44 protein-coding genes, 5 tRNA genes and 2 pseudogenes are annotated in these 57,671 nt (G+C 70.0%); 23 read left to right on the top strand and 28 right to left on the bottom strand.

The features are described from left to right. The coding region (locus KIP79_RS05210; RefSeq protein ID WP_214103514.1) for an ISAs1 family transposase at positions 1-486 on the top strand (486 nt) is incomplete at its 5' end. Between the two features lie 907 nt (positions 487-1,393). Here KIP79_RS05210 and KIP79_RS05215 read toward each other — a convergent pair. After that, a tRNA-Lys gene (locus tag KIP79_RS05215) sits at positions 1,394-1,468 on the bottom strand. A gap of 70 nt (positions 1,469-1,538) precedes the next feature. Beyond that, entirely contained in the window at positions 1,539-2,693 is a 1,155-nt protein-coding gene (locus tag KIP79_RS05220; protein ID WP_214103515.1) for an acyl-CoA dehydrogenase family protein, read from the bottom strand. 85 nt (positions 2,694-2,778) lie between these two features. On the opposite strand from KIP79_RS05220, the gene KIP79_RS05225 reads away from it, so the two are divergent. Then, positions 2,779-3,192 carry a PspC domain-containing protein gene (locus KIP79_RS05225; protein ID WP_214103516.1) on the top strand — a complete coding sequence of 138 codons (414 nt, stop codon included), beginning with the start codon at positions 2,779-2,781 and terminating at the stop codon, positions 3,190-3,192. Between the two features lie 10 nt (positions 3,193-3,202). Here the strand turns inward: KIP79_RS05225 and KIP79_RS05230 are convergent, their stop codons facing one another. Both KIP79_RS05230 and KIP79_RS05235 read right to left on the bottom strand, forming a co-directional pair. After that, on the bottom strand, positions 3,203-4,489 hold the full coding sequence (locus KIP79_RS05230) for an MFS transporter (RefSeq protein ID WP_214103517.1): 1,287 nt from the start codon (positions 4,487-4,489) through the stop codon (positions 3,203-3,205). 94 nt (positions 4,490-4,583) lie between these two features. Continuing rightward, complete coding sequence (locus KIP79_RS05235; RefSeq protein WP_214103518.1) at positions 4,584-4,925, bottom strand: metallopeptidase family protein; 342 nt, start codon at positions 4,923-4,925, stop codon at positions 4,584-4,586. Between the two features lie 202 nt (positions 4,926-5,127). Between KIP79_RS05235 and KIP79_RS05240 the strand changes: the two are divergent. The 7 genes and pseudogenes from KIP79_RS05240 to KIP79_RS05270 all read left to right on the top strand — a co-directional run. Further along, positions 5,128-6,150: pseudogene (locus KIP79_RS05240) on the top strand (metallophosphoesterase family protein); the annotation flags it as partial. Positions 6,151-6,587: 437 nt separating this feature from the next. Further along, positions 6,588-6,660 (top strand) — tRNA-Glu (locus KIP79_RS05245). A 94-nt stretch (positions 6,661-6,754) separates the two neighbouring features. After that, positions 6,755-6,829, top strand: a tRNA-Asp gene (locus KIP79_RS05250). A gap of 19 nt (positions 6,830-6,848) precedes the next feature. Continuing rightward, positions 6,849-6,922 (top strand) — tRNA-Phe (locus tag KIP79_RS05255). Between the two features lie 155 nt (positions 6,923-7,077). Further along, positions 7,078-7,368: a DUF6247 family protein gene (locus KIP79_RS05260; protein ID WP_214103519.1), complete on the top strand. Its 291-nt coding sequence runs from the start codon at positions 7,078-7,080 to the stop codon at positions 7,366-7,368. Further along, positions 7,365-7,610: a hypothetical protein gene (locus tag KIP79_RS05265; protein ID WP_214103520.1), complete on the top strand. Its 246-nt coding sequence runs from the start codon at positions 7,365-7,367 to the stop codon at positions 7,608-7,610. The genes KIP79_RS05260 and KIP79_RS05265 overlap by 4 nt, the downstream gene beginning before the upstream one ends. Before the next feature lie 71 nt (positions 7,611-7,681). Then, positions 7,682-7,743 (top strand) — tRNA-Ser (locus tag KIP79_RS05270). A gap of 142 nt (positions 7,744-7,885) precedes the next feature. On the opposite strand, the gene KIP79_RS05275 is transcribed toward KIP79_RS05270, so the two are convergent. Beyond that, positions 7,886-9,202: an MATE family efflux transporter gene (locus tag KIP79_RS05275; protein ID WP_214103521.1), complete on the bottom strand. Its 1,317-nt coding sequence runs from the start codon at positions 9,200-9,202 to the stop codon at positions 7,886-7,888. A 168-nt stretch (positions 9,203-9,370) separates the two neighbouring features. On the opposite strand from KIP79_RS05275, the gene KIP79_RS05280 reads away from it, so the two are divergent. Further along, entirely contained in the window at positions 9,371-9,580 is a 210-nt protein-coding gene (locus KIP79_RS05280; RefSeq protein ID WP_214103522.1) for a hypothetical protein, read from the top strand. Positions 9,581-9,622: 42 nt separating this feature from the next. Here KIP79_RS05280 and KIP79_RS05285 read toward each other — a convergent pair whose 3' ends face one another. Further along, positions 9,623-10,159 (bottom strand): hypothetical protein, encoded by a 537-nt coding sequence (locus tag KIP79_RS05285; RefSeq protein ID WP_214103523.1) that lies wholly within the window; start codon positions 10,157-10,159, stop codon positions 9,623-9,625. Positions 10,160-10,332: 173 nt separating this feature from the next. Between KIP79_RS05285 and KIP79_RS05290 the strand changes: the two genes are divergently transcribed. Continuing rightward, a complete protein-coding gene (locus KIP79_RS05290) occupies positions 10,333-11,067 on the top strand; it encodes a DUF72 domain-containing protein (RefSeq protein WP_214103524.1) in 735 nt (244 codons plus the stop codon). Positions 11,068-11,090: 23 nt separating this feature from the next. On the opposite strand, the gene KIP79_RS05295 is transcribed toward KIP79_RS05290, so the two are convergent. Next, positions 11,091-12,344 carry a phytase gene (locus KIP79_RS05295; RefSeq protein WP_214103525.1) on the bottom strand — a complete coding sequence of 418 codons (1,254 nt, stop codon included), beginning with the start codon at positions 12,342-12,344 and terminating at the stop codon, positions 11,091-11,093. 529 nt (positions 12,345-12,873) lie between these two features. Further along, entirely contained in the window at positions 12,874-14,565 is a 1,692-nt protein-coding gene (locus tag KIP79_RS05300) for a DUF6119 family protein (RefSeq protein ID WP_214103526.1), read from the bottom strand. A 185-nt stretch (positions 14,566-14,750) separates the two neighbouring features. On the opposite strand from KIP79_RS05300, the gene KIP79_RS05305 reads away from it, so the two are divergent. The 5 genes from KIP79_RS05305 to KIP79_RS05325 all read left to right on the top strand — a co-directional run bounded on the left by KIP79_RS05305 (position 14,751) and on the right by KIP79_RS05325 (position 20,510). Continuing rightward, positions 14,751-15,488 carry a hypothetical protein gene (locus KIP79_RS05305; RefSeq protein ID WP_214103748.1) on the top strand — a complete coding sequence of 246 codons (738 nt, stop codon included), beginning with the start codon at positions 14,751-14,753 and terminating at the stop codon, positions 15,486-15,488. A gap of 217 nt (positions 15,489-15,705) precedes the next feature. After that, positions 15,706-16,842 carry a hypothetical protein gene (locus tag KIP79_RS05310; protein ID WP_214103527.1) on the top strand — a complete coding sequence of 379 codons (1,137 nt, stop codon included), beginning with the start codon at positions 15,706-15,708 and terminating at the stop codon, positions 16,840-16,842. Beyond that, positions 16,839-18,275, top strand: coding sequence for a hypothetical protein (locus tag KIP79_RS05315; protein ID WP_214103528.1), 1,437 nt, complete (start codon positions 16,839-16,841; stop codon positions 18,273-18,275). The genes KIP79_RS05310 and KIP79_RS05315 overlap by 4 nt, the downstream gene beginning before the upstream one ends. Further along, the gene (locus KIP79_RS05320) at positions 18,272-19,570 is read left to right on the top strand and encodes an AAA family ATPase (protein ID WP_308169578.1); all 1,299 of its coding nucleotides are present in this window, start codon (positions 18,272-18,274) and stop codon (positions 19,568-19,570) included. The genes KIP79_RS05315 and KIP79_RS05320 overlap by 4 nt, the downstream gene beginning before the upstream one ends. A gap of 73 nt (positions 19,571-19,643) precedes the next feature. Next, the gene (locus tag KIP79_RS05325; RefSeq protein WP_214103529.1) at positions 19,644-20,510 is read left to right on the top strand and encodes a class I SAM-dependent methyltransferase; all 867 of its coding nucleotides are present in this window, start codon (positions 19,644-19,646) and stop codon (positions 20,508-20,510) included. Here the strand turns inward: KIP79_RS05325 and KIP79_RS48900 are convergent. Further along, positions 20,507-22,852, bottom strand: a complete 2,346-nt coding sequence (locus KIP79_RS48900) for an Ig-like domain-containing protein (protein ID WP_214103530.1) — start codon at positions 22,850-22,852, stop codon at positions 20,507-20,509. The two genes, KIP79_RS05325 and KIP79_RS48900, sit on opposite strands and share 4 nt — an antisense overlap. Before the next feature lie 14 nt (positions 22,853-22,866). Beyond that, complete coding sequence (locus KIP79_RS05335; protein ID WP_214103531.1) at positions 22,867-24,807, bottom strand: phosphate ABC transporter substrate-binding protein PstS; 1,941 nt, start codon at positions 24,805-24,807, stop codon at positions 22,867-22,869. Between the two features lie 143 nt (positions 24,808-24,950). Here KIP79_RS05335 and KIP79_RS05340 point away from each other — a divergent pair, with 143 nt between their 5' ends. Then, on the top strand, positions 24,951-26,198 hold the full coding sequence (locus KIP79_RS05340) for an RNA-guided endonuclease InsQ/TnpB family protein (protein WP_214103532.1): 1,248 nt from the start codon (positions 24,951-24,953) through the stop codon (positions 26,196-26,198). On the opposite strand, the gene KIP79_RS05345 is transcribed toward KIP79_RS05340, so the two are convergent. From KIP79_RS05345 to pstC, 3 genes are read right to left on the bottom strand one after another with little or no spacing between them, the layout of a single operon-like run. After that, positions 26,174-26,953, bottom strand: a complete 780-nt coding sequence (locus KIP79_RS05345; protein WP_372453530.1) for a phosphate ABC transporter ATP-binding protein — start codon at positions 26,951-26,953, stop codon at positions 26,174-26,176. The two genes, KIP79_RS05340 and KIP79_RS05345, sit on opposite strands and share 25 nt — an antisense overlap. Before the next feature lie 47 nt (positions 26,954-27,000). After that, positions 27,001-28,140, bottom strand: a complete 1,140-nt coding sequence (pstA, locus tag KIP79_RS05350; RefSeq protein ID WP_214103533.1) for a phosphate ABC transporter permease PstA — start codon at positions 28,138-28,140, stop codon at positions 27,001-27,003. After that, on the bottom strand, positions 28,140-29,150 hold the full coding sequence (pstC, locus tag KIP79_RS05355) for a phosphate ABC transporter permease subunit PstC (RefSeq protein WP_214103534.1): 1,011 nt from the start codon (positions 29,148-29,150) through the stop codon (positions 28,140-28,142). The genes pstA and pstC overlap by 1 nt, the downstream gene beginning before the upstream one ends. Before the next feature lie 311 nt (positions 29,151-29,461). Here pstC and KIP79_RS05360 point away from each other — a divergent pair, with 311 nt between their 5' ends. The 4 genes and pseudogenes from KIP79_RS05360 to KIP79_RS49995 form a co-directional block, all read left to right on the top strand. Continuing rightward, a complete protein-coding gene (locus KIP79_RS05360; protein ID WP_214103535.1) occupies positions 29,462-32,128 on the top strand; it encodes a substrate-binding domain-containing protein in 2,667 nt (888 codons plus the stop codon). Beyond that, positions 32,125-33,645, top strand: a complete 1,521-nt coding sequence (locus KIP79_RS05365; protein ID WP_214103536.1) for a sortase — start codon at positions 32,125-32,127, stop codon at positions 33,643-33,645. Before KIP79_RS05360 ends, KIP79_RS05365 begins: the two co-directional genes overlap by 4 nt. A gap of 9 nt (positions 33,646-33,654) precedes the next feature. Continuing rightward, the gene (locus tag KIP79_RS05370; RefSeq protein WP_214103537.1) at positions 33,655-35,907 is read left to right on the top strand and encodes a hypothetical protein; all 2,253 of its coding nucleotides are present in this window, start codon (positions 33,655-33,657) and stop codon (positions 35,905-35,907) included. 428 nt (positions 35,908-36,335) lie between these two features. Then, positions 36,336-36,548, top strand: a pseudogene (locus tag KIP79_RS49995) (DapH/DapD/GlmU-related protein); the annotation flags it as partial. Here KIP79_RS49995 and KIP79_RS05380 read toward each other — a convergent pair. Both KIP79_RS05380 and KIP79_RS05385 read right to left on the bottom strand, forming a co-directional pair. After that, positions 36,490-37,356: a sulfotransferase family protein gene (locus KIP79_RS05380; protein ID WP_214103538.1), complete on the bottom strand. Its 867-nt coding sequence runs from the start codon at positions 37,354-37,356 to the stop codon at positions 36,490-36,492. The pseudogene KIP79_RS49995 and the gene KIP79_RS05380 sit on opposite strands and share 59 nt — an antisense overlap. 95 nt (positions 37,357-37,451) lie before the next feature. Then, on the bottom strand, positions 37,452-38,648 hold the full coding sequence (locus KIP79_RS05385; protein WP_214103539.1) for a type 2 periplasmic-binding domain-containing protein: 1,197 nt from the start codon (positions 38,646-38,648) through the stop codon (positions 37,452-37,454). Between the two features lie 219 nt (positions 38,649-38,867). On the opposite strand from KIP79_RS05385, the gene KIP79_RS05390 reads away from it, so the two are divergent. Beyond that, entirely contained in the window at positions 38,868-39,242 is a 375-nt protein-coding gene (locus tag KIP79_RS05390) for a cupredoxin domain-containing protein (protein WP_214103540.1), read from the top strand. On the opposite strand, the gene KIP79_RS05395 is transcribed toward KIP79_RS05390, so the two are convergent. Genes KIP79_RS05395 through KIP79_RS05420 form a run of 6 tightly spaced genes read right to left on the bottom strand, consistent with a single transcriptional unit; the run spans position 39,239 to position 46,106 of the window. Beyond that, the gene (locus KIP79_RS05395) at positions 39,239-39,916 is read right to left on the bottom strand and encodes a class I SAM-dependent methyltransferase (RefSeq protein ID WP_214103541.1); all 678 of its coding nucleotides are present in this window, start codon (positions 39,914-39,916) and stop codon (positions 39,239-39,241) included. The genes KIP79_RS05390 and KIP79_RS05395 overlap by 4 nt on opposite strands. Continuing rightward, the gene (locus tag KIP79_RS05400; protein WP_214103542.1) at positions 39,913-41,169 is read right to left on the bottom strand and encodes a glycosyltransferase; all 1,257 of its coding nucleotides are present in this window, start codon (positions 41,167-41,169) and stop codon (positions 39,913-39,915) included. Before KIP79_RS05400 ends, KIP79_RS05395 begins: the two co-directional genes overlap by 4 nt. Beyond that, entirely contained in the window at positions 41,166-42,551 is a 1,386-nt protein-coding gene (locus KIP79_RS05405) for an O-antigen ligase family protein (protein ID WP_214103543.1), read from the bottom strand. The genes KIP79_RS05400 and KIP79_RS05405 overlap by 4 nt, the downstream gene beginning before the upstream one ends. Beyond that, positions 42,548-43,966, bottom strand: coding sequence for a hypothetical protein (locus KIP79_RS05410; protein WP_214103544.1), 1,419 nt, complete (start codon positions 43,964-43,966; stop codon positions 42,548-42,550). Before KIP79_RS05410 ends, KIP79_RS05405 begins: the two co-directional genes overlap by 4 nt. Beyond that, positions 43,963-44,907 carry a sulfotransferase gene (locus KIP79_RS05415; protein ID WP_214103545.1) on the bottom strand — a complete coding sequence of 315 codons (945 nt, stop codon included), beginning with the start codon at positions 44,905-44,907 and terminating at the stop codon, positions 43,963-43,965. The genes KIP79_RS05410 and KIP79_RS05415 overlap by 4 nt, the downstream gene beginning before the upstream one ends. Beyond that, positions 44,886-46,106 (bottom strand): Ig-like domain-containing protein, encoded by a 1,221-nt coding sequence (locus KIP79_RS05420; RefSeq protein WP_214103546.1) that lies wholly within the window; start codon positions 46,104-46,106, stop codon positions 44,886-44,888. Before KIP79_RS05420 ends, KIP79_RS05415 begins: the two co-directional genes overlap by 22 nt. A gap of 316 nt (positions 46,107-46,422) precedes the next feature. Here KIP79_RS05420 and KIP79_RS05425 point away from each other — a divergent pair, with 316 nt between their 5' ends. Continuing rightward, positions 46,423-47,580 carry a glycosyltransferase family 4 protein gene (locus KIP79_RS05425; RefSeq protein WP_214103547.1) on the top strand — a complete coding sequence of 386 codons (1,158 nt, stop codon included), beginning with the start codon at positions 46,423-46,425 and terminating at the stop codon, positions 47,578-47,580. Here KIP79_RS05425 and KIP79_RS05430 read toward each other — a convergent pair. The 7 genes from KIP79_RS05430 to KIP79_RS05475 form a co-directional block, all read right to left on the bottom strand. Continuing rightward, on the bottom strand, positions 47,563-47,739 hold the full coding sequence (locus KIP79_RS05430; RefSeq protein ID WP_214103548.1) for a hypothetical protein: 177 nt from the start codon (positions 47,737-47,739) through the stop codon (positions 47,563-47,565). The genes KIP79_RS05425 and KIP79_RS05430 overlap by 18 nt on opposite strands. A gap of 10 nt (positions 47,740-47,749) precedes the next feature. Next, positions 47,750-48,445 carry a class E sortase gene (locus KIP79_RS05435; RefSeq protein WP_214103549.1) on the bottom strand — a complete coding sequence of 232 codons (696 nt, stop codon included), beginning with the start codon at positions 48,443-48,445 and terminating at the stop codon, positions 47,750-47,752. 2 nt (positions 48,446-48,447) lie between these two features. Beyond that, positions 48,448-49,800, bottom strand: a complete 1,353-nt coding sequence (locus tag KIP79_RS05440; RefSeq protein WP_214103550.1) for an HtaA domain-containing protein — start codon at positions 49,798-49,800, stop codon at positions 48,448-48,450. A gap of 69 nt (positions 49,801-49,869) precedes the next feature. Continuing rightward, complete coding sequence (locus KIP79_RS49210; protein ID WP_214103551.1) at positions 49,870-50,697, bottom strand: class F sortase; 828 nt, start codon at positions 50,695-50,697, stop codon at positions 49,870-49,872. Beyond that, on the bottom strand, positions 50,694-51,536 hold the full coding sequence (locus KIP79_RS05450) for a hypothetical protein (protein WP_214103552.1): 843 nt from the start codon (positions 51,534-51,536) through the stop codon (positions 50,694-50,696). The genes KIP79_RS49210 and KIP79_RS05450 overlap by 4 nt, the downstream gene beginning before the upstream one ends. A 214-nt stretch (positions 51,537-51,750) precedes the next feature. Beyond that, positions 51,751-56,373: a bifunctional nitrate reductase/sulfite reductase flavoprotein subunit alpha gene (locus KIP79_RS46515; protein WP_308169580.1), complete on the bottom strand. Its 4,623-nt coding sequence runs from the start codon at positions 56,371-56,373 to the stop codon at positions 51,751-51,753. A 114-nt stretch (positions 56,374-56,487) separates the two neighbouring features. Beyond that, a complete protein-coding gene (locus KIP79_RS05475) occupies positions 56,488-57,636 on the bottom strand; it encodes a flavin reductase (RefSeq protein ID WP_214103553.1) in 1,149 nt (382 codons plus the stop codon). Between the last annotated feature and the right edge of the window lie 35 nt (positions 57,637-57,671).

Consider the following 57,671-nt stretch of genomic DNA (forward strand, 5'->3'; position numbering starts at 1 on the left):
GTGGCGCACGCGCTGACGGGAACCGATGCGATGTTCGCCGCGCGAACCGACACCACCGTTGATCGTGGTCATGGACGGACCGAGACGCGCGTCCTGCGGACGGCTTCCGCCGACGGGATCGACTTTCCCGGCGCCGCCCAGGTGCTCCGCATTGTCCGTTATCGCGGCGGTCTGGACGGCGCCCGCGCCAGTAAGGAAGTCGTGTTCGGTGTCACCAGCCTGCCGGAGGACCTGGCCGGTCCCGCTCACCTCAACCGGTACGTGCGGCTGCATTGGGGCGTGGAAAACCGCGGGCACTGGGTCCGGGACGTCACCTTCCGCGAGGACGCCAACCAGGCCAGAACCGGCCAGCTCCCGCACGTGATGGCCGCCATACGAAACCTCGTCATCGGCGCGTTCCGGCAGAAAGGCATCGCCAACATCGCTCATGCCCGTCGCCGCCACGCCTACGTCCCACACCGAATGCTGGTGCTGTTCTCGCTATGAGCAAATCCCTCAGATCAGCTCAGATCATCGATACGCCGGGGCCCTGGAGAACTCCCAGCTCAAGCCCTATGCGATGAGTTTTGAAGCGGTACAGGCGTATGGAGCCCTTCGTTGCAGACCTCGACGATCACATCCACAGCGTCCTGGTGGGCCTCTGAGCGGCGCCGACCGGAGCCTGTCGATGATCTCGACCAGCTCTACCAGGGAACTTACCTGCAAAGATGCTTCGGAAGACGACCACCTTGTTGGGTTCACCCTCGGATTCACGTTTCCTCCAGGCCGGTGGTGGGGAGGGTCCGCCGAAGCATCCCAAGCTTTGTCGCGACGGCATCGACACTGACAGTCATCGAGTTGAATGTGGCCGCTGCAAATCGCAACCGCAGTATCGGGAAACACCTGCTTGACGAGCTACGGAAAGGGCGATCGGAGCCGTTTGCGACCCTGATATCCGACCCGCAGGCGTCGGCGTTCGACACCCTTACGGCAAAGATCTCCCTGCGGGCGGCTGACACCATCACCTCACGATGCTGAGCCGGACGATTCTGGGTCTTCGAACTTGATCGGGAGGGCCGGTCGCCCGAGCGAGGAGTCCGATTCTCCGCGACGTGGAGCCGATGGTCGCGACTCTGGCCAAGCATCTGCTGGAAGGCTCGGAGGCGGAGACTCCCGGCCAACTTCTACGACCCACGATTCTTGACCACCGCATGGGGAAAGCCCGACCCAAACCCCTTCCGGGGCCTCGGTAGCCCGATCACGAACCGGCAATCCGGGCATTTTGCCGACCAGGATCGGCCGACCGTATGCCCACGTCGTGCCCATGAGCAACCAGCGAGCAACGTCTTGTGATCTCGCCTCGGCAACGAGACCCCAAATCGGGAGGAATCGGCAGGTCAAATTGGGGCAAAGGTGGTGGGGCGCCAGGGATTCGAACCCTGAACCTACGGATTAAAAGTCCGGAGCTCTGCCGTTGAGCTAGCACCCCTGTTGCAGGGTACAGCCGTTGGCCGGAGTACGGCGACCGGCTTTCCCTGTGATCAGGGTACCGGTAGGGGCTAGCGGTACGCGGGTAGACCCGTCAGTGCCTCGCCGAGGACCAGGGTGTGGATCTCCTGGGTGCCTTCGTAGGTGAGGACGGATTCCAGGTTGTTCATGTGGCGGATGACGGGATATTCCAAGGTCACGCCGTTGGCGCCGAGGATGGAGCGGGCCTGGCGGGCGATGTCGAGAGATGTCCGGACGTTGGCTAGCTTGCCGAAGCTGACCTGACGGGGGGTGAGTCGGCCTGCGTCCTTGAGGTGGCCGAGGTGGAGGGCGGTGAGGCCGGCCTGGCCGAGGCCGACTGCCATCCAGGCGAGTTTTTCCTGGGTGAGCTGGAAGGCTCCGATGGGCTTGCCGAACTGGACGCGGGTCTTCGCGTAGTCGAGGGCGGCTTCCAGGCAGGCTCGGCCCGCGCCCACGACGCCCCAGAGGATGCCGTATCGGGCTTCGGAGAGGCAGGAGAGGGGGCCCTTCAAGCCGGTGACTCCAGGAAGTACGGCATCCGCCGGCAGCCGTACGTCATCGAAATAGAGCGATGAGGTGACCGATGCCCTAAGGGAGAGCTTTCGGTGGATCTCAGGGGCGGTGAACCCCGGAGCGTCGGTTGGTACGACGAAGCCCCGGATGCCGGAATCGGTCTGGGCCCACACCACGGCCACGTCGGCGATGGAACCGTTGGTGATCCACATCTTGGCGCCGTTGAGCAGCCAGTCGCCGGACGGGTCCTGCTTCGCGTGGGTACGCATGCCGGCCGGGTCGGACCCCTGGTCGGGTTCGGTGAGGCCGAAGCAGCCGATCGCCTCCCCTGCGGCGAGCCGGGGCAGCCATTCGGTTTTCTGCTCCGCCGAGCCGTATTTCCAGATGGGGAACATGGCGAGGGAGCCCTGAACCGAGACGAAGGACCGCAGACCGGAGTCGCCGGCTTCGAGTTCGCGGCAGGCCACTCCGTACGAGATCGCGTCCACCCCCGCGCAGCCGTACCCGGACAGATGCATGCCGAGCATGCCGAGTGAGCCCAGGGCGGGAGCGAGTTCGGCGGCGGGGAAGGTGCCTTCTTCGAACCATTCGGCGACATTGGGGAGGACATGTTCACCGACGAAACCCTGAGCCGTGTCCCTGACCAGACGCTGGTCGGGGGTGAGCTGGTCGTCCAGGTTCAGAAGGTCCATGGGGTCAGGGTATCCGGGGGTCGTCGGGGTCGGACCAGGGGGAATCCCGATGTGCTGATGTCCGCGGAAAGGGCACGCTTTACTTATGAACGAGATGATGACCAACGGTTCAGTCAAGCAGCTCCGCCGTACCAGGAACGGCAAAGTCATCGCCGGGGTTTGCTCCGGCGTCGGGGAGTACGTGGGGATCGACCCCAACATCCTCCGGGTCGGTCTGGCGATCGCGTCGCTCTTCGGCGGCCTGGGCGTCGGCATCTACGCCGTGGCCTGGCTCCTGATTCCGGCCGATGACCGCAACGCGTCGATCGTCCAGGACCTGATCGACAAGAACAAGGACAACCCGGTCTGGCTGGACGCCAAGTCCAAGGCCGAGAAGGGCTGGGCGAAGGCCACCAACCACCAGGGCGGCAACTCCTACCAGTACCCGCGGCCGACCAGCGACCCCTACGCCCACCACCCCTACGCGCAGCAGCCCAAGAACGACAAGCCGGCCGTCTGAACCAGCAAGATCAGGCGGCACGAACCTTGGCGATGATCTCTGAACGGGACTCGGTCCAGGCCATGGCCAGCACGGCCGCCACGGTCAGCCCCGCCCCTCCGGCCAGGGCGACCACTGGCTCCGGACCGAGTTCCTGGGCGAGCGCGCCCCCGATCAGGATGCCCACCCCCTGCGCGGCCAGCAGGCCGGACTGGACCAGCCCGAACGCCTGCCCCCGCTGGGTCGACGGCACGCACTGCACGAAGGCGGCATTGGCCGCGAGCTGATAGGCCCCACCCACCCCCGACAACACCCACAGGATGAGCACGACCTCCAGCGGTGGCCGCATCGCGCAGAGGATCAACGGCGCGCAGGTGAGCATGGACATCCACCCCATCGCGCGAAGCCGTCCCGATGGTGTGACAAATCTGCTGAAAAGGAAGGCTCCGAGCACGGTTCCGGTTGGCATCGCCGCCATCAGCAGACCGCTGATCACCGGCACCGGAATGCGGGCGTCCTTCAGCTCCACCGCGTACGGCACCGCGAGGCCCTCGGGGAGCACATAGAAACCGCATAGCCAGGCGAAGAGGACCAGCGTCCGCAGGCGACGGTCGCCGAAGACCAGGCGGGCACCGGCCCGGGTCATGGTCCACATCGAGGGGAGGTTCCCCTCGGAGCGGGTGGGGGCCGGGCGGCGCCGTACCCCCGCGAGCAGGATGAGGCCGGATGCCAGGAATGTCGCGCAGTCCAGAGCCAGCGCCCGGTACGGCCCCAGGCCCGCGATCACCGCGCCTCCCGCGGCGAAGCCGAGCATCTGGACGGCCTGGTTCGTCATGTTCTGTATGGCCGAGCCCACAACGTACCGATCCCCTTCCAGGATTTCCGGGAGGAGCGCGGCCCGCGCGGCCGAGAACGGCGCGCTGAGCAGGACGACCAGGAAGACCAGTACGCAGAGCACCGGGAACGGGACGCCGGGCACGGCCATGATGGCGACCAGACCGGCCCGGATCAGGTCGCAGAGCAGCATCACGCGACGGCGGGGGAACCGGTCGGCCAGCCCGGCCAGCAGCGGGCCGCCGATGATCGGCGGCAGGTAGGTCAGCGCGTAGACGGCGGCGGTGGCCAGCGGCGACTGGGTGCGGTTGTAGACCAGGACGGCCAGCGCGACCTGGGCGAGTTGGTCGCCGAGAAGTGACATGCCCTGGCCGAGCCACAATGCCCGGAATTCCGGGATCGCGATGACCTCGCCGTAGGTCGCTTGGCGTTCGGGCGGACGGCGGTGTTTGCCCGGCAGCCGGTCGGGCTTGGTAGCCGCCATCTCTCTCCGCTGAGCTTGCAGGACTGCACCTGACAGACCGTGTTCAGTATGTCACCTACAGTGCCTACCTCGCTCGCGAATTGCAACCCTGCGACTACCATCCGAGTTCATGGAGTCGGTGATCGTCGATCCCAAAATGGTGCGCGATCTCGTGAACCACGGTGATCTGCACCTCGGCTACCACATCCTCCTCGGTGTCACATATCTCCAATGTCGGATTGCGGTAGATCTCGATGCGATCGGGGAGTACGCCGGAGTACCAGTCTCCGCGTTCGGTGAGGGGTATGCCGGTGTAAAGACCGAGGAGTCCCTCCTCCGGCGGGTCGTCGACGACCACGACGACCACATTGTCCATGACTTTTGCCAGTTCGGGCGGGATCGTGTCCAGCGCTTCGGCCACGAGCTCCTCGAACCTGTTCCGCGAGACCTCGATCACAATGCCAAATCTACTTGCCCGTCATTTTCGGGTAGACATGAAGGACGTGAAGCTCTCGAAACTGAAGGAGACCGCCGCCGGCTTCGCCAGAGGCCGCACGGCGCGGGTCCTGACGATCGTCGCGGTCGCCCTGGCCGGCGCGTGGCTGGGGCTGGCCTTCGGCGCGTCCGTGCAGACGCCCGTCGGCCCCGCGGAGATCGGGATGACCCTGCAGCCGTCCTGGAGCGGCGAGACGGTGGTCGACGTCCGGCCCCTGGGAACGCTCCGATTCGACAGCCACCACGGCCCGGTACGGCTCGGCCTGAGCATCGAGGCGGTGCATCCCGACGCCGCCCAGCAGATCCTGGAGAACCCGCGCTGGGCCGACCGCCTCCCCCAGACCATCGAGAACGATCTGGTCGCGGGCCTGCGCGAGCTGGTGATCCGTGCCCTGATCTGCGCGTTCGTCGGCGGCCTGGTGACCGGGCTGATCGTCTTCCGGCGCGTCTCGCGGTCGCTCTGGACCGGCGCCGGCGCGCTGGTGGCCGTCATCGCGCTCGGTGTCTCCTCCGCGCTGACCTTCAACCCGAGTTCGGTCTCCGAACCGAGATACACCGGTTTGCTGACCGGTGTCCCCTCGTTGGTCGGCAACGCCCAGTCGATCGTGACGAAGTTCTCCGAGTACCGCGGCCAGCTGGCCAAACTCGTGACCAACGTCTCCCGCCTGTACGAAGCCGGCTCCACTCTGCCGATCTACGACCCCGACCCCGACACGATCCGCGTGCTGCACGTCTCCGACCTGCACATCAACCTCGGCGCGTGGAACGTGATCCGGGCCCTCACCGAGCAGTTCAAGATCAATATGATCATCGACACCGGGGACATCAGCGACCACGGCACCGCCGCCGAGAACAAGTTCGTGGAGGAGATCGGCCAGCTGGGCGTGCCGTACGTGTACGTGCGGGGCAACCACGACTCCCGCGAGACCCAGCGCGCGGTCGCCCGCCAGAAGAACGCGATCGTCCTGGACGGCACCTGGGCCGAGGTCAAGGGCCTGCGCATCTATGGCGTGGGCGACCCACGCTTCACCCCGGACAAATCCGTGACAGACGATTCGGACCCCGCCAAACTCACCGAACTTGGCAAAACCCACGCGGTACGGCTGGCGCCTCCCGAATGGCCGCGGAGTTCCTCCACCTCGGGGCCCGACACGATCCCCGCCGACATCGTCGCCGTGCACGATCCGACCGTCGGGCGGGGTTTCAGCGGTTCTGTGGCGCTCGTCCTGGCAGGTCACACCCACGCGCGGCAGACCGAGTTGCTGCCCACCGGGACCCGGATCCTCGTCCAGGGGTCGACCGGGGCGGCTGGGCTGCGCGGGCTCGAACACGACGAGCCGACGCCGTACCAGGCCTCTGTTCTGTACTTCAGCAAGGACACCCATCGGCTGCAGGCCTGGGACGACATCACTGTGGGAGGTATCGGGGAGCAGTGGATCCAGTGTGAGCGTCATATCGAGGGGGACCCAGGTCGTACAATTTTCCCGGAGCCAGCGAACGCCCCGAGTCCCTCGGGAACGGTCTCTGACACCCCGTCGCCAATCGCTTTGGCATGGAGGGCTCGCGTCCCCTATGCTTCAGAGGTCTCCGACGGAAGACGGCATGGACAGGGAGAAATCTCTGAGCCCCCATCGTCTAGCGGCCTAGGACACCGCCCTTTCAAGGCGGCGGCACGGGTTCGAATCCCGTTGGGGGCACGGGCTTGGCAGGGAAAGGGCAGGTCGAAGACCTCCCCGGAACTGGTAAGCTAAACGAGCAGAACAACACGGAAGCCTAGCTTCCGGACATAGAGGTCCTGTAGAGCAGTTTGGAGTGCTCGCCACCCTGTCAAGGTGGAGGTCGCGGGTTCAAGTCCCGTCAGGACCGCTCCGACGCCAGTCGTCGAGGTCAGGTAGCTCAGTTGGTACGAGCGACCGCCTGAAAAGCGGTAGGTCGGCGGTTCGACCCCGCCCCTGACCACTCGTGATTGACCTGGTAAAACGCCCTGAGACGATGTTCGTCTTGGGGCGTTTTGATATCCGTGGACGCAACCCTCAGATCTGCTCACCGCATGCTGTTTGGAGACTCAAGCGAAGCGGGGTTGTGGCTGGGCTCCACCAGGTAGCCTCGAAGCTATGACTGCGGAGCCACTGCACACCACTAGAGATGATCCGGCCGAGATCTTGCGCGCCCTGCCCGCGAAGTGGCATGAGCAGTTCATGAGTGAGTATCACGCGGCGCTGGACGCGGCGCATGAGGTGTGGCGATTCAAGCAGCTCCGGGAAGTTCTGCACCGGTGGCGGCTCCACGCGATCGCTGTATCCAACCCGGACTTCGACCGTGCTGAGCAGGACGTGCGTGATGGCCGGCGGGAGGGATTCGTCTCGATGGACGACGCCTTTCCGGGCTGGGCCGCCCGCCAGTGAGCTACCGGGTCGAACTCCATCCGGCAGCGCTTGAGCAGATGAAGGGGCTTCCGAGCCAGGCATTCGACGCCTTGCTCTCCAGGACTGCCGATCTTCTGGAGGAGCCGTGGGACGCGCGATACCTGTACCCGGGCGAGACGGAGTATCGACAGACGACGTTCGGCGGTGCCGGGATCATGTATTTCAAGGTCGACGAGACCCAAAAGCTGATCACGATTTTCAACGTGACATGGGCGGGATGACAGCAACATCGGCCGCCGATGGCACACTCAGACAGTCGTCCAGAACCCGCTGACCTGGGTAACCAGACCCCGGCTAGTGCGATTGCACCGCCTGAAAAGCGGTAGGTCGGCGGTTCGACCCCGCCCCTGGCCACCCACAATTGACCTGCTAAAACGCCCTGGGACGATGTTCGTCTTGGGGTGTTTTGATCCTCATTGATAGCAACGTCGCCTGTCGCCGCTTTGAAGCTTCTGCGGTCCGGGTGCTGATGTCCTCCCTGAGCTTTGTGAGCAGATTATCGAAGGGTGCCGAGTACCGCCCAGCGGCCGGAACGCAGTCTGGCCAGGACTGCGATCAGGCGAATCATTAGGAAGGCCGATAATCCCGACCAAATCCCTACGAGTCCCCAGTCGAACTTGAGGGACGCCCACACCACCGGCAGGAAGCCCAGCGTGGCCGCGCACAGGGTCGCCGAGCGCATGTACGCCGCGTCCCCGGCGCCCAGCAGCACGCCGTCCAGGGCGAACACGACACCGCCGATCGGCTGTAGCGCGACGAAGAACCACCATGCGCCGGGTATCTCCGCGAGCACCACCGCATCGGTGGTGAACGCGTACGGCAGGACGCCGGCCAGCGCCGCGAACACCGCGCCGAGTAGCGCACCGAAGACGAGGCCGCAGCCGGTCACCTGCCAGGCCAGGCGGCGCGCCCGCTCCCCGTCGTTCGCACCGAGTGCCGCCCCGACCAGTGCCTGGGCCGCGATGGCCAGCGCGTCCAGTACGTAGGCCAGGAACATCCAGAGCCGGAACACCACTTGGTGGGCCCCGGCCACGGGGGCGGAGGTGTGGGCGGCCACAACGGTCGCCGACACCCAGCACGCCTGGAAGGCGAGCCCGAGCAGTACCAGGTCGCGGGCCAGGCCGAGCTGGGCACGGATGGCGGCCGGGGCCGGCGCGAGCGGCACCTTCTCGACCAGTAGTGCCCGTACGAACAGGCCCGCGGCGACCAACTGCGCGACCACGTTGGCGACGGCCGACCCGCTGAGGCCCCAGCCGAGCCCGTACACCAGGACCGGGCAGAGCACTGCGGAGATTCCGTTGCCGATGAGCATGAAGCGCAACGGCCGCCACATGTCCTGCACACCGCGCATCCAACCGTTGCCTGCCATGGCGATCAGGATCATCGGGGCGCCGAGCAGGGCGATTCGCAGCCATTCCACCGCGCTGGCGGCGACCTGCTCGTCACCGGCCAGCGCCCGGGCGATCGGGGCGGCGAGCAACTGCCCGGCTATGACCAACACCAGGCCCACGAGCAGGCCGAGCCAGGTCGCCTGCACGCCCACGGCGACGGCGTCGGCCCGCCGTCCGCCGCCGTGCAGCCGGGCCGTACGTGCGGTCGTGCCGGAGGACAGGAACGTCATCTGAGTGGCGATCTGCGCCAGCACGATGGAAGCGACCGAGAACGCGGCCAGCGGCACCGCGCCGAGATGGCCGACCACGGCCGTGTCCACGAGCAGGTAGAGCGGCTCGGCGGTCAGGACGCCAAGCGCGGGCACGGCAAGCGAGAAGAGCTCACGCAGCGTGGACCTTGCCCGGTCGGCGTGCTCCGCCATGCACCCCTCCGGTAAGGAGCCAAGCGAACTTTCACTAATGACGCCAAAGCCTAGCCGTAAGGAGTGGTAGGGCACAATGCCTCTTACATGCACCTGTCCAGAAGCACGAACCGTGGGCAGGCACGTCGCCAGCTTGGGGCACATCTGAGCGACTGCCAGAATTCTGATGTGAGCCGGACCGATAACACGATGCCGTTACGCATTCAGGAGCAGGACGGCCGCCGCTACAGACACGACGTGGGCGGGTCCTACCAGGGCATTGGCGAAGACACGAACATCGCTGAGCGGAAGGCCCGGCAGCGCGTGCGACTGACTTTGCTGCAGGGCGAGGAACCGGAGCCGACGAGGCATCGCCACTGCGAGAAGTGGCGCTATTGAGAATATGAAGAAGCGCCACCTTCGATCACGTCAAGCGCAGGGTTACCACTCGCAGACGTAGCTTGCCCTGGCGCCCTGCCACTCCCAGGTGATGCCGCTGTCCTCGTCCGGTACGGAGCCGTTGAAAGGATCCGGGTCCTGGAGCGGAGGATCGACGTAGACGGTCTGGGTGCCCCAAGGCCGCTCCACCTGTAGCGGGATCGGCCATTTGTCGCCGGGAATGTTGTTGCAGTCGGTGACCTCGTAGACGAACTCGAGGTCTGCTGTGTCGCCGGGGCGCAGGGTGATGGGTGGGCGGGTGCCCTCGATCCTGAGTAATCGCATGAAGGAGCTGCTCCGGCCGGCGTCCACAATGGTGATGGACGTCCAGGCCTCGTTTCTGACGCCGAACCGGATGGAGACAGTTCGGGTGGCGCTGTCGCTCGAACCGCTGCTGCCCTCCAGTGAGATCGTCTGGAAACGGGCGTTGATCAAACCGGAGGTCGCCAGGACCGCGACCGCCACCAGTGCGAGCACGGTGACGAGCGCCGCGACCACGATCCACCGCACCCGTCGTTTCGAAGGCTCGGTCTCTGCCACGACACCCACCGCTCCTTGGCTCGCACTGTGATCGTCATTGGCGAACATGTCATACGGGCGTGTGGTTGACCATGTGATGTCCATGGTGCGACCAGCGACGGCGGCTTTGGTCAGCCGCGGTTCTTGGCTGTGGTCATATCCGGCGCGCTGGGTCGCGGGGATAGGCTGGGAACATGTTCGTCGGCACGTCAGGCTGGCAGTACGACGACTGGCGGGGGGTGCTTTATCCGCCCGGCTGCGCGCAGAAGCGGTGGCTGGAGCGGTATGGCGAGTGCTTCCAGACGGTGGAGAACAACGGGACCTTTTACCGGCTGCCGGCCAGGGAGACGTTTGAGAGCTGGCGGGATCGTACGCCTGACGACTTCGTGATGGCGATCAAGGCCAGCCGGTATCTGACGCATGTGCGGAAGCTCAGGGAACCTGCTGAGCCGGTTGGGCGGTTGATGGGGGCCGCGGCTGGGCTGGGGGGCAAGCTTGGGCCTGTTCTGGTGCAGTTGCCGCCGACCATGCAGGCCGATCCGGGGTTGCTGGCCGAATGTCTGGGCTGTTTCCCCGATGGGGTACGGATTGCTGTTGAGCCGCGGCATGCCTCCTGGTGGTCGGATGAGACGGAGGAAGTGCTGGCCAAGCATGGGGCCGCGCTCTGCTGGAGTGATCGGCTGGGGCGGCCTCTGACGCCTCTGTGGCGTACCGCTGACTGGGGTTACCTGCGGCTCCATGAGGGTGGGTCGGCGCACTACCCGTCGTATGGCGACACCGCGCTGCGGTCGTGGGTGCGCCGGGTGGGGGATCTGGATGAGGTCTACGTCTACTTCAACAATGACGCGACCGGTGCAGCGGTCCGCGACGCCGTACGGTTCGCCGAGTTGGCGGAGGCCGCTGGGCACGTGGTCAGCAGGACGCCGTGACTCCCGTTCGGTAGCTGGGCCCGTCAGCTTCTGGTGTTGACGATCAGGCCCGCGTGGCGGGCCAGTTCGTCCCAGCGGATCAGGGCGAAGGAGTTGCCTGTTGTCCGGGCGGCCAGCATGCCCTTGGCGTACGGGGAACCCAGGGAGAGGTTGGTGATCGCCAGGCTGCCTGTGGCTGGGACGGAGGCGATGCGGAAGCGGCCCGCGTACGCGATGGGCTGGCGGGTGTAGACGGCGAAGCGGCCGTCGCCTGGGGTGGCGGCGATCAGGTAGCCGGTGGTGCCGGGGGCTCGGTAGAGCGCGAGGGCGCCCACGTCGTTGAGGCGGTCGCTGCCCTCGCCCATGCCGCAGGTGCCGTCGGGGTTGGGTGGGGCGCCGAATTGGGCGACGACATCGATGAGGGTGGGTTCGCCGGTCAGGTCGGGGTTGATGCGCCAGATGCCGACGCCTCGCTGGGAGATGAACACGGCTGATGCGTCGGACGTCAGGCCCGCGATGGGGGTGGGGCCGCAGGGGGTCCACGGGGTCAGGTCGTGGGTGACGAAGTCGGTGGGGAGGTCGATGGTGCGGATGACCTCGAAGGCGACCTTTCTGTCCGTTGCGGGGGTTAGGCGGACCAGTGCCAGGCGGGTTGCGGACTCCTGGGCCACGACGGCGTAGACGCCGGTGGGGTCCTGCCAGACTGTCACGTCGCGTGGGGATCCGTCGGGGAAGATGGTCGGGGCGTCCGGGGCTGTGACCTCCTGGACGAGGGGTTGGCCGTAGCTGGCGGCCACTGGGCGGAAGGCCAGGGCGCGTAGTCTGCCGGTCGCGCCGTCGCTGACCACTGCGATGTCGTTGGTCCATTGCGGGTCGAAGCGGAAGCGGTAGTGGATGTCGACGCCGGTCAGGCGGGATTCTGGGCCCTGAAGGCGGAGGAAACGGCGGCCTGCCAGGTTGTACGCGGCGATGCCGCCATCCTCGGCTGCTCCCAGGACGACGCTCTTGCGGCGGTCGGTGGGGTGGCGCCAGATCGCTACGCCGGCGGGTGTTCCTGCGGTGACCTTTGCCAGTCCATTAGGGCGGACGTAGACCAAGGCCTGGGACTGGGGCTGGGGTTTCGGTTTCGGCTGGGGGGCCGGAGTGGGCGGGGACGGCTGCTCCGGGGTGGGCACGATGACGACATCGACCTCGGGATCCGAGAGCAACGCGTTCCCGGGCAACTCCGCTGTGGTGGAAACCACCATCGCCACAGCGACAGCCGCCAACACGGCCCCGACGACCGGCAGCCTTCTCACAGCCAACACTCCATTTTCGTCGGGATCTGGGCTAATACCCCGCCCATCCAAAGAACACAGGGCGGCCGATCATCGCGAAACGCAGCGAACCCCAGCTGAACACCACAACAACAACCCCGCCAACAACGGTGAAGACCACGAAGTATCCACACCGCGGAACTCCCACTCCCTTACGACCAGTGGTTCCACCGCTCCCACAGGGAGATTGACTGCCATGGACCCACCCAGCCCTTTGCTGACTTCCCGTCAGACCCGGCTCCCGCCGGGGCGGCTGCTTACCGCCACCCGCACGGAAGAACTGGTTGCCGTGGAACTCCCCGCCCTCTTCAACCTTCTGTCACGGACCCAGCCGCCGGGACCGGTCGGCCACCACGTCCCCCGAAATAGGCACGGCCAGGGACAACCACCGAATTGGGTTGGCAGGTGGGGAGCCTTGCCGCGATTGAGTGGTGATTAGGTCGAGCATCAGCAGTCCGCGTGACCTTTGGTCCGGATGCGGCCCTGCCGGGGGCTGTCGTGGTCCTCCCAGTTACCAGTCGCCCTTGAAGCTCTGGCCGATGGTGTGCGCGGCACGGGCGCTGTTCGTGGCTCTGATGCCTATCACTTCGACCTCGATGCCGTACGTCTTCAGTAAGCGGGCGGCGTTGGCGAGGGCGACGCGGGCCAGGGGGAACAGGGAATCAGGGGTGAGGAGTGCGCCGGTTTTGAGGTGGATCGCGTAGATGACTTTGTGAGGGCGGAAGGTTGGGGGGACTTTGCGGCGGCCGTGGGTGGCTGACTGGACGAGGGAGCGGAAGCGGTTGAGGGCCTCGTCGGAGTGGAGGAGGGCTTGGGCGGAGGCGACGCCCTGGTGGAAGAGGTGGCTGAGGGTGCTGGCGCTGCGGGCGAACTTGACGTGGATGAGGGTGTTGTCGGGGGCGAGGATGTCGCAGGCTTCGAAGCCGTTTCCGGTGTGGAAGGTGGTGCGGATGAGGTGGCGGTCCAGGCACAGGTAGCCGTCGCGGACGTCTGAGACGTAGGTGTTGTAGGACTGCTCGTCCTGGCCGGGGTGGACGAGTGGGAGGTCGACCGAGGGACGTGGGACGAAGAGGGGAATGATCTCGGTCAGCTTGGTGTCCAGGTAGCCGGCGTCGATCTCGTACCAGTCGCCGTCGAGGAGGAAGTAGCGGCGGCCGTCGAGGGTGAGCACGACCTCCAGCCATTTGATGGCCGCCGAGCCGCCGACCTCAAGGGTGCCTTCGGGGTCGCGGTACATCTTGACTTTGCCCTTGCGCAGGGCCTCCACCCGCCGGCCGGGGCTCTGGAGGCGGGCGCGGAGGCGGATGTGGTCGGCGTCGAACTCGGTGAGGCGCTGGCACGCGGTGCCGATTTTCACGTCGAATCGGCAGGCCTGGGCGTACCCGGGGAGGCAGTCGGCGGGCACGGCGCAGACCAGGTCGATCGGGTCGTCGGTGCGGCCGAGTGCGTCGTCGAGGGCGGCGTCCAGGCGGCGGGTGCGGGCGCTGTCCATGACGGGGCGGATGTGGTCGACGAATTCCAGCGACGGATGCGGCGGGTCCTCCGCGCAGACGCGGGCGATCTCGCGGATGTCGGCGACGAGGTGGTCGGGCCGTACGCCGAAGCGCATGGTGAGCCCGACGCCTGCCTCCAGGCGGACCGGGCGGTCGTCGGCGGCGGAGAAGGTGACCTTCAGTTCCCGTGAGCGGCCGCCCATGCGGCGGATCACTTCGGCCTGCTCCTCGATGCCGAGGGCCCAGATCGGTAGCCCAGAAGGGACGAGGGTCAGGTCGCTGCGGCCACGGGCGCCGATGCGCCGCCGGGCCACGTCCTGGACGTACTCGGGATCGAGGCGGCGCACGGCGAAGCGGATGCCGAACCCGTGGTCCTTGCAGTCGTCGGGGATGAGCCAGTGGCCCTGGCCGTACCCGATCGCGTAGACCTGACCGTCGACGACCAGCATGAGCAGCCCGAAGGAGCGGCGCTCGTCGTAGGTGACGGCCAGGCCGGTGGTCGTCGAGGCGTCCTCGCACCAACCCGCCAACGGTACGTCGTGGTGGCCGGCGACCCACAGCGCGGGCGCTCCGGCGACGGTCAACTCCACCGGAGTGGCCCGCAGGGCGGTGAGTCTGTCGAGGTCCAGGGCGGTCAGCATCCCGTACGGCGTGGGTGGGATGCCGGTGAGCCGGTAGATGGTCAGGTCTCGGGTTCTGGCTCTGGTCATGGCGGGGCTCCTACTCGCGGTCAGGAGGGCAGGCAGGCATACGGACGAGGCCGTGCGCGGAAGGTCACGATGGCCGTCACTCAGGCCACGTGAGTCACGTCAGAACGTAACAGTGGAAAATAGTGGATGCAAGTGGAATAGCTTGGCTTACCGTGGGGCTGTTGGTAGGCTGCCGAAACGTGAACATGGATGGGCTGGAGGAGCGGATGTTGACGCTGCGGCGTCAGATACGCGCCGCGGCAGCCGCGAACGACCACGTCCGAGTGCGGTCGCTCCGGGCCGAGCTTCGCGAAGTCGAGCGACGCTGGGAGGAGATCCTTGAGCCGCCGACGCTGCGCCGGCCCCCGGTGCGGGAACATGTCCACCAAGTCCTGACCCTGCTCGGCACGCCGTCGGCCGCCAAGCTCATCGTCACCGTGGACGAGGCGTTCTTCGCGGGGCTGCTGAGCAACACCCAACTCACCAGCCTGCGCCGGGACGAGGAGAAGTCGTTTCGGGCCTCCCCCAACGCCCGGCCCTACTACCTGTGCGCGGCCCTGACCACCGAGCGGCTCTCCCCCGTGCGCGGTCTGCTCGCCGTCAGCACCTGGCCGCTGCCGCAGCGGATGATCGGGCCGCTCAGCCCCCGGGTGGACTTTCTCCTCGCCACGATCCGGATCGCCGACCACGTGCGGCGGATCGAGCCTTCGGCCGTCGCGCTGCGCCTGCTCACGCAGTTGGCGCAGAACGTCCCCGGCGCGACAGAGGGCTACGGGCCGGCCGATCCGGCGGCCGTCGCCGCCGCCGCCCGGGCCGAGCTCGACGTGCACCAGGAGAAGGACCGGCGGCAGCGCGCGGAGGCCGCCCAGCGCGCGGCCGAGCAGTTGCCGGAGGTCAAGCAGCTGTTCGGCGCGGGCCTGCGAACGGCGGCGAGGAGCGCATGAGCGGGCTCAACACCACGGCGGTGAGGAGCAAATGAGCAAGCTCGACACCCCACGCGAGTCAAGCAGGCTCGACACCACAGCGGTGAAAAGCAAATGAGCAAGCTCGACACCCCACGCGAGTCAAGCAGGCTCGACACCACAGCGGTGAAAAGCAAATGAGCAGGCTCGACACCCCACGCGGGCCAAGCAGGCTCGACACCACAGCGGCGAGGAGCGCATGAGCGGGCTCGACACCTGGCGCGGGCCAAACCGGCTCGATGCCCTGCGCGGGCCGAGTAAGCCCGTGGACCACAATGCGCGCAGTATCGCCGCGCTGGCCGCGAATCCGGCCTGTCAACGCCGCGCCATCCTGGACGCCGCCGGCATCGACAAGGGCAGCACCATCCAGCATCTCGGCTACCCGCACCAGTTCGGTCAGTCGCCGTTCGCGCTGGCCCGCCAGGAACAGTTCAAGGCGATCGTCAAAGCGCACGGCGGCGCGCACATCCTGCGGCTGCTGCGTGAGCTGCTGCATCTCTCCGTCGAGGAGGCCGGGTACCACAACGTCGAGGACGCCGCCGACGACAACGGACGGGCAGTGCGGCACCGCCACACCAGAACGGTGCTGCGGTCGGCGGCCGAGCAGCCGGAGCACGCGGCGACGCTGTTCGACGACCCCCTGCTCAAGCTCAACGTGGCGGGCTACGACGTCTACCTGGAGCCCGACGTCATCGCCTTCCAGGTGGGCCGCCAGTTCCACGTGGTGGCGATCAAAACCTTCGCCGTGGTGGACGGGCAGGCCGACACCCCCAAGGTGTCCGCTGCCGCCCGCGAGGCCGCCGTGTACGTGCACGCGCTGCGCGAGCTGTTCAGTTCGCTCGGCCTCGACCCGGCCCGGGTGGCCCACGACGTGGTCCTGATCTGCCCCAAGGACTTCATGAACTTCCCCACGGCGGCCCTCGTCGACGTGCGCCACCCGCTGGAGGTGCTCCGCCGACAGCTGGAGCGCCTGTCCCGGATCGACGACATCCTCGATGAGCTGCCCCCGGGCCTCAGCCTCGACCTGCGGATGGAGGGAAAGACGCCGACCCGCCCGGCCGCCGAACTCGCCGCAGCCGTCTCGGCCCTTGAGGCCCGGTACGCTCCCGAGTGCCTGGCCGTCTGCGAAATGGCCTACTTCTGCCGCGCGGAGGCACGGGCGTGCGGCTCGCTGGAGGCCCTCGGCCGGACCGTCCGCGACGACCTCGGCGGTCTCGAGTCCATCGACACGGCGATCCACCTCATCTCCGGCGACCCCGTCTGCTCACCCGAGCAGGACGCGATCGCCACCCGGCTCCAGTACCTGCGGCGGCTCCATGACGAGGCGGTCGCATGAGTCTTCTGCGCTCCTACCTGAAGGTGGCGGCGGTGCGCGACGGCCGGGCCCAGCGTGCCACGACCGTGCGCCACGTCCATCTCGCGGACGCGCCACTGGTGTTCGTCCCGCTGCGGTTGGCCGGGGAGGCGGCGGCCCCGCTCGCCGCGATGGTCGGCGACGACCGGGCCCACCCGCACCTGCTGGTGGTCACCAATCCCCGGAACCGGGATGAGCGCTTCGCCTTCATGGCCGAGCTCGCCGAGGTGGTGGTTTCTTATATCGAGCGATTCACCACCCAGGTGGAAATGTCTGACACCAGGACCCCGTACGAGCGGTGCCTGGACGCGCCGCAGATCCTGGTCCCCAACCCGGCCGGGGTCGCCTTCACCCGCCTGCTCGGCCGGTCCACCCGGTTCCGCAAGATCGAGGGCCCGCACGCGGTCCCGCCGCGCGTGCCGTTGCTCGGCCGGTGGCTGACCTTCCTGCACGATCGCAGCGAGTTCGCCGACTCGGCGATGCTGCTCGCCATGACCGGCCTGCTCAGCGAGCACTGGGTGACCGGTCAAAGCGCCGCCGAGGACGCGAAGCTTTCCACGCAGCTCGCGTGGATCGATCCACCGCACGGATTGACGGGCGCCGAGGCCGCGGTACAGGCCGAGGATCCGCTGCGGTCGCCGCCGGCCGGTCCCGACACCGACCCCGGCTTCGACCACGCCGTGTTGCAGCCCCTGATCGGCGGATACGGCGTCACCGCCCAACTCCGGGAGGCGCTGCACGAGCAGCTCGAACCCACCTGGAACGACATGTGGCAGGCCGTCGACCTGCTCCGTCCCCTGCCGGAGGGGGCCAGCGTCGCCGCCCGCTGGGAACGCGACCGCGCCGCGCTGGCCTGGCACCAGAGGTGGCTCACCGACGGAGGTCTGCCGCAGGGCCGCCTGGACAGCGCGGTCGCGGCGGCGCGGCGGCTGGCCACGCTGGAGGCCGCCCAGCAGAGCTACGAGGCCAATCGCGCCTTCGACGATCCGCTGGTGATGGCCGACTACCGGGCCGCGGGCGTCGCCTTCGCCGGCCGGGTCATCGCGGTCGAAGCCGACCGGAAGATCACACCACCGGGTGGGAAGCGGGCGGTCCTGCGGCCGCTCGTCAGCGTACGGACCGACGACTCGGTCCGGCTTTCCCCGGGGACGCGGCTGTTGTCACCGGCCCGGCCCAAGCAGAAGGCCCATCTGGAGTCCGTCGAGGGCGATGTCGCGGTGCTGCAGCTGAACGGCGGTCTGGGCAAGGGCACCACCCTGCCGGGCGTGGGGGAGATCATCTGCTACGCCGACCTCGACCCCGAGGGTCACCGCCATCCGTCGCTGCCCGACCTCGCCGACACCCCGTGGACCCACGGCGGGCCCCCCGCCGAGTACGTGCCGACCGACGAGGACGCGCAGGAGGTCTGGTCGTGACACCGCAGCAGCAGGCGGGGGCCGCCACCGCCGGCATCCTCGCCGACTACTCCAGCGGAAGCCACCGCGGCCTGGTCGTCGACTCCCCGCCGGGGGCGGGCAAGACCACCCTGGTCGCCGCCACCACCACGGAGCTCGCGCGGGCCGGGGAACGGCTGATGATCGTCGCCCAGACCAACGAGCAGGTCGACGACCTCGTCGACAAGCTGGCCGGCAAGTCCCCCGGGCTGGCCATCGGCCGCCTGCACGCCGAAGGCTTCCAGCCGCCGCCCCGCGTCACCCGCCACGCCAACGTGATCGCGCACAACAAGATCGAGACCGTCGAGCAGTGCCAGGTCGTCGTGGCCACCGCCGACAAGTGGGCGTACGTCAAGGGACGCACCTGGGAGTGGGCGATCGTGGACGAGGCCTACCAGATGCGCTCGGACAAGCTGCTCGCCGTGGCGCCGCTGTTCGCCGACGGGCACGCCCTGTTCGTCGGCGACCCCGGCCAGCTCGACCCGTTCTCCGTGATCGACAGCGAACGGTGGACCGGGCTCGCCTGGGATCCGCTGCAGAGCGCCGTCGCGGTCACCCAGCGCACCAACGACCTCAAGGTGCACCAGCTGCCCGTCTCCTGGCGCCTGCCCGCCACCGCCGCTCCGATCGTCTCGCGCGCCTTCTACCCGGCGGGTGGCTTCGCCGCCGGCACGGGCGACGGCGATCGCCGGCTGGAATTCGCCGTCAGCGGCCTGAACAGCCCGTGGGACGCCACCCTCGAACACGCGGCGGCCACCGGCTGGGCGCTGCACGAGCTGCCCAACCGCTACACCGTGCGCACCGACCCGGACGTGGCCGAGGCGTGCGCCGGCCTCGCCCGCCGCGTGGTCGAACGCGGCACCCTCGCCCACGACGAGCAGGGCTCGCACCGCGTCGACCCGCACCGCGTCGCCGTCGGCTGCGCCCACAACGACCAGGTCACCGCCGTCCGCGCGGCCGGCGTGCCCGAGGGCGTCACGGTGGACACCGCCAACCGGCTCCAAGGCCGTGAGTACGACGTCACCATCGTCTGGCACCCGCTCTCCGGCCGCCGCGACGCCACCGCCTTCCACCTGGAATCCGGGCGCCTGTGCGTGCTGACCTCCCGCCACCGGCACGCCTGCGTCGTGGTCGCCCGCGCCGGCATCGCCGACCTGCTCGACCAGCATCCGCCGAGCTCCCGCGTCCAGCTCAACGTCCCGATCAAGTTTCCGGACGGCTGGGCGGCCAACCACGCGGTCCTCGCCCATCTCGCCGAACACCGCGTCCGCGTCTGACCCATCATCGCTGTTCTCCCGCTGTTCGTCGGCGGGAAGGGCGATGTTGGCGGGGTCTCGCTAGGAATCCAGCATGAGTACCGCTGAGGAGACTCCGGTCATCGGGCCGGGTCGGTTGAGTTTGTCGGCCGCGCGGCATCCGAATGGGTTCTGGTACGTGGTCGGGCTGGGGATGGGGCTGGCCAACGCCGTACGGCACCGGCGGACGGGGTATCGGCGGCCGAGGCCGTACACGACGGAAGAGGTCACGCGGAGTGTGAACTACGTGGTGGCGGTGGTCGATCGCTGGGAGGAGGACGGGGTTCGGAGTTGGCGGGGGATGCGGGTTCTGGAGTTGGGGCCGGGGCCCGATCTGGGGACGGGGGCGGTGATTCTGGCTCGGGGGGCCGCGTCGTACACGGCGGTGGATCTTTTTCCGCTGGCGGGGGACGCGGGGGCGCGGTACTACGAGGCGCTGGGTGAGCGGCTGGGCGGGCCGGTGGATCTGGGGCGGCTGGGCTATCACGTGACCGCCTACCCCGGGATGCCTGGGGTGGACGGGCCGTTCGACGTGGTGGTCAGCAGTGCCGCGCTGGAGCATTTCGAGGACGTGCCGGGGACGTTCGCGCGGCTGGCGGAGTTGGCGGCGCCCGGGGCGACGATGGTGCATCACGTGGACGGCATGGTGCACATGCGGGGAATCCGGCCGCGCGACCCGCTGAACCTGCTGCGCTACTCGGACTGGACGTACCGGCGGATGAGCTTCCCCGGGGTGCCCAACCGCCTGCGGGCCGACGACTACCTGGCCGCGGCCGAGGCGGCGGGCTGGCGGGCGCGCATCGTGCCGGGCCGTACCGCGCCGGACTCCTACCTCGATCGGGTACGGCCCGGGCTGGCCAGGCCCTACCGGAACCGGAAGGACCTGGCCGCGTTGACCTTCAGCGTGGCCGGGGAGCGTTAACGACGGCCCCAGGCGGTCGCCACCGTAGCCGGGTCCGCGTACGTGGCGCCGCGGGCCTGGTTGAGGGCGGTGGTGAAGTCGGCGGCGCAGTAGGACTCGCCGTCGCTGGTCCAGTGGGTGCGCCAGTCGGCGCCGGTGCAGTCCCACTGGGTGCCGGTGCCGCCGAGGCGCTTGCCGCGCAGCAGCTTGTAGAACTGCAGGATGCGCCACTGGCCGGGGACGCCGGAGAGCATCGCCGCCAGCTGGTCCGGCGGGGTGTAGCGGGTGCCGATGGCCGCGCCGAGCACCGGAACCCAGTGGTAGCAGGTGAGGGCGGGGTCGTTGCACCAGTTGCCGGCCAGGCCCAGGACGCTCACGAAGTACGGCGAGGCGACCTGTTCGCGCAGGTTGACCCCGTACCCGTAGGTGCGGCCGTAGGCGAAGCAGGTGGCCACCGGGTCGAGCTGGACCGACGTGGTGGGCGGGCTGCCCGCGTAGCCGGGGTACAGGAACAGGCCCCAGGCGCGGTGGTGGCCGTGGGCGGCGAAGGCGTCGAGGGAACCGCAGGTCTCGGCGCGCAGCGTCGCCGGGGACGGCTGGGGTTGCCCGGCCGGCGGAGTGAGGTTGAGGTAGTTGGCGCTGTGGCTGACGAAGCTCCAGCCGTACTCGTCGCGGAGGCGTTCGGTCTCCGGCCAGGTGGCGTAGTCGGCCAGGGTGGCGTCGCAGAAGTTCTCGTCGGCGTAGCGGACCACGATGGAGCCCGTCACCGGGATGCCGCGGTTGCGCAGGTCGTCGGCGAGGTCGCCGAAGAGCGGCACGGAACCGCGCCGGAACCGGCAGTTCTGGTCGACCGCGCCGAGCTGGGAGCGGCTGGCCAGCAGGGTGACGTACCCGGGCCCGGCACCGCTGCCCCGGCTGAACGGCACGCTGGCGACGGTGGTCAGTCCCCGATCGTCCACGGCTTCAGCACGAAGGGTGAAATTTCCGTACGAGGGCGGGGTCCAGGTCGCCGACCAGGTACGCGTGCCCGTTGCCCGGAAGGTGGTGAAGGGCCCCCAGGCGCCGGTGGCAGGCTGCCAGTACTGGCTGGTGTCCCGATTGAAGACGGAGAGCCGGACCTCGGCGACCGCGGTGTCGTCGGACGCCGTGCCGGTGAAGGTGATCGTACCCGCGCCGTACCCCTTGCCGAGCACCGGCGCGGTGATCGTGACCTCCGGGGCGAACGCCGCCGAATCGGGCTCGCCGACCGTGAACGGGATCCGGGAGTAGGCCGGGTCCTCCTGGCCCGCGGCGTCGATGGCGGTGAACTCGGCCTGGTAGCTGCCGGGGCCGGGCGGCGTCCAGGCCCAGGTCCAGCCGGTACGGGTGAACAGCTGCTGCCCGTTGGCCACCAGCGCCTTGCCGCCGTCCCGCGGACCGGTCAGGGTCACGGTACGCCGCTGGTAGGCGCCCCAGGTTCCGTCGGTTCGGAGCCACTTGCCGGTGGCACGGTCGAGCAGGGCCACCGCGACCGAGGCGACGCCCCGCGCGTCGTCGGCGACGCCCTCCCATTTCACCGGCCCGCCGCCGGGGAAGGCCCGGCGGGTGGTGGTGACGGTGGTGGCGGGTACGGCGCCGTCGGCGAAGAAGGTCCGGCTGATGTCGCGGGTGGCACCGGAGCCGTCCCGGACCTTGACCGCGAAGGTGTACTGGCCGTCCTCCTGCGGGGTCCACCGGAAGGTCCAGGTGAAGGTGCCGGAACCGGCGAAGGGGGTGGCCTGGAGGGCCTCGTAGTTCGCGTCCCAGGTGCCGTTGGGGTGCCACCACTGCTGGGTGCCGACGTTGCGCACCGCCACCCGCACGTCGGTGACCGCCACGTCGTCGACGGCCAGGCCGCGCAGCACGACCTCCCGGCCCCGGGACACGATGGCGTCCTTGGCCGGCTCGGCGATGGCCGCGTTCGGCTGCGCCTCGACGGCGGCGGGCAGCTCGGTCACGGTGAACCGCCGGTACGGCAGCGCGGGGTCGGTGCCGCCGTCGGCCGCCGTGGCGACGGCCTGGACCAGGTAGTCGCCCGGCTCACCGCCCGGCCAGGTGTAGCTCCAGGTCCCGCCCGGGCCGACCGGCACGCTCTGCGCGCTGTACTCCCCCCAGCCGTCCGGCCGCCACCAGAGCTTGCCCACCCGGTCCTGAATACCGACCCGGACGGAGACCGCCCCGGTCGCGGTGCCGCCGACGGTGACGGGCGCGCGCGAGTACAGCGTCCCCTCCCCCGGGGTGGCGATCTGCGCGGCGGGGGCCGCCGCGGCGGTCCCCGCGAACGGTGGGATCACGAGGACCGATGCGCCCAGCAGGACGGCGACGGCCAGCCGTCGGAAGTTCATGATTCCGGTGTCTTTCAGTGTTGGCGTCGGCGCAGGCGGGCCACGGTGCCGCCCAGGGCCGGGCCGAAGACCACGGCGATCAGGGCGAGCACGGTCGCGAGCAGCGTCCAGGGGGTGCTGGCGGCCTCGGCCACCTTCTTGACCTCGGTGGCGGCGCCGCCGGCCAGTTGCGGGTTGATGTTGGCGTTGCCGCCGCTGGTGCCGCCGGTGGTGTTGAGCGGGAGCACCTGGCCGTCCGGCGAGAGGGTGCCGATCGGCGTGCCGCTCGGGTCGGTCACCACCGTCCCGGTTCCGGAGCCGTCCCCCGTGCTCTGGTCGGTCGGCGTGCCATCCGGGCTGAGGGTCCCGTCGCCGCCGTTCCCGGTCGGGGAACCGTCGCCGCTCGATTTGCTGGGGCCGCCGTTCTGGTTGTTCTTCCCGGAGCCGTTGCCGGACCCCGAACCGGACCCCGAGCCGGAGTTGGAGGCGGACGGCGTGGGCGAGGACCCGTTTCCGCCACCACCGTTGTTATTACTGTTGTTGTTGTTATTGCTCGCCCCCGGCGACGGGCTGGCGCTGGGACTCGGCGAATTTCCGCCACCGTTGTTGTTATTATTGTTGTTACCGCTGTTGTTGTTATTGTTGTTATTATTATTGTTGTTGTTGGTGTTCGGCGGATTCTCCTCGATCGCCTTCTCGCCTTGCTCGCCGCACTTCTGGCCGTTCGGCAGACTCAGGCTCTTGTAGTACTCACCCCACTGGTTGCCGTTGGCGGGCAGGGTGGGATGGCCGGGCACCGAGGCGAGCGCCTGCAGGCCCTGGTTGATGAGCTCGGTCGGCAGCTGCGAGTAGCCGATCTGGTCGACGTTCTTCTGGCCCTCGGTGATCGCGTGCAGGGTGAACTTGCTGATCACCTCGCCCTTGGCGGCGTCGAACCCGTCGGTCGGCACGATGATGTAGTTGTAGCTGGAGATCGGGTACGCGTTGGGATGCGTGTGCGCGTACACGTCGGTCAGGTCGTAGGTGCCGTCATTCTTGCGGCGGGCGGCGGTCAGCGCGATGGCCTGGCTGCACGCGGTCGGCTCGGCGTAGTTGCCGGAGGCGTTCTTCAGCTTGACCACCGACAGACCGGCCTGGATGGCGAAGGCGTACTCGGCGTACCCGATGGCGCCCTTGCCCGCCTGCCCCTGCTGCACGGTGATGGCCACGGTGTCGGAGCCGCTCTTGTACTCCATGCCGGAGCCCCGGTTCTCCGGCCACTCGTCGGTCGCGCCGCAGGTGTTGCTCTGGCAGTCCTCCGACGGCGAGGCGGGCGGCAGCCCGGGGCAGCCCTCGCCCTTGGTGCAGCTGCCCTCCATGTAGCCACGCCACCGCTGCGGGTCCTGCTTGCTGAGGTACTCGGTGAACACCGACGTGGTCCCGGAACCGCCCTTGCGCACCACGGGGTAGATCGGGGCGTGCGGCAGCCGGGCCGCGATCTCCGGGTTCTCGTCCTTGATCCCCTGATCGTCCCAGAACATCTCCGCCTCGCCCCGGTACTGGTTGTAGTACGCGGCGGTGAAGATCTTCACCAGCAACGGCCCCGACAGCTTCAGCCCGCTGATCGACTGCCCGGCGTTGTCCTTGATGTTGTACATGACCGCCGTACCACCCCCGACCAGCGGCATGTACGTGTACGGAAAGTTCGGCACAGCCTCGGTCCCAAGCCCCTCAGGGAACCGGTAGGACACGTCACTGGAGGCGAAGTCCGCGTTCTCCTTCTTGGCGAAGCGATCCCGCCCCGCGGTGGACCCCACCTGCTGGTAGTTGATCGACAGCCCCTGCCGCCGCACGTCCACGATCCACTGCTGAATCGCCAGATACGCGAACGTCGACCCGGCCCCGTTCACGGTGGGCAGATCGGCACCACTCGCGGGCCCCGGACCGATCCCCACCAGGAAAAGGGCCATGAGGACCGCCACCAGAGCGCGGTTCATCGGTTGCTCCTTCGCTGGAGACCACGGGCTTCAGCCCTGAGGAGGAAAGCGAGCCCGCCGCGTAGCGGCGCAACGGACATCAACCCGCCGTAAAGGCGGAATAACGCTAAGCCAGTGCGGCTGTTCCCGCTAAGATCTCGACGGTGCGAACGGCGTACAAGTGCCGGGCCTACCCGACCCCCGAACAAGCCGCGGTGCTGAACCGCACCTTCGGTTGTGTGCGCGTGGTGTGGAACCAGACGCTCGCCTGGCGACACCGCCGCTGGCACGAGGAGCAGACCTCCACCAACATGCCGCAGGCCAACGCCTTCCTCACCCAGCTCAAGCGGACCGAGGAGTTCGCCTGGCTGAACGAGGTGTCCTCGGTGCCGTTGCAGCAGGTGCTGCGCACCCAGCAGCGCGCCTTCGCCAACTTCTTCGCCAAACGCGCCCGCTACCCGAGGTTCAAATCCCGGCGCGGCCGCCAGTCGGCCGAATACACACGATCGGGATTCCGCTGGCGCGACGGACACCTGTACCTGGCGAAAATGGACGCACCGCTGGAGTTCGTGTGGTCCTGGCCAGAGGTGGACCCGGCCGGCTTCACTCCGACGACGGTGACGATCTCCCGCGACCCGGACGGCCGCTGGTACGTCTCCCTGGCCGTGGAGACCGAGACCAGCCCTGAGTACCCCGAGTCGCTCCCGGCGGCGGGGGCGGCGGTCGGCATCGACCTCGGTGTGACCGACTTCGCCGTCTTGTCCACAGGGGAGAAGATCGCCAACCCGCGCCACCTGGAGCGCAGGGCGAAGAACCTGGCCCGTTACCAGCGCCGCATGGCCCGCAAGACGAAGGGGTCGAACAACCGGGCCAAGGCGAAGGCGAAGGTCGCCCGTGCCCACACCAAGATCCGTGAGGCCCGGCGGGATTTCCTGCACAAGACCAGTACCCGGCTGGTCCGCGACCACGACCTGATCGTGATCGAAGACCTCAACGTCAGGGGTATGCTCCGCAACCGGTCCCTGGCCAGGGCGATCTCCGGCTGTGGGTGGGGTGAGTTCCGCCGCCAACTGGAGTACAAGACCACCAGGTACGGCCGTCACCTGGTCGTGATCGACCGCTGGTACCCCAGCTCCAAGACATGCAGCGCGTGCGGGCACCTGCTCGCCGAACTGAGCCTCTCCACCCGGCACTGGTCGTGTCCGGGCTGCGGCACCCGGCATGACCGGGACGTCAACGCCGCCAAGAACATTCTGGCCGCTGGTCGAGCGGTGTCTGCCTGTGGAGGTGAGGTCAGACATCCGGGCAACCGGATGCGCTCGCCGGGGAAGCAGGAATCCAAACCGGCGACGGTTGGAATCCCCCAGCTTCGGCTGCGGGGAGGAAGTCAACCAAATCTCCCGTTCACGTAGTCGGCGGTGCGTGGGTCCTTGGGGGAACCGAAGATGAAGTCGGTGTCGCCCTGTTCGACGACCCGTCCGGGCTCGTCCTCGGCCGCCAGGAAGAACGCGCAGTGCTGGGAGACCCGCTGCGCCTGTTGCATGTTGTGGGTGACGATCACGATGGTGAGCTGGTCTTTGAGTTCGAGGATGGTTTCCTCGATGCGGCGGGTGGAGGTCGGGTCCAGGGCTGAGCAGGGCTCGTCCATGAGCAGGACGTCCGGCCGGACCGCCAGGGAGCGGGCGATGCACAGGCGCTGCTGCTGGCCGCCGGACAGGCCGCCCGCGGGGGCGCCGAGCCGGTTGCGTACCTCGTTCCAGAGGCCGGCGCGGCGGAGGCTCTCCTCGATGAGCTGTTCGCGGTTGGGGACCTTGCGGCCGGTCAGTTTCAGGCCCGCCAGCACGTTGTCGCCGATGGTCATGGCCGGGAACGGGTTGGGCTTCTGGAAGACCATGCCGATGCGCCGCCGTATCTCGGTGATGGGCAGCGCGGTGCCGTAGATGTCGTCGCCGTCCAGCAGCACGCTGCCGGCCAGGGTGGCGATCGGCACCAGTTCGTGCATGCGGTTGAGGATGCGCAGGAAGGTGGACTTGCCGCAGCCGGACGGGCCGATCAGCGCGGTCACCACCCCGGCGCGCATGTCGATGTCCACGTTCTCCAGCACCTTGCGGGCGCCGAACCAGGCCGACACGCCGACCCCGCGGAGCGTGCCGCCCGCCGGTTCCACGACGGGGGCGAACTCCTCCACTGCGGTCACTTCTGCGGTCGTTTCGGTCACTTCGCCGTCCCCTTCCGGCGCCGGCTCCGGCCCCCGGGACCCGCGCCGCCCGCCAGCCGCGCCAGTACGAAGAGCACCAGCACGAGGATGAGCAGGAGCAGCGCGCCGCCCCAGGCACGGTCGACGAAGGTTTGTTTGGAGCTTCTGATCTGGTTGAACACGAAAAGCGGGATGTTGTCCTGGTAGTCGGAGAACGGGTTGGTGTTGAGGATGTTGGTGCCGCCGACGGTGAGCAGCACCGGCGCGGTCTCCCCCACCACCCGGGCCATGCCGAGGATGACCGCGGTGGCCAGGCCCGCCCGCGCGGTCGGCAGCACCACCAGCAGCACGCTCCGCCAGTACGGCGAGCCCAGCGCCAGCGCCGCCTCCCGCAGGCTGCCCGGCACCACCCGGAGCACCTGCTCGGCCGCGATGGTCACGGTGGGCAGCATCAGGATGGTCAGCGCCAGGCTCCCGGCGAACCCGGAGAACCCCCACCCGGTACGGATCACCACGAGCGAGTAGATGAACAGCCCCGCCACGATGGACGGCAGCGCGGTCATCGCGTCGGCCACCAGCCGGGTGGGCCGGGCCAGCGGGCCGGCGATCTCGCTCAGGTAGACCGCGGTGAGCACACCGAGCGGCACCGCGATCAGGGTGGCGATGCCGAGCTGCTCCAGGGTGCCGACCAGCGAGTGCAGCAGGCCGCCGTCGGTGGCCTCCGAGAGCGGGCCGGTCAGCTCCATGGTCTCGGTCAGGAAGCCGAAGTCGACCACGGCCAGGCCGCGGACGGTCACGTACCCGACCACCAGGAAGATCGGCGAGAGGGCCAGCGCGGCGCCGGAGGCGATCAGGACGGTGGCCAGCCGGTCCTTGGCGGCGACCGGGCCGTGGCCGTCCCTGACGACCAGCCAGTAGACGGGCAGGGTCAGCACGTACCAGCCCACCACGAAGGCCACGCCCTGGATCCGGAACGGGAGCAGCCGGTCGAAGATCAGCCAGGTGAGCAGCAGCGCGGAGGCGGCGGAACCGGCGAACTCCCCGATGTCGGCCCAGCGCCAGGCCCGGGGGCGGCGGCGCGGCACCTGCCGGGCCGCGTCCGCCGGCTGGTCGGGCTTCGGGGCGGGCTTGGCGTCGAGAGCGCGGGTGGTGGCCATCACGCCGCCTTCGCGCGCTCGACCACCACGGCGGCCAGCAGGTTGATCACGATGGTCACCACGAAGAGCGAGAGCCCGGCCGCCATCAGCGCGCTCAGGCCCAGTTTCTGGGCGTCGAAGAACTCGACCGCGATGCCGCTGGCCACGGTGATGCCACCGGTCTCCAGGATCTGCGGCTTGATCTCGAACCGGATGTTGAGGATCAGCGTGGCCGCGATGGTCTCGCCGAGCGCCCGGCCCAGGCCGAGCATGGCGCCGCCGATGATGCCGGTCCGCCCGAACGGCAGGATGACCGTGGTGATCATGCCCCACCGGGTGCCGCCGAGGGCCAGCGCGCCCTCGCACTCGTGCCGGGGGGCCTGGGAGAGCACCTCGCGGATGATCGAGGTGGTGATCGGGATGCACATCAGCGCGACCACCAGGCCGGCGTTGAAGAGCGAGGAGCCGGTGGCGATGGCCCGCATGAACGGCAGGGTGCCGCCCAGCTGCTCGACCAGCCAGCCCTCGATCGGCTGGAGCCACGGCACCAGGAAGAACAGCCCCCAGAGCGCGAAGATGAGGCTGGGGATGGCGGCCATCAGGTCGACCAGCGAGGTGAGCGCGGCGCGCGCGGCGCGGGGGGCGTACTCGTTGATGAACACCGCGGTGGCGATGGCCAGCGGCACGGTCACCAGCATGGCCACCACCGCGGTGACGGCGGTGCCGAACATCATGGCGGCGACGCCGAACTCGGGGGTGGCCGCGTCGGGGTCCCAGCGCTGGGTGGTGAAGAAGCCGAACCCGGCGGTCTGGAACGCGGGCAGCGCCTCCAGGAACAGGAAGATGCCGATGAGCACGATGATCAGCAGCGTGATCCCGGCGCCCCCGGAGGCCACCACGCGGTAGAGGCGGTCGCTGGGACTGAGCCTCGCCTCGATCCGGCGCGGACCCTCCTCCGGCGTCTCCTCGGGTGCCTCTCCCAGGCCGAGGGCGGCCAGGCCGGTCTGTCCCTCGGAGTCTTTCGCTTCCACCGTGCTTCCCTTCGCGGGGCTTCCCCTCTAACGGGGACGCCCGTCGCAGGGGCTCCCTTTCGCGGGCATGTGACAGACGGAAGTGTCGCCATGGCGAGCTGTCCGAACTACCAATCCCGGGTTAACGAAAACCGGCGCGGCAATTGCCAGTCGTGGCGAATTCCGAGGTCAGGTGAATTCCGGCGGGCGGGGCATGTCCATGGCGCGACGTGCCAGTGAACACTCATGTGCGGGCCCCGGCGCCATTGCCGGGGAACCGGTCGACCGCTTTCCTTTTGGGGGGTTAATGCCATTTTCCAGTGGAGAGCATCGTGTTACGAGCGTCACGCAGGACCATCGCGGCCGTGGGGACGATCGCGATCGCCGCGGCCCTGCTGACTCTTTCCCCGCCGAAACCGACCAGCGCAAGCGTGGCCGCGGAACTTCCGGCCGTGGAGGTCTGGACCGCTCCGACCGGGGGCGTCCGGGCTGACGGCGCGGAAGTGGACCTTGAGCCCAACCAGCTGGTGACGGTCCGGTGGCGGAACTACGCCCCGAACAGTCCGGTCATGCTGACCCAGTGCATCAACCCGTCCCGGATGTACTACACGATCACCGGCCAGCTGCCGGTCTGGGACGACCGCAAGGGCTGCGCCCACCAGACCCGGGTACGCGGCGTGACCGGCCCCGACGGCACCGGCTCGGTGAGCTTCCCGGTCCGGGTGGGCATCATCGACCCCAGCGTGGTCTCCGAGTGGGAGAACGGCGGGCGCGCCGCCAACCTGGCGTTCCCGTGCAACGGGCAGAACAAGGGCCGGCCGCAGGAGACCACCTGCGCCATCGTGGTCAGCGAGTGCGAGTGGAGCCAGCCGCTCGACCTGTCTCCCGAGACCGCCCCGCCGACCGTGCGCACCCGCGCCACCGGCCCTGGCGACCCCTCCGGTACGGCGGTCGCCGCGATCAGCGGCCTGCTCCGTTTCAAGAACGACGCCGCCGGGGCTCCGATCAACACGCACGTCCCGCCGCTGGAACCTCCGCCGGTGCCCAAGCCGAGCGATCCGCCGCTGCCCGACCCGCCCACCACGCCCCGCCTGGGCGACCCGGTGAGCCTCTCCGGGAGCAGCAACATCGCGGCGGTGATGGAGCAGTGGACGGAGGCCGCGCTCCAGCTCCCCCAGCACGTGGACGTCTCGGTCACCCGTTCCACCTCGGAGTCGGGCCCCGCCAGCCTCAAGGCCGGGTTCGACAGCAACTTCGCGCGCGGCGCCGACTTCACCGTCACCAGCGTGCCCTTCGACGAGCTGGAGACCAGGGACAGCCCCGAGATCGCACCCAAGGTGGTGTACGCGCCGGTCTCGCTGACCGCGCTGGCCATCGCCAACAGCGCCGAGTACGCCGGGGCGATCGTCCGGGACGCCCGGATGGACGCCGACACGGTGGCCCGCATGCTCAACGGCGACTCCGGCGAGACCGCCACCCACGTGCCCAGCTGGGGCTGGCTCGGCATGCCCACCCGCCCGACCCTGCTCTCCACCCACAACCGCGGCTGCGAGCTGCCGCCCAAGAAGACCGTCAACCGCGGCGTACGGATCGGCCTGTCCGGCCAGAGCCAGCTGCTGTCCCGGTGGATGGGCGCCAACCTCACCTCCGAGCAGTACGACAAGCTCTTCGAGACCCCGGCGGGCAGCACCCGCCTGGTGCCGGTCTACCCCGGCTACAGCGGCTACATCTACGGCTGGGAGGCCAGCGAGCGGATCGCCAGCCGGTACGGCACGGTCAAGGACGACGACCCCAACGCCACCCGGGTCCGCGGCGAGACCGGCGGCTTCGGCTACGTGGACATCACCGAGGTGACCGCGCTGGCCAACCGCGGCTTCGCGCTGGGCGTGTCGCCGCTGAAGAACGCGGCCGGCAAGTACGTGTCTCCGGACGCGGCCTCCATCCTGGCCGGGTTCGGTCTGATGACGGAACGCCCGAACGGCATCAAGGTGCCCCGCTTCGACGGGACGACCGCGACCGGGGCGTACCCGATGCCGATGGTCCACTACCTGGCCATCCCGGCCAACAACGCCAACGGCACCAACTCGCTGCCCGCGGGCAAGCGGAAGGCGATCGCCGGGTTCCTCAGGTACGTGGTGGGCGACTCGGCGCAGGCCCAGGTGACCGCGCTGGGCGGGGCCGCCCTGCCGCAGGCGTTGCGGGCGCGGACGCTGGCCATCGCCGCGGACCTGGAGGCGGCCACCGACGCGACCACCCCCTCGCCCTCACCGTCGCCCAGCCCGACCACGTCCAGTACGCCGCCACCCGGGAACAACGACAATCCCCAGGAGAACGGGAATGGGAACGGCAACGGGAACGGCGGCGGTGGCGGGCCTCTTCAGGAGACCGGCGAGCGGCAGGCGCCGATCAACGACGCCGACATCATCGCCGGGGAGTCGCCGAAGCCGGTGACCGTGCGCGTCACCGTCACGCCCAGCCCGACCGCCTCCACTCGGCTCCCCGCCGCGTCCTCCGATCTGGGGGCACGGGACGACGCCGCCCGAGGGAACAGTGGAGACAGCGGGAGCAGCGGCGGAGGCTCAGGGAACTCGGGCGGCTCGGGGGACTCGGGCGGCAACCAGCCGGTCGCCGAGGATCCGGGGAATGTGCCGTCCGACCCTGCAGCCGCGGATCCGGGCGCGAGCCAGGAGCCCCTGCCGACCGCCACGAATTCCGAAGCGCCGGTCAGCCTCACCGACGACGGCAGTTCGGTGCGCGGGGGCACGATCCCGGCGGGCGCGGCCGTGCTGCCGCTGCCGGTACTGCTCCTGCTCGGGCTGCTCGGCGTCATGGTGGGCGGGTCCTGGCGGGGCTACCTGTACTGGCAGACGCTCCAGACCCGCCATAAGTCGGACCCGCAGACCCCGCAGACCCCGCAGACCGAGCAGGCGACCCAGGCGGCCCAGCCCATGCAGGCCACGCAGCCCATGCAGGCACCGGCCACGGGCACCCCGGCATGAGCGCCGGCGACCCCGCGCTGACGGCGGCGGTGGAGACGGCGGTTCGCACGATCGAACGCCTGGAGGCCACCGTCGACCGCGCCGCCAGCGGCCTGGCCCCGCACGAGCACGCCAACGCGCTGGTGATCGCGGGCTCGGCCTCGGTACTGCTCGGCCAGCTGGAACTGGCCGCGCCCCGGAACGACGAGTCCCTGCGCGAGCGCACCACCAGCCTGCGCAGCCGGTACGACAGCGCGCTGCTCCGGCTGGGCGGGGCTCCTGCCCCCGCGCCCTATCCGTATCCGGCGGTGGGGACGGCCTCCTGGGTCCAGGTGGCGCCCGGCCAGTTCGTGATGGCACCGGCGCAACCGCTCATGCCGTACCAGCTGACCCAGCCGATGATGGCCCCCCAGATGGCACCACCCGTGGGTCCCCAAACGGGGCCCACGATGACACCGCCCACCAGCCCCACAATGGCACCCCCCATGGGGCCCACGATGGCACCTCCCACGGGTCCCGGGATGGCACCCCCTATGGGTCCCGGAATGACGCCTCCCATGGGACCCGGGATGGGGCCCATGATGGCGTCCCCGATGGCGGTGCCCTTCCCGGGGGTCGGGGCGCCGCCGGTCAAGACGCGGCGGAAGTTGTCCGAGCGGATAGACGCGCTTCCGCCCGAGGCGCGCCGCGCGGGCAAGGCCGCCCTCAACGCGGTCGGCATCATGGGCGTGCTGCTGATCGCCTTCACCTTCTACGCGTCCTGGTTCGGCCACCTGATGTACGAGCGCAACCAGCGCATCATGCTGGACGCGCTCAACGACGACCTGACCGCCGCCGCCACGATCGCCGCCGCCCCCCAGGCCACCGACCGGGACCTCACCGCCATCCCCGAGCGCGGCAAGCCGATCGCCCTGCTGGAGATCCCCAAACTCGGCCTGCGCGAGGTGATCGTGCAGGGCACCGGCACCGCCGAACTGCGGGCGGCGGTGGGCCACTACCGGCCCAGCCCGATGCCGGGGCAGTCGGGCAACGCCGTACTGGCGGGGCACCGCAACCTGTACGGCAGCCCGTTCAGCCGCCTGGGCGAGATGGCCGCCGGGGACAAGATCGTGGCCACCACGCAGGAAGGCCAGTTCACCTTCACCGTCGAGCTGGTGGAGCAGGCCGGGACCGGCCGCGACGACTTCCTCGGCCAGGAGACCTTCGTCAACCGGCTGACCCTGCTGACCACGTCCGAGGACGCCGGTTCCGGCGGGCGGCTGGCGGTGGTCTCCCGGCTGGACGGTCAGCCGGCCTCGCTGAAGACCGTGGACCCCTCCCAGCCCAAGTCCGACGAACTCGGGCTGGGTCGGGACACCAGCGCCTGGGGGGCCGCGCTCGGCTGGGGCGGGCTGCTGCTGGCCCTGCTGGCGGGGACGATCCACCTCTACCGCATCTGGCGGCGCGCCTCCGCGTACCTGATCACGACGCCGCCGCTGCTGGCCGTCGGACTGCTCTGGTTCGAGGCGCTGGCCCGGCTGATCCCCTCGACGTACTGAGGCGTGCTCATGGCCGGGGCCGGTAACGCGATCAAGTCGCTGGCGGGGTTCGCCGACCAGGCGGTCGCGAGCGCCACCAACGTGGCGCTGACCATCGTGGTGGCCCGCCAGGTGGATCCGTGGACGCTGGGCGCGTTCGCGGTGGCGTACACGCTCTATCTGGTCGCGGTGGGGCTGTCGCGGGCGGTGGCCAGTGAGCCGCTGCTGGTCAGGTACAGCCACCTGCCGCCGCAGGCGCACCGGGACGGCGCGCGGGGGTCCACCGGGATGGCCGTCCTGATCGGTCTGGCCGGTGGGCTGGGCATGGCGGCGGTGGCACTGGCCGTGGGCGGGGCGATCGCCGAGGCGGTGGTGCCGCTCGGTCTCGCGCTGCCCGCGCTGCTGCTCAAGGACGCCTGGCGGTTCGTCTTCCTGGCCGCCGGGCGGCCGGGGCAGGCCATCGTCAACGACCTGGTCTGGGCGGGGGCGCAGGTGCTCTGCGTGGGCGGGGTGCTGGTGGCCGGGCTGGGCCAGGTCGGCTGGTTCGTGGCCGCCTGGGGGGTGTCGGCGCTGGTGGCCTGCGTGGCGGGAGCCGTACAGGCCGGGGTGGCGCCGGCGCCGTGGCGGGCCGGGCGGTGGCTGCGGGAGCACCGGGACCTGCTGCCCGGGTACACGGTGGACTTCGTGGCCCGGGCCGGGGGGCGGAACCTGACCCTGCTGGCGGTCGGCTGGGTGGGCGGGCTGCCCGCGCTGGCCGCGATCCGGGCGGCCGAGGTGCTCTTCGGCGGGCTGAACGTGGTGCTCCAGGCGGGGTACCTGGTGGCCATCCCACAGGCGGTCGGTGCGTACCGGCGGTCGGCGGCGGCGCTGCGGACGGCGGTGGCCGTGCAGTCGGGGCTGCTGGTGGTGCTCTCGCTCGGCTATTCGGCGGTGATCCTGCTGGTCCCGGACGGCTGGGGCCGCGCGCTGGTCGGGCAGAGCTGGTCCATCGCCGAAGAGGTGCTGCTCGCCCAGGCCCTGCTCTACACCGGCATCGCCGCGATCACCGGTCCGGTGGTCGGGCTGCGCGCGCTCGGCGACGCCCGGCGCAGCGCGGGGGTCCGGCTGCTGCTGGTGCCGCTCTACGTCGCGTCAAGCGTGGCGGGGGCCTACTTGGCGGGGGCGGCGGGCGCCGTCCTCGGTCTGGGGCTCGCCCACCTCGTCGGGCTGGTCCTGTGGATCGTCCAGTTCCGGTCTCTCCTCAACCCTCCACCTTCTCTGCAAGGAACCCCCATGGAACTCAACGAATACGGCCGGCGGCACCGCAGGATCCTGGCGCCGCTCATCCTGGTCCCGGTGGTCGCGGCGGCCGGTGGCCTGAGCTGGGCGATGATCCAGCCCACCGAATACCGGCACATCACCGAACTGCAGATCCCCGCCCCCTCCGACACGGCCAGCGCGGCCACCGCGGAGCAGAGCGTGGCCACCTTCCGCAGCCTGATCAACTCGCCCTCGGTGGTCAACGCGGTGTCCAGGGACACCGGCGTGGACGTGGCCGAGCTCCGGGCCGGGCTGAGCACCGAACGGCCGTCGGAGGACAAGGAGCGCGGCAACGTGGTCCAGGTCGTGTTCACCGGCAAGGACCAGGCGGTGGTCCCCAAGGTGACCAGCGTGGCCGCGGCCACCGCCGCCAACGAGTTGCTCGGCCCCAACATCGAGCGGGCCAAGGCCAACGTGGACGGCGCGCAGGCCGCCGCCGACGAGCGGGCCAAGGCGGTCTCCGACGCGATGGCGAGCGACGGCCTGGTGCCAGACCGGTACCGGGTGCTGATCGGCGAGATCACCCGGCTGAAGACCGAGCTGATCGCCCCCAACGGCAACCGGCGGCGCGGGGTGATCGCGCGGGCGCTGCGCGAGCGGGAGGCCGAGCAGAAGGCCATCGCCGCGGAGGTGGTGCCGTTCATGATGCTGCAGAACCGGGCCGACCAGGCCAACCGGTCGCTCATCGACACCACCGCCAAGCTCCGCGAGACCGAGGCGCGGCTGGCCCAGGCGCGGGCCTCCATCGTGCCGCTGACCACCGAGGCGGAGGCGATTCCCAAGGGCCCGGTGATGCTCCGGGCCGGGGCCATGGGCGCGGGTGTCGGCGCGCTGCTGGCCATCGTGGTGGTGGGCCTGCGCGAGATGCTCAGCCCCCGGCGGCGCGGCGACCACCGGGACGACCGCGACGACCAGGACGGCCGGGACGCTCTCGACGCCGGCGACACCACGGCGGCGCACCGGCTGCCCTCGCGGGTGGTCTGAGCGTGTACCTGGCGCTGGTCCGGCGCTGGTACCGGGCCTGGCGGCTGGTCGGCATCGGCTGCTGGACGCTGCTGTTCCGGGTGCGGTACGCGCCGTTCGTGCGCATGCACGCGACCAGCAGCGTCTGGGGGCCGGTCAAACTGCGGCCGTTCTGGTTCAGGGACGGCCGGCTCCGGGCGGACATGCTCCGGGTCGAGCTGGGGCCGCGCGCCCACCTGGAGGGGTCGGTGATCATCCAGGGCGGCGGGCGGTTCACGCTGGGGGCGCGCTCCTTCGTGGGGAGCCTGTCGGTGATCGGCGTCAACGACGCGGTGCTGGTCGGGGCGGACGTGATGATCGCGCAGGCGGTGTCCATCCGGGACACCGACCACCGGGCCGGGCCCGCGGACACGCCCATGCTCTGGCAGGGCATCGAGACGGCCGGCGTGGTCATCGAGGACGACGTGTGGATCGGCCACGGGGCCACCGTGCTGCGCGGGGTGCGGATCGGCCGGGGGGCGATCGTGGCCGCCGGGGCCGTGGTCACCCGGGACGTGCCGCCCGGCGCTGTGGTGGGCGGGGTGCCCGCCCGGGTGCTCCGGGTCAGATCGGATAGCCCCGGGCTTCCAGATGGCCTCGGAGCGCGCCCGTCAGCAGGCTGAGCTGGTCGCGGGTGAGATCGCGGGTGTAGGCGTCCGCCCGGGAGCCGGAGAAGGAGTGGCGGGCGAAGCCGCGCTCGAAGGCGGGGGTCCAGGGCAGGCCGAGGAACTCCAGCATGACCTCGAACTGTTTGCGGGGGTTGTCCAGCACGTCCTCGTACCTGATCTCCAGCCAGTCGCCTGAGCCGGCCTCGTCGTAGGCGTCCAGCAGGAGTTTCCAGGCCAGGCCGGCCAGCAGTACCTGGGAGCGTCCGGCGGCCTCCCACTCCTGGGCGTACGCGGCGGGCAGCGGGCCGAAGTGCCAGCCGGACGGGCCGAGGTGGCCGCGCCACCAGGGCATCTGGAGGAACGAGTTGGCCACGGCGCGGCCGTCCCTGACCACGTGCAGGACCTTGGCCTCGGGGAAGACCGCGCGCAGCAGTCCGGTGCGTGGCCAGCCGGTGAACTTGTGCAGGTAGTGCGGTGCCCCCTCGGCGGTGGCGCGGCTCTCGAAGAACGCGCGGAGACGGGCGGCCAGCCACGGGGTGACATCGGCGGCGCGCAGGTCCCGCTCGGGGTCCACGAGCAGCGGGCCGACCTCCCTGGCCAGGGCGCGGTAGCCCTCGGAGGGCGCGAAGCGGAGCCGTCCCTTGGTGGTGAACCGGGGCGGGGTACGGCGGTAGAGCACGCCGCTGCGACGGCGGAGCGCGCCGGGGAGGCGGGGGTAGCGGTCGTCCAGGTTGGAGACGAAGCCGACGTCGGGGTGGCGGGCCAGCACCTCGTGGACCAGCGTGGAACCGCACCGGCCGGTGCCCACGACGAAGCTCAGCACAGGGTCTCCTCACGGACAGGGCACGAACAGGGGTAGCCGGGCCCGGCGTGGCGCGCCGGGCCCGGCTTCGATCAATCGGCTTCAGCCGATCGGCCTTAGTTGAAGTTCACGGAGTTGCACTTGTTGCCGGTCGGGTTGACCTTGACGAAGCCCGCGTCCGTGATGACCTTGTCGACCGCCAGGCCCCAGTTGCGGTCAACGTTCCCGTTGGCCTGGCCAGGGTTGGTGTCGCCGTTCTTCTTGCTGTGCAGCGCGTTCGGCTTGCAGATCCAGCCGTTGATGCCGACGTAGCCCTCGATCCAGCCGGGGCCGCCGCGGCGCAGCACGTTGTACAGCGTGCGGTTGTACTGGTAGGTGCCGTTCTGGATGGTGGTCGGGGTGGGCGCGATGCCACCCACGTTGAGCAGAGCGGTGTCGGTCAGGCTGCAGGCGGCGGCACCGGTGGACCACTTGCCGAAGGAGATCGGCCAGAGCGAGGCGCCCCGGGCGGCCGGCAGCAGGTTGTTGATGTCGGTGCAGTCGTTCTCGAACAGGACCTGGCCACCGGTGGCCGCGACGCACGCGTTGGCGTCACCGCCGAGGAAGGAGCTGATGGTGGCGTAGGTGCCCGAGCTGGTCTGGATGCCGTTCACGATGATCTTGACGCCGGGGGTGCCGCCGTAGTTGCCCCAGTCCTCCTGGCAACCGTTGCCGGACACGTCCCGGAAGATCTCCTGGAGCTGCGCGTGGGTCAGGTTGGTCACCGGACCGGAGGCGCCGCCGCTCCACTTGACGATGCCGATGGCGTCCTTGGCCCAGCCGACGTACTGGAGCTGGTCCCCGGCGTTGCACTGGGAGGGGATGCTGCTGACCGAGGACGAGGAGCGCGCGTAGCTGACCGGAGACACCCCGGCCAGCCCGTCGTTCTGCTGGCAGAGCTGGCGCAGACCGGCAGAGGACCCCTGCGGGAACTGGCTGATGGCCACCTCGTGGTCGTAGTTCTCGGTCAACACGGTGGTGGCGGGCTGGGTCGCCAGGCAGGTGTACTGCGGCGTCGCAGGAGGCACCACCATCTCGCAGCCGGGCGAGCCGTTGAACAGCGCGTCCATGGCCTGCATGGCGAAGAAGGTGGTGTCGGAACCCGACCCACGGATGACGCTGTTCATCTTGCCGTCGGCGAAGTCCGGCAGCGCCGCCAGGGCGGCGGGGGTGGCGAGCGCGGTCACGGTGGCCGCGGCGACCGCCACGGCGCCGACACGCCGGGCCAGGCGGCGGAACCGCCCCTGGGTGCCTGGCTGGATTTCGGTGGACATGGAACCCTCTATCCTCTCGGGCCATACTGACACCCGTTGATATTGTTCAGCGATCCGCCCATAGCCAACAAACCCGAAACGACGGATAGGGAAACGGATACCCGACTTCTAGGCGACATTTCGGAACTACCGGATTGATGTTGCTTTTTGGGGTCTGTTTACCGTTATGGCATTTCCTGGCAGCCCCCCGGGCACCTGCACTGCCGACACTGCCATGCCATGAGAAAGCTCTTGGTCGTCGGTACGGCTCTCGCCGTCGCGACCGCCTGCGCCACCAAAACCCCCGAGCCCACCCCCACGGAGACCACCGTCAACCGCGAGGCCGCCTTCGGCCATGAAGTGCGGATAACCGGCGACGGAGTGGTGCCGCGACGACTGGTCTCGGGTGTCGGCGAGGAGGTCTCCTGGCGGAACGAGTCGGGCACCCCGGTGACCGTGAAGCTGATCGACGGGACCCCGCCGTCGGGCGCGCTGAAACCCGGCGAGGTATTCACGCACACCTTCGAAACCGCCGGGACTTTCGCCTACAAACTGGATGCGGAAAAGGACCCCGTCGGTATCGTCGAGGTCCTGCCGCACGCCCCGGCCAACTAGTCGCGGACCGCGATGAGCGATTTTCTGAGCCCGAAGAGTCGCTCGGAGAGATGCTCGGAGCCGGGAAAGTAATAACGCATCAGGGTTCGGGTCATCAGCTCGATCTCCAGCACCTTCGGCAGCGCCTCCGCCCGGGTCCGCGGCCGTACTCCCCCGGACAGCGGCCACCTCGCGGCGATGGCGATCTGCACCGGCAGCGGCAGGAACTGGAACATCGGGAACAGCCAGTGCGGCTCCAGCGGGAAGTACTGGTACGGCGCCTGCACCCAGTGCCGCTCCGCCAGCCGGTGCACGCTCTCGGCGAACCGCAGCCGGCGTTCGTGGCCGCCCACGTGCTCGATCACCGAGTTGGAGAAGACCAGGTCGAAGGTGCGGCCGGCCAGGTTGGACGGCAGCTCGCAGGCGTCCCCGAGCTGCACGGTGATCCAGTCGGGCGGCTCGTCCACCGGCGGCTCGATGTTGAGCAGGTGCACGTGGGCCGGCCGGGCCGGGGCCCTGGTCCAGGTGCGGACCGAGCCGCCGAGGTCGATCACCTCCATGTCCGGCAGGTCGGGGAAGCGCTCAAGCAGCAGGTTGAAGCGGCGGGTGCGCAGCTTGGTGTTGACCGAGTCGGGGCGGCCGATGAACCGCTGGCGGATCCGCCGCCCCAGGTCGGGGGCCTGATCGATGCTCATGACGCCTTCTCGGCCTGCCGGTTGCGGGTGAGCCTGGCCGCCTCCAGGTAGAACTCGCGCAGGCGGTTGGTGTGCCCTTCCGGCAGGAACCTGCGCATGGCCAGGGAGCGCGCGGCCTGGCCCATCGCCAGCGCGCCCTTCGGGTCGCGGATCAGGGCCAGCGCGGCGGAGGCCAGTTCCATCGGCACGTCGGCCGCGATCAGGCGGCCGGTCGCGCCGTCGGTGACCAGCTCGGGGATGCCGCCCATGGAGGTGCCGATCACCGGGACGCCGCAGGAGAACGCCTCCAGGATGGTCATCGGCTGGTTCTCGTACCAGCGGGAGGGCAGCACCAGGGCGATGGCCGAGCGCATCAGGTCCAGCACCGCCTCGCGGGGCTGCCGTCCGACGAAGGTGACCCGGCCGGGGGCGACCTGCTCGGCCAGCGTCTCCAGGGCCCGCCGCTCCGGGCCGTCCCCGGCGACGACCAGGCGGCCCTGGGCGCCGAGCAGGCCGACCGCGCGGATGGCGGTGTCCACGCCCTTGCCCTGGTGGAGCCGCCCGGCGTACAGGAGCGGTCCACCCGGCTCGGTCTTGGGTGTGGTGGCGTACGGGTCGCCGAAGTTGTCCAGCACCTGGAGCCGGTCGGCGTAGATCCCGGCCCTGGTCAGCTGGCCGGCCAGGAACTTGCTGGGGCTGATGAAGACGTTGACCGGGTCGTAGGCGCCGAACCTGCGGTGCAGCCAGGTCTCGGTGGCCACGGCCAGGCTGGCGGCCAGCGAGTCGTCCTTGCACCGGCGGCGGATCGGCTCACCCAGACCGCCGTCCACGCAGGCGGTGCAGATCTGGCCGTGGTCCAGGAAGGAGTAGGACGGGCAGGCCAGCTTGTAGTCGTGCAGCGTCATGACCATCGGCACCCCGGCGTCGCGGAGCGCGGCCACCACCGACGGGGAGAGCTGGTGGTAGATGTTGTGCAGGTGGGCGACGTCCGGCTGGAACTCCGCCACCAGCTTGGCCATCCCACGCCGCGCGCTGGTCGACCAGACCATGCGCCCAACCCCGCGCAGCTTGGAGATGGGCCCCCGCGGCATCGGATTCATGTCCAGAAATTTCGGGAAATAGCGGTCGTGGCCGGTGGGCAGGTTCTCGGGGTGGGCCATGCCGAAGAAGGCCACCTGGTCGCCCCGCCTGGCCTGGAGCTCGGCCAGGTCCAGCATGTACGACTCCGCCCCGCCCCGGCGGTACAGGAACTTGTTGACGTGCAGGATCCTCATCTGGTCACCGACCCGCCGCGCCACAAGGCGATCCCGGCGAACACCGCGAAGTACCACATGACCACCACAGAGGTCATGGCGTTGTCGGAGATCGCGGAGACCAGCAGCGCGGCCGTGCACCCGGCGAACGCCACCGCGCACCCCCGTTCAAGCCCGCCGTCGGGACGGGTGGCGCGGAGCGCGCGATAGGCGGTGACCACCAGCGCGGCCAGCAGCCCCAGGTAGGTGACCAGGCCGAGCAGCCCGCTCTCCACCAGGGCGCGCAGGTAGTCGTTGTGCACCTCCTTGTAGATGAGCAGCCGGGTGGTGCCGAGACCGGTGCCGGTGATCGGGTTGAGCCCGAGCAGGTCGAGCGCCTGCCCCCAGTGGTCGAAGCGCCAGACCAGCGAGTTGGCCTCCAGGCCGCCCTCGGTCCGGGTCTCGGTCAGGTCGGCGAACCGGGCCACCACGCCGGGCACCGCGATCACCACCGCCACCACCAGCGCGAACAGCCCGAGCAGCAGCCGCCGGTTCTGCAGCAGCCCGACCACCACCAGACCGGCCAGCGCCGCGATCATGGCCCCGCGCGCGCCGCTGCCCAGCAGCGCCACGCCGGTCAGCGCCAGCACCGCCGCGATGCCGATCCTGGCCCGCGTCGCCACATGTGGGAAGATCGCCACTCCGGCGACGATCAGCACGTAGCAGAACATACCCAGCGCGTTCGGGTGCCAGAAGGTGCCGTGCGGGCGGAGCGAGCCGTTCAGCTCGACCAGCCCCTCCCCGGTCAGCAACTGCTGGATGGTGACCAGCGCCGGCAGCACGGCGGCGGCGAAGACCGCGACCAGCAGGCCCGGCAGGCGGGCCGGGTCCTCGGCCACCAGCCGGGCCACCACGAAGATCATGATGAGCACGGCGCCGATCCGGACCACCTCCCCCAGGCTGGTGTTCAGGTAGAGCGAGCCCAGCGTGCTGAGCAGGCAGGCCACCAGGAACGCGCCGGCGGCGACCGGAAGCAGGGGCTGGGACGCCCCCGCCGTCCGGCGGCCCTGGGCGACCAGCCAGGCCAGCCCCGCCACCAGGAAGAGCGCGCCCAGCATGGAGGACGGGTCGAGCCAGCTGGCGGCGGTCTCCCCGCCACCGGAGGGACTGATGGACCCGGCGAGCTTGGTGGCGTCGAGGCTGGCCCGCACCCCGAGCACGATGAGGACGAAGACGTAGAACCGGGTCAGCGCGACGACGCCGAGCGCCAGGCTGAGCGCGACGGCCACCGGGATGACCACGGTCGCCCTCGACTCCCCCGAGGCGAAGGCGATGCCGCTGTAGACGGCGAGCACGGCCGCCGCCACGAAGACGGCGGTCCAGCCGGCGCCCGCACGCGTGGGCCCGGCCAGGGTGAGACTCATGGGGACTCCAGCCACCGCTTGGCGCGGTCGAAGGGGGTGGGCAGGGTGACGAGCAACGGATCGGGCCCCACTTGGAGCGGTCCCGACCCCCAGATCCTGGGCTCCCCCGAGGGCAGCGCGACGACCTCGGCCGCGCCCACCGGCTCGCCGAAGGCGAGCGGGACCACGGCGCCGTCGACGCTCCACACGACGAACACGGTGCGGTCGCCCAGGTCGACCGCGCCGCCGTCCACCCCCCGCTTGCCGAGTGGCCGCCACTCGCCGGTCGCGGTGTGCGCTCTGAGCTGGTCGAACACCGTCTTGGCCGGGCGCGCCCTGTCGTCGGCGCCGTACAGGCCGCGCCAGGTCTCGTTGGGCGCGATGGCGCCGGGACGGTAGTACAGCGGCAGGTACACGACCCGGCGCACGCCCGCCGCCAGCAGGGTGACCACCAGCTTGGCGGTCTCCGCGCCGTGGGTGCGCTCGTCGTAGTCGGGGCCCGGCCAGAACGTGCCGACCTCCCACGCCTCCACCTTGACGGTGCCGGGCAGGCCGCGGCGCACGTAGTCGAGGACCTCGGGCAGCAGCGCCCACGGGTCGTAGTAGTGCAGCTGGTAGACGTCGAAGACGCCGCCTTCGACGAGTTCTCGCACTGCCTGGTGGGCGGCCAGCGTGCGCTGCCCGGCCGGGGAGTCGAAGGCGGCGCGCAGCGCGTCCAGGTCGGGGGCGGCGGGGAAGCGGCCGGTGCCGCGCCGGGCGTAGTAGGCGGTGTAGAGGCGCAGCGCTTCGGCCGGGCGGGCGCCGAGGTCGTAGGCGCGGGCCACCGCGATGCCGTAGCTGGAGCTGGACAGGCCAGGGTCGGTGACGGTCGCGGTGGGGTCCGCGCGGCGCACGGCCTGCGCGCCCGCGCGGCCGATCTTCGCGTACGTCGCCGGGTCGTCCGCCCAGAAGTTCGCCGCGTCGATCTCGTTCTCGATGGCGTACTGGTGCACGCCCATGGCCGCGTACCGGCGGACCAGGTCGTCCACGAACGCCTGGTAGGCGGTTAGGTCGGCGGGCGGGCGGGAGGCGGCGGCCCGGGGTCTGGGGTCGGCGGGGTCGCCGGTGGCCCAGCAGGTGCCGATCCTGATCCGGATCATCACGTGGTAGCGCACGGTGAGCAGGCCGGTGACCACCCGGTCGTCCAGCGTCCAGTCGCGGGCGCCCGCCACGGGTTCGACCGCGCACCAGACGATGTCGTGGAAGGTGGCGCCGCCCGCGTACGCGCCGATGTCGGCGTCGTACCGGGGCGGGTGCTGGTAGCCGTCCCACTTCAGGCCGAACGGGTTGCTCCCGGCGACCTTCGGGGACGGGCGCGGAGGTTCGGGGGTGGTGGTCGCGCAGGCCGTGCCGAGCAGGGCCAGTGCGAGGGCGGCCGTGCGGAGTGCGCGGTTCACCGGGCCCTCCCGTAGCCGTACCAGGTGCGGACCGGGTAGGTGGCGTACTCGACCAGGGCCCGGTCCCGGCGGGGGAGCGCGTGGGACCACTCGTCGTCGAGACGGAGTTCGACCTCGCCGCTCTGGTGGCGGCCGACGTTGCCGGCCACGGTGTGGGTGGGGCTCATCTTGACCGTCGAATCTCCGATCAGCGGGAGTTCGGGATCGGTGATCCCGGCCAGCGCGGCGGCGGCGCGCAGCCACCTGGCCGGGTCCTCGATGAGGTCCTCGTAGCGGACGAGCAGGTACCGGCCGGGGTCGCCCGCCCAGCTGCCCCTGGCCGCCAGGTTGCCGAGGTTCCACATGATCGACGTGGTGAGCACCGGGCGGGTGCGCATGGCGTCCGGTCCTGTGCCGGTCTTCTCGCGGCGCCAGGACCAGGCCACCGCCCTGGGGTCGCGGACCAGGTGGAGCACGCGGAGCTCGACACCGGGGAGCTCGTCGAGCAGCCGGCCGTACGCGACGGGTTTGGTGGAGTCGACGATGACGCGGCGGCCGGAGACGGCCGCGGCGGCGTGGATCAGCCGGGCCAGGATCTCCCGGTACTCCGGGGGTTCGGCCGGGAGGCGGCCGCGCAGCCAGAGCGCGGCCACGTCGCGGCCCCGGGAGGTGGCGCTGTGGAAACGCGCCAGGCGCGCCACGTCCTGTTCGCCGGGGCCGCCGGGGCCGAAGACCTCTCGCAGGATCTCCCGCCAGACCGGACAGGTCCTGACCTGGCTGCCGCAGCCGCACCTGCCTTCCTGGCGCAGGCCGCGGTCCCACAGGTAGCCGAGCTCGCCCGCGTCGAAACAGTCGTCGAGCTGGCCGAGCAGGCTACCGAAGAGGGTGCTGCCGCTCCGTCCGGTCCCGGCGATGTGCAGGACGACGGGCGACGCGGGACTTACTTGCACACCCACTGCCATTTCGATCGTTGGTAGACCCAGGCGCAGACCGGCTTGAGCTTGTAGGTCACCGTCGGAGTAGGCGCGGGCTTCGGGGTGGGCTTCGAAGTCGGTGTCGGCGTGGGCGTCTGGGTGGGGGTGGGCGACGGGGTGGGCGTGGGCGGTGCCACGGCCGTCACCACTCGCCATGGCTTGTCCTGGTCCACCAGTCCCACCCGGTCGATCGCGGCGATCTGCACCACGAACGCCCCCAGCGCCGGCGGCTGGAAGGTGTACGACCAGGAGGTGGTCGGGGACCCGGGACGGTCCACCGGGAGTTCCACCCGGGTGAACGCGCCCCAGGTGCCGTCCGGCCGCAGCCAGGAACGGGTGGTCTGGTCCTGTACGGCGAGCCAGAGCCCACTCACCCCGTAGTCGTCGGTGGCGCTGCCGCTCAGCGTGACGGGGGTGTTGAGCGGGGTGCTCACGTCGGTCGCGGCGGGCGCGGCGATCACGGTGCGCGGCGGGGTGTTGTCGACGTTGATCCGCCGGAACGGAATGGCGGCGTCGGGGTTGCCCGCCTTGTCGAGGACCACGACCTGGAGGGAGAACTGCCCCGCGCGCGGCGGTGTCCAGGTGAACTGCCAGTTGGCGGTCTTCTCGCCGGTGGCGGTGAGCTGGGTCGGGTACCGGTGGTAGTCACCGAAGGTGCCGTCCGGCCGGTACCACTGGCCGGTGACGCGGTCGCTCACCGCGAAGCCGACCTCGCCGATCTTGCGGTCGTCGGTGGCCCAGCCGCTGAAGGTGAGCGGGCGGACGCCGAACACCTCGTCGTTGATCGACGGCTGGTTGAAGTCCGCGTGCGGTGGCACGTTGTCGACCGTGAACGAGCGCCAGGCCGAGGTGATCGAGCCGTCGGCGTCCTTGGCGAAGACGGTCACGCCGTAGTCGCCGGGGGCCGACGGCGTCCAGTCGTACGCCCAAGCGGCGGAAACCCCCGGGGTGATGGTGACCGGGACCCGGGCGAACGCGCCCCAGGTGCCGTCGAGATGCCACCACAGCAGCGTGGATCGGTCCTGGATGCCGAGCCAGACTTCGACGACGCCGACGTCGTCGGTGGCCGTGCCGCGCAGCGCGACCGGACCGGGCTTCACGAAGGCCCCCGCGGCCGGTTCGCTCATCGCGACGGCGGGCGCCGCCGCCGCCGCGGGCTGCGCCGCCAGCACGGAGGCCAGCAACATCCCGGTAATAAAGAGAGGGGTGGTCGAGGACGGTTTCATCAGACCCCCGCCAGGTCATGAGTATTGCTATATCCATTGGGTCTGATATTTATACCTGGGGATTAGCTTATGAATCAGTGTGCAAAGTCGAAACGGGGCCGCTCCTGAAAATGAATTCAGGGTAAACGAATGGGGTCCCCGCCCGGCGGCGGGACGAAGAGACCAACCGGTGGTTAAGAGTGCGGGAATACCCGCGCCGCCCCTTTTCGCTCAGACGGCAATTCCTTAGCGTCCAGCCCGGAAGCGCGTTCATGCGTTGTCATATAGGGGCGTCCAGATGCGTGCCGTAGAGACCTCAACATCAACGACCACCACGGGGCGCCCCGGCCGTGCGCTCCGCATCGCGATGATCGGCCAGCGCGGCCTGCCCGCCACCTTCGGCGGCATCGAACACCACGTCGCCCAGCTCGGCCGGCGCCTGGCGGCCCGCGGCCACGAAGTCACCGTGTTCTGCCGCGCCAACTACACCGGCGAGCGGCTCGACCAGCTCGACGGCATGCGCCTGCGCCACCTGCCCACCCTCGGCACCAAACACCTGGACGCGCTGACCCACAGCCTCACCTCGACCCTGGCCGCCGCCGGGCGCCACGACATCGTGCACTACCACGCCCTCGGCCCGGGGCTGTTCGCGCCCGTGCCGCGCTACCTGACCCGGGCCAGGGTGGTGCAGACCATCCACGGCTGGGACGACCTGCGGGCCAAGTGGGGCGGGCTGGCGCAGCGGGTGCTGCGGGCCGGGCGGTGGATGAGCGAGCGGGTGCCGAACGCGGTGATCGGGGTGTCCAGGGAGATCTCCGACGCGTACGGCGACTCGGCGACGTACATCTCCAACGGGGTGGAGCGCCCGCCGGACGACCTCGGCCCGGAACCTGTGATGGCCCGCGGCCTGAAACCCGGCGGCTACGTGTTGTTCGTCGGCCGTCTGGTTCCGGAGAAGGCCGTGGACCTGCTGCTCCGCACGTTCAGCCGGCTGCCGGGGGATGTTTCGCTGGCCGTCGCCGGCGGTTCGGCGTTCACCGAGGGGTACGTCACCACCCTGCGCGAGCTGGCCGCCCGTGACCCCCGCATCCACCTGCTCGGCTACGTGTACGGCGACGACCTGGCCGCGCTCTACCGGCACGCGGCCGCCTACGTGCAGCCCTCCCACCTGGAGGGGCTGCCGCTGGCGCTGCTGGAGGCCGCCTCGCACGGGGTGCCCCTGATCGCCAGCGGCCTGGGCTGCCACCGCGAGATCATCGCCACCGAGGGGCCCGGCGGGCGCATCTTCCGACCCGGCGACCCGGCCGGGCTGCGGGACGCGCTCACCCAGGTGCTCGGCGACCTCGACCGGGAGCGGGCCGCGGCGCTGGCCAGGCGGGACGACATCCTGCGCCGGTACTCCTGGGACCGGGCCACCGACCTGACCGAGGAGCTCTACCTACAGCTGGTCAGGTGACGGCGTCACGGTCACCTCGTCCAGGCCCAGCCAGGCGTCCACCAGCGGGAAGACCACGTACCAGAGGAGTACTACGGCGGCGGCGAGCAGCCCGAGCGCGCAGACGGCCTTGACGAGCCGGCCGCCGGGCAGCTTCGCCCAGATCCACGGATAGAACACGATTTCCCGCCTACTTCAGCTCGGGTGGGCGTCCGTCGGTCTTGGCCTGGGCGCGGACAAGCTCGGCGAACACCACCAGGCGCTGCCAGTTCTGCAGCTTGGGATTGCAGGTGGTCAGCGTGAGCATCGCCCGCTCCGGGGGCGCGTCCGGCCGCTCCGGGGTGGGGGCGATCACTTCGACGGCGGTCGGCAGCACCTCGCGGTGGCTGGTGACCCGGTAGACGAACCAGGCGCTCCTGGTCTCCGCGACGATCGGGTCGCCGGGCTTGAGCCGGTCCAGGTCCCAGAAGACCGAGGGGATGCGGTGGCCCGCCACCGCCATGTTGCCGATCTCCCCCGGGCGGGCGGTACGCGGGTAGTGGCCGGGGCCTTTTCGCAGGTCGGCCTGGGTCACGCCCTCGACCACCGCCCACTTCCTGTGCAGCCGGGGGATGTGCAGGCGGGCCAGCGGCTGGCCGGGGACCGGGGCGGCCGCCTCGCCGGGAGGGGCCGCCCAGGTGTGGTCCAGGCGGGCTTCCACCTGGGCCTGTTCCGCCTCGATCTGCCATGCCTTGCCGTATACGGCGTAGGCGGCGAACAGCAGCGCCACCAGGCCGAGGGTGAGCATCAGCTCGCCGGCCCCCCTGGACAGCCGCCGGGACGGCGGCTCCCAGGAATCGTCGTCGTCCTCGTCCTGGTACGGCCGGGCCGCCTGATCGGTGACCACCGTCAGAGCTCACCCAGGGCGTACCCGCCGCGCCTGGCCACCCGGAGGGTGAACGCGCCGCCGATCACCAGGAAGAGACCCAGCATGGCCAGCGGTGCGACGAAACCGTCACCGGTCTTGGCCAGTTCCGGGTCGTCGCCACCGCCGCCGCCGGGGACGGGGGCGGTGTAGGTCTCGTAGACGGTGGAAGGGGACTTGCTCGGGGTGGGGCTGTTGCCGCCGCTGGCGGGCGGCGTGTTGGTGTTGGTGTTGGAGTAGGAGGTGGACGGCGTGTGCGAGCGGGACGGGGACGCCGACGAGGAGATACACGGGGAGAAGCTGGGAGACGGGCTGGCCGAGGGGCTCGGGGACGGGCTCTCGTCGTCGTCCTCGTTCGGGGAGGCGCTGGCCGACGCGCTGGCGGAGGCACTGGCGGAAGCGCTGGCGGACGCACTCGCGGAGGCCGAGGCGCTCGCCGACGCGCTGGGGCTCGCCGACGGGGACGGGCAGGGGAGGAGCGAGGGGCTGGCCGAGGAGCTGGCCGAGGTGCTCGCGCTCGCGCTGGGGCTGGTGGAGCCGCTCGCCGAGGTGCTGGCCGAGGGGGACGGCGTGCCCGACTCGCTGAGCAGCAGCTGCGCGTTGGGCTGGGCGGCCGCGCTCAGCGTGAGCAACACCGAGACGGGGGGATCCTGGGCGAGCCGTGCCGTGAGCAGGGACGCCGGGCTCGCGCTCGGGGTGGGCTCCGCCTCGTTTTCCGCGGCGTGCTCAGGGGTCGAGCTGGGCGAGTGGCCGGAGGTCGCGGTCGGGTCGGCGCTGGGTGACGGGGTGGCCGCCGCCGCGGTGCCCGTCCAGCGTACGGTCAGGCCGGTGACCTGGGGGGCCTCCATGGTGAGCCGGACCAGGTCGGCGGCGACCGGCGGGCTGGTGAGCAGTGAGGGCGTCGGGCTGGGGTCGGGCTCCGGGTCGGCGGGCGACGGGCTGGGGCTCGCCGCCACGGTCACCCGGTCGGCGCGTACCACGGCGTTCCTGCCGTCGATCCGCAGGTGCGGTTGGCTGATCACCACCGTCTTGTCGCCGGCGACGAAGCGGACCGTGCCCTCGTAGTCCACCTCGGCGTCGCCGGTGTGCGGGTCGAAGGCGCCGTCCGCCGCGTGGAAGCGCACTCCCCCCTCCGGGGTCAGCTCCGCGCCGCCCTCCACCAGCACGTGCTCCGCGCCGGGGTCGGCGAGGGCCCGCAGGCCGATGGTCAGCGTGCCCGCCGTCACGTGCCGGGCCGCCGGGGCGTCCGGGGCGGTCGCCGCCAGTGCGCCCATGGCCAGGGCCGCGCCAAGAGCGATCTGCGCGAATCCCAGGGCCGCCAGTCGTTTATGCGCCACCCTCATCATCAAAAACCACCAAAGAGAAACCGAATTACCGGGGAACCGAGATCAGAACAGTTGGCTACATTAAGTAGATGACACAGAAGTAAGCGTGGCGTAGACGATGAGATTATCGGTGTAACTGTGTGTTTTTCTGTTGTACACCCCGCCACAGGTGATCAGACGGAGCGCCGGATAGGCGGTGTTGCCATAAACGCGCGCGGTCGGGAACGCCGATTTGGACACCTGTTCCACGCCGTCCACGGTGAATACGGCGACCGAGCCGTCGGCGCGACCGATCTTGATGGTCTGGCCGCGGGTGACTTCGCGGAGGCGCTGGAAGACCGCCGGTCCCGACCGGGAGTTGACGTGGCCGACGATGACAGCCGGTCCGAGTTCCCCGGGGGTGGGGCCGTACTTGAACCAGCCGGCCAGGTTGCGGGCCGACAGCGGCGGGACCTCGATCTCCCGGCGTTCGGTCACCCCGACCGGGCGGAGCGGGGCGTCCACCCGGATGTCCGGGATGACCAGGCGGGTCGGGCCGGCCTTGCCCATTGGCCCGGCGGGCTGCCCCGCGGGCTGCGGGGGTGGCGCGCCTTCGACGGCCGCCGTGAGCACCGCTCCCGGGCCGCCGGGGCCGACCTCGTTGGGGAAGGCCAGCACGCCCGCCGGTCCGGGCGGGTTCACTACGCCCAGCGAGCGGCGTACCGATGACTCGCTGGGTTCGGTGGCCACCAGCACCACGCCGGTCAGCGCGGTGACCACCGCCGCCGCGGTCCCGATGAGCAGGAGCAGGCGGACCGGCCCCATCAGCCGGGGGCCAGGATCACCAGGTTCACCGAGGATTCGGGTGAGCCACCCGGGTCGCTGGGCGACCATGGGGGTGCTCCCCTCGTTCATGGTCCCGTCGTTCACGCTCGCCTCCAGATCAGGCAGCCGATGAGGGCCGCGCTCGCGGTACCGAAAACGATCAGGAAGAGGCCGAGCGCGGAGCGCTGGGCCGGGCTCTCCTCGCCGGTCGCAGCGCCGCCGAGCGGGGTGAGCATGACCTGCGGCTCCTCCGTCACGGAGACGGTGACCGTGGTGCGCGGCGACGGGGACGGCGAGGGGCTGGCCGACGGGCTCGGCGACGGCGTCGGGGTGGCCGACGGGCTCGGGGTGGGCGTCGGCGTCAGGCTCGGCGTCGGGGACGGCGACGGGCTGGACGCGGCGGTGACCTGGAGCTTGGTGCCCTGGGCTATCTCGGTGACACAGGTGATCTTCCCGGTGCCGGGCAGTTCCAGCTGGAAGTCCCCTGGCATGATCGTCACGCTGGAGCCGGTCGGGAGGTTGGTCGGGATGGTCATGTAGCCCGTCATGGGGGGTACGGCGATGGGCTGGCCGGGGTCGATCGACGCGGTCAGCGCGGATCGGCCGGTCATCGGGGCCAGTTCGCCGCGGATCGCTCCGTCCAGGCGGAGCCTGCCGTACGAGCCGATCTCGGTGCCCGGGGCGGCGGGGGTCTCGCCCGCGTTGGGCAGGCCGTTTGTCACCGACCACACCACGGTGATCGTGGTCCCGGGCAGCGCCTGGGCGGGGGCCTCCAGGGTGACGTCGAGTTCGGCGCCCTTGCCGGCACAGGTGTAGGGCACGTTCACGATCCGGGTCTCGGCCAGCGCGGCGCGCGGGAGCCAGGCGGCTCCGGCGGCGATCGACAGGACGACGGCGACCCTGGACCAGGCCGACAGCTTGGGCACGGTCGCATGGCCTTTCACGAGGGGTTCTCCTCGCCGGAGGGGTGGGCGAGGCAGCAGCGAAAGGCTGACGACCTTGGGTTACGCCGGGGCGCTTTTCTGGCGAAATATGGGTGTGGACCGTGTGAAAGCGGATGCCTGGGGGTGGGCGTCGGCGACGCGGAGGTGTCCGGGGGGTGACGGGAGCCTGGCATCCATCCGGAAATCACCGCATATCGGACAAAATCAGGATTTATCAGTACACGTCACGGAGGTAGCGGCGGGTCGTCGTGAGCTGCTTGACGTACGCGGTGGCGTCCTCCGTCGTGAGACCGCCGTGGGTGGTGACGATCTCGCGGAGGGTTCGGTCGACGTCCTTGGCCATTCGGGTGGCGTCGCCGCAGACGTACAGGCAGGCGCCGGATTCCAGCCAGGCCCAGAGCTGGGCGCCGTGCTCGCGCATCCGGTCCTGGACATAGATCTTGCTCCGCTGGTCCCTGGAGAAGGCCAGGTCAAGGCGAGTGAGGAAGCCGTCCTCGTGCAGCGCGGTCAGGTGGTCGCCAAAGTAGAAGTCCGTGGCACGCCGCTGCTCCCCGAAGAAGAGCCAGTTGGCTCCCCGATGCCCAAGCGCCCGACGTTCATCGAGGAACCCAAGAAACGGGGCCACTCCGGTCCCTGGACCAATCATGATCATCCGGGTGTCCGGATCGACCGGCGGCCGAAAATGCGGTGTGGGCTGAACGTACACGGGGATCGGCGCAGCACCCCCGGCAACGCGCCCATCAGCTCCCCCGGAAACCCACCCTTCAGGTCCCTCGACAGGTCCCCCGCCAGTTCCTCCAACAACCCGTCCGCCAGCCCCACTGCCAACCTCACCGTCAGTTCCCCTGACAACCCGCCCGCCAGCACCACCGTCAGTTCCCCCGACAACCCGCCCGCCAGCACCACCGCCAACTCCCCCGTCCGCCAGGTACGCCGAGCAGGCCCCTCGCCGCAGGACTCCCTTCGGGTTGTCGAACCGCACCACCGACACCACGAGCCGGATCTCGTCGGGGTGCACCAGCGGGCTGGAGGCGATCGAGTACCGCCGGGGCTGGAGCCGGGGGAACACCCCGGCCCATTCCTGGGCGGTGGCGCGCACCCTGAGGTCGGCGGCGACGTCCACGGCTTGGCGGCCCCACGTCCACTTGGCCAGCTCGCCCTCATTGCCAGGTCGCAGAAGCCGGATCAGGTCACGGTCCTTCGTACGCTCGGCGGCGAATCGCAACAGCGCAGGAGTGATCTTGGTGATGTCGAGGTGCCGGGCCAACGCCTCCCCCAGCGACACCGGCCCGCGTTCGGGCAGCTCCACGATGGTGGCAGAGTTCAGCCCCGTCACCGCCAGCCATTCGGCGACCAGGGTGTCCGAGTTGACGGGCACCACACCGAGAGAATCTCCCGCCTGGTAGGTCAGCCGCCCTTCCGTTCCGACGACGAACTCGCGGACCTCCTTGGCCGAGCCGGGGAGGCTGAGCAGCCGGTTCCCCAGCAGCGGGGCGGGCAGCGGCGCATCCCGGCTCGGGGGTGGTTCGGCGAGGGCGGTGATAACGGCGTCCAGCCAGTCCTGGGCGCGCCGCCCGTCGTCGGGCTCGCAATCCATCCGGGGCACGATGCGTCGGCCGCCGAGTTCGGCCAGCCGCTGGTCCAGGCGACGACCGTGGCCGCAGAAGTTCGCGTAGCTGGAGTCCCCGAAGGCCAGAACCGCGTACCGAACCCCGTCCAACTGGACGGCGTCCGGGTGGGCCAGCGCCTCCCAGAACCCGGTGCCGTTGTCGGGTGGTTCGCCGTCGCCGAAGGTACTGGAAATGACCAGCACGTCGGCGCCGGGCGGCAGCGTCACCGGTCCGTCCATGCCGACCAGCCGGGCCGCGTACCCGGACGCGGCAAGCCGCTGCGCGCTGGCAGTGGCGAACTCCTCGGCGGTGCCCGTCTGAGAGGCCCAGAGCACCAACAACTCCCGTCCGGGAGCGGGAGCCTCGGACAGAGCGGAGGACAGAGCGGAAGACGGGGCGGCGGGCTGGGTGGATGACGGGGATGGGACGGGTTCCCGGGCGAACATCCCGGCCAGCAGCCCGTTGATCCACAGCGCGTGGCCGGGATCGACCGGGGCGTGCGCGGGCAGCACAGGCGTGCCCTCGCCACCGCCCCGGGACAGCCCGGTGAGGAATCCGGCCAGATAGAACTGCTCGTCCTCGGAAAGCTGAGGCGGCGTGAGGCCGGAAACGCCCAGCAACTCGGCCGCCACAGCCATCTGCCCCGCTATCCGCTCGGCCACAGATCCGATCGCGGCCCCGTTCACGGCCCCAGCCACAGACCCCTTCTCGCCGACAGATCCAGCTCCAGGCCCGGCCATGGATCCGAGCGCGGCCCCAGACCCATTCCCAGACCCGACCCCAGAGCCGGTCACGGATCCGAGCCCGGACACCGACCTGGGCACGGACACGGCCCCATTCCCGGACCCGAGCCCAGCCTCAGCCCCAGCCATGGATCCGAGCACGGACTCGGCCGCCGACCCGGGCGCGGATGCGGCCCCAGATCCATTCCCGGGCCCGACCCCAGGGCCAGTGGATCCGAGCGCGGACCCCGCCACCGACCTGGGCGCGGACGCACCCCCATTCCCAGACGCGACCCCAGGGCCAGGCACGGATCCGAACCCGGACCCCGCCACTGACCCGGGTGCGAGTTCGGCGGGGACCTTGGTCAGCGACACCGCGCACACCTTCAGCTCTGGCTGGAAGGAGAGTGGATCGACGGCGTCGCTGGTTACCGCGTTGACGCTCAGGTACTCGCCGAACAGGTCGTTCCAGTGGAAGGGCGCGAAACAGGTGCCGGGGAGCACCCGGTCGGTGAGGACGGCGGGCAGTACCGCGCGGCCGCGCCGGGACTCCACCGCCACCAGGTCGCCGTCTGTGATCTGGTGTCCGGCTGCGTCGTCTGGGTGGATTTCGACGAAGGGGCCGGGGTTGAGCTTGTTCAGCTTGGCGACCTTGCCGGTTTTGGTCAGGGTGTGCCACTGGTGCTGGAGGCGGCCGGTGTTGAGTACGTATGGGTAGGCATCGTCGGGCAACTCAGCCGGGGGCAAGTGCGGACGTGGGTAGAAGACCGCCCGGCCGCTCGGGGTGGCGAAGGCCAGCCTCGGCCGGGTTCCGTCGGGTCTGGTCAGCAGCGTCTGGCTGATGCCGTCGTTGCGGTAGCGCACGGGGTTGCGAGCGCCGGAGTCGGGCGCGGCGGGCCACTGGACAGGGGTCTCCCGGAGGCGTTCGTAGGTCACGCCGCGCAGGTCGTAGCCGGTCTTCGGGTTCCAGGCCTGCTTGATCTCCTCGAAGATCTCCTCGGCGCTGCTGTAGGTGAAGGCATCGGCGTACCCCATCGCACTGGCCACCCGGGCGATGAGCTGCCAATCGGGCAGGGCATCCCCCGGCGGATCGGCGGCCTGCTGGAGCAGCGTCAGATTGCGCTCCGAGTTGATCATGACGCCTTCGCTCTCCGCCCACATCGTGGCCGGCAACACCACGTCCGCGTACGCGTTGGTCTCGGTGGCCGCGAAAACGTCCTGGGTGACGACGAATTCGGCCGCCTCCAGACCCGCGATGACGGTTCTCCGGTTGCCCACACTGGCCACGGGATTGGTGCAGATCACCCAGCACGCCTTGATCTCGCCCGCGGCCATCCGGGCGAACATGTCCACCGTCCCGGCCCCGACCTCGGCACGGAGCGTCCCCGGCGGCAACCCCCACAGTTCCTCGGCGAACCTCCGGTCCTCCGCAACCACCACCGACCGCTGCCCGGGCAGCCCCGGCCCCATGTACCCCATCTCCCGGCCACCCATCGCGTTGGGCTGCCCGGTGAGGGAGAACGGCCCGCTGCCGGGACGACAGATGGCCCCGGTGGCCAGGTGCAGGTTGCAGAGCGCGTTGGTGTTCCAGGTCCCGTGGGTGCTCTGGTTGAGACCCATGGTCCAGCAGCTCATCCACTCCCCGGCGGCGGCGATCATGTCGGCCGCCCGGCGCAGATCGGCCTCGGGGATTCCGGTGACGGCGGCCACCGTGTCGGGCGGGTAGTCGCGGAGGAACTCCGGCATCCCTTCCCAGCCCTCGGTGTGCTCCGCGATGAACTCCTGATCCAGATGCCCACCCTCGGCCAGCAGGTACAGCAACCCGTTCAGCAGCGCCAGATCGGTACCCGGCCGGATCGGCAGAAACAGATCGGCCTTGGCGGCGGTAGCGGTCCGCCGGGGATCCACCACGATCAGCTTGGCCCCCGCCTTCACCCGGTCCATCAGGCGCAGGAACAGGATCGGATGACAGTCGGCCATGTTCGCGCCGATCACGAAGAACAGATCGGCATGGTCGAAGTCCTCGTACGAGCCCGGCGGCCCGTCCGACCCCAGCGAAAGCTTGTAACCGGTCCCCGCACTGGCCATGCAGAGCCGCGAGTTGGACTCGATCTGCTTGGTCCCGACGAACCCCTTGGCCAGCTTGTTGGCCAGATACTGGGCCTCCAGGGTCATCTGACCGGACACGTAGAAGGAGATCGCGTCAGGCCCGTGCTCATCAAGGATCGCCCGAAGCCGCCGCCCGGTCAGCTCGATCGCCTCGTCCACCCCGACCGCGACAGGCCCGGCACCACGCTCCCCCCGAACCAGTGCCCCGGCCAACCGCCCGGGCGCCATCGCCATCTCGGCACTGGTGGCTCCCTTCGTACAGAGCCGACCCGCATTGGCCGGATGCTCACGATCCCCGGAAACCTTCACCACCCGGCGCCGGCCCTCGGCATCCCGCTCCGTCTCAACGACGATGCCGCAGCCAACCCCGCAATAGGAGCAGACGGTTCTGGTCACGGACTCTCCTGCGCCGACGATCCAACGCAGGAAACATAAGAACGCGCCGTTACGCGGGAGTCACACGTGATCGGCTCTGGCGGTTACATCTGTTTCACCGAGGATGCGCCACCGTCAGAGGCGGCCGCCGGTGTGCGCGAGGATCTCCCGTACCCGCTGCTTGGCCAGCGTGCAATAAGCGCGGGCGGAGGCCCGGGCGGCGGCGGCGTCGGCGCGCTCGAACGCCTCGGTCAGGTCTCGCTGCACGTCGATGAACTTCTGCGAGGTCACCGGGGTGGACCCGAAGCTGCGGGTCATCACGCTCTTGATGCTCAGCCCGCCGAACGTGGCGGTCAGCAGCGGGTTGTGGGCCAGGCCGACCAGCCACTCGTGGAAGGCGTAGTTGGCGTCCAGGTAGTCGTCGAAGTCCACGAACCGGTCCCCCACCAGCAGCACCGCCATGCGCTCGAACCGGGCCCTGAGCTCGGCCAGCTCCTCGGGGGCGGCCCGGCCGACGCTCAGCTCGATCACCCCGAGCTCGATGGCCAGCCGGGCGTCGAAGGTCGCGTCGGAGGTGGTCACGTCGAACTGGGTGACCACGTAACCCCGGTCGGGGTCGCGGCGGACCAGGCCGTCGGCGGCCAGCCGGGTCAGCGCGTAGAACGCCGCCGACGGGTCCACGCCCAGCTCGTCGGCCAGGTCGTCCAGCAGGATCACCTCGTTGGCCGGGTAGACCCGGCTGAGCACCTGGTGGCGTGCCTTCTTGTAGACCCGGTCGTCGCGGGCGAACTCGAACCGGCCGAAGTCGCCCCGGTAGTAGGTGAGCGGGGAGCCCCGGCCCGCGACGGCCGAACGCACCCGGCCGATGAAGACCGAGTGGGTGCCGCCGTCCACCTGCTCGGTCACCTCGCACTCCAGGTGGGCCAGCGCGTCGGTGAGCACCGGCAGGCCCAGCTCCCCGGTGTGCACGCGCACGTCGCGGAACTTGTCGGGGCCTGGCGCGGCGAACTGGTGGGCCAGCCGGCTCTGGTCCTCGCCGAGCACGTTGACCACGTACTTGCCGGCCCTGGCCACCGCGGCGGCGGTCGGCACGGCGTTGTTGATGCAGGCCAGCATGGTGGGCGGGTCCACCGAGAGCGAGGTCACGGAGCTGGCGGTCATGCCGAACCGCTGGTGTCCTTCGGCCGTGGTGAGCACGGTCACCCCGGTGGCCAGGTGCCCGACGACGTGGCGGAAGAGCAGGGCGTCGACCGCCGCCGGGACCGGACCGGCCGTCCGTTCCATACCCCCACCTCCGTGGAGTTCGCTGGTACCCCGAG

The organism is Acrocarpospora catenulata, assembly GCF_018476525.1.
GTDB classification, from domain to species: Bacteria; Actinomycetota; Actinomycetes; order Streptosporangiales; family Streptosporangiaceae; genus Acrocarpospora; species Acrocarpospora catenulata.

Excerpts from the sequence above, each read along its gene's own strand:
- KIP79_RS05390 (WP_214103540.1), top strand. The coding sequence starts at position 38,868 with ATGAGAAAGCTCTTGGTCGTCGGTACGGCTCTCGCCGTCGCGACCGCC.
- KIP79_RS05395 (WP_214103541.1), bottom strand. The coding sequence starts at position 39,916 with ATGAGCATCGATCAGGCCCCCGACCTGGGGCGGCGGATCCGCCAGCGG.
- KIP79_RS05225 (WP_214103516.1), top strand. The coding sequence starts at position 2,779 with ATGAACGAGATGATGACCAACGGTTCAGTCAAGCAGCTCCGCCGTACC.
- pstA (WP_214103533.1), bottom strand. The coding sequence starts at position 28,140 with ATGGCCACCACCCGCGCTCTCGACGCCAAGCCCGCCCCGAAGCCCGAC.
- KIP79_RS05260 (WP_214103519.1), top strand. The coding sequence starts at position 7,078 with ATGACTGCGGAGCCACTGCACACCACTAGAGATGATCCGGCCGAGATC.
- KIP79_RS05310 (WP_214103527.1), top strand. The coding sequence starts at position 15,706 with ATGAGCGGGCTCGACACCTGGCGCGGGCCAAACCGGCTCGATGCCCTG.
- KIP79_RS05420 (WP_214103546.1), bottom strand. The coding sequence starts at position 46,106 with ATGTTGCTGGCCTCCGTGCTGGCGGCGCAGCCCGCGGCGGCGGCGGCG.
- KIP79_RS05425 (WP_214103547.1), top strand. The coding sequence starts at position 46,423 with ATGCGTGCCGTAGAGACCTCAACATCAACGACCACCACGGGGCGCCCC.
- KIP79_RS05325 (WP_214103529.1), top strand. The coding sequence starts at position 19,644 with ATGAGTACCGCTGAGGAGACTCCGGTCATCGGGCCGGGTCGGTTGAGT.
- KIP79_RS05220 (WP_214103515.1), bottom strand. The coding sequence starts at position 2,693 with ATGGACCTTCTGAACCTGGACGACCAGCTCACCCCCGACCAGCGTCTG.
- KIP79_RS05300 (WP_214103526.1), bottom strand. The coding sequence starts at position 14,565 with ATGACCAGAGCCAGAACCCGAGACCTGACCATCTACCGGCTCACCGGC.
- KIP79_RS05475 (WP_214103553.1), bottom strand. The coding sequence starts at position 57,636 with ATGGAACGGACGGCCGGTCCGGTCCCGGCGGCGGTCGACGCCCTGCTC.
- KIP79_RS05305 (WP_214103748.1), top strand. The coding sequence starts at position 14,751 with ATGGATGGGCTGGAGGAGCGGATGTTGACGCTGCGGCGTCAGATACGC.
- KIP79_RS05365 (WP_214103536.1), top strand. The coding sequence starts at position 32,125 with ATGAGCGCCGGCGACCCCGCGCTGACGGCGGCGGTGGAGACGGCGGTT.
- KIP79_RS05290 (WP_214103524.1), top strand. The coding sequence starts at position 10,333 with ATGTTCGTCGGCACGTCAGGCTGGCAGTACGACGACTGGCGGGGGGTG.
- KIP79_RS05275 (WP_214103521.1), bottom strand. The coding sequence starts at position 9,202 with ATGGCGGAGCACGCCGACCGGGCAAGGTCCACGCTGCGTGAGCTCTTC.
- KIP79_RS05335 (WP_214103531.1), bottom strand. The coding sequence starts at position 24,807 with ATGAACCGCGCTCTGGTGGCGGTCCTCATGGCCCTTTTCCTGGTGGGG.
- KIP79_RS48900 (WP_214103530.1), bottom strand. The coding sequence starts at position 22,852 with ATGAACTTCCGACGGCTGGCCGTCGCCGTCCTGCTGGGCGCATCGGTC.
- KIP79_RS05315 (WP_214103528.1), top strand. The coding sequence starts at position 16,839 with ATGAGTCTTCTGCGCTCCTACCTGAAGGTGGCGGCGGTGCGCGACGGC.
- KIP79_RS05405 (WP_214103543.1), bottom strand. The coding sequence starts at position 42,551 with ATGAGTCTCACCCTGGCCGGGCCCACGCGTGCGGGCGCCGGCTGGACC.
- KIP79_RS05370 (WP_214103537.1), top strand. The coding sequence starts at position 33,655 with ATGGCCGGGGCCGGTAACGCGATCAAGTCGCTGGCGGGGTTCGCCGAC.
- KIP79_RS05400 (WP_214103542.1), bottom strand. The coding sequence starts at position 41,169 with ATGAGGATCCTGCACGTCAACAAGTTCCTGTACCGCCGGGGCGGGGCG.
- KIP79_RS05230 (WP_214103517.1), bottom strand. The coding sequence starts at position 4,489 with ATGGCGGCTACCAAGCCCGACCGGCTGCCGGGCAAACACCGCCGTCCG.
- KIP79_RS05415 (WP_214103545.1), bottom strand. The coding sequence starts at position 44,907 with ATGGCAGTGGGTGTGCAAGTAAGTCCCGCGTCGCCCGTCGTCCTGCAC.
- KIP79_RS05385 (WP_214103539.1), bottom strand. The coding sequence starts at position 38,648 with ATGTCCACCGAAATCCAGCCAGGCACCCAGGGGCGGTTCCGCCGCCTG.